At 67.2% G+C, this 57,671-nt stretch carries 51 protein-coding genes (1 of these 51 running past the window's edge); 24 read left to right on the top strand and 27 right to left on the bottom strand.

Annotation, left to right across the window (positions count from 1 at the left end; genetic code table 11):
* The 6 genes from gyrA to dnaA all read right to left on the bottom strand — a co-directional run.
* Nucleotides 1-1,254: the 5' portion of a DNA gyrase subunit A gene (gyrA, locus tag VGG53_RS17285; protein WP_331519298.1), read on the bottom strand. The gene continues 1,260 nt to the left of window position 1, outside the view; 1,254 of the gene's 2,514 nt are visible here — the first part of the coding sequence; it begins with the start codon at nt 1,252-1,254; its stop codon lies beyond the left edge, outside the window.
* Between the two features lie 47 nt (nt 1,255-1,301).
* Nucleotides 1,302-3,332: a DNA topoisomerase (ATP-hydrolyzing) subunit B gene (gyrB, locus tag VGG53_RS17280; RefSeq protein ID WP_331519297.1), complete on the bottom strand. Its 2,031-nt coding sequence runs from the start codon at nt 3,330-3,332 to the stop codon at nt 1,302-1,304.
* A 219-nt stretch (nt 3,333-3,551) separates the two neighbouring features.
* Nucleotides 3,552-4,124, bottom strand: a complete 573-nt coding sequence (locus VGG53_RS17275; RefSeq protein WP_331519296.1) for a DUF721 family protein — start codon at nt 4,122-4,124, stop codon at nt 3,552-3,554.
* Nucleotides 4,121-5,290, bottom strand: a complete 1,170-nt coding sequence (recF, locus tag VGG53_RS17270; protein WP_331519295.1) for a DNA replication/repair protein RecF — start codon at nt 5,288-5,290, stop codon at nt 4,121-4,123. Before recF ends, VGG53_RS17275 begins: the two co-directional genes overlap by 4 nt.
* Nucleotides 5,291-5,297: 7 nt before the next feature.
* Nucleotides 5,298-6,497 (bottom strand): DNA polymerase III subunit beta, encoded by a 1,200-nt coding sequence (gene dnaN / locus VGG53_RS17265; RefSeq protein ID WP_331519294.1) that lies wholly within the window; start codon nt 6,495-6,497, stop codon nt 5,298-5,300.
* Nucleotides 6,498-7,017: 520 nt separating this feature from the next.
* On the bottom strand, nt 7,018-8,520 hold the full coding sequence (dnaA, locus tag VGG53_RS17260) for a chromosomal replication initiator protein DnaA (protein ID WP_331519293.1): 1,503 nt from the start codon (nt 8,518-8,520) through the stop codon (nt 7,018-7,020).
* Nucleotides 8,521-9,092: 572 nt separating this feature from the next.
* On the opposite strand from dnaA, the gene rpmH reads away from it, so the two are divergent.
* The 9 genes from rpmH (at nt 9,093) to VGG53_RS17215 (ending at nt 15,413) form a co-directional block, all read left to right on the top strand.
* Nucleotides 9,093-9,236, top strand: a complete 144-nt coding sequence (gene rpmH / locus VGG53_RS17255) for a 50S ribosomal protein L34 (RefSeq protein WP_180916038.1) — start codon at nt 9,093-9,095, stop codon at nt 9,234-9,236.
* A gap of 23 nt (nt 9,237-9,259) precedes the next feature.
* Nucleotides 9,260-9,604, top strand: a complete 345-nt coding sequence (gene rnpA, locus VGG53_RS17250) for a ribonuclease P protein component (protein WP_331519301.1) — start codon at nt 9,260-9,262, stop codon at nt 9,602-9,604.
* Complete coding sequence (gene yidD, locus VGG53_RS17245) at nt 9,601-9,936, top strand: membrane protein insertion efficiency factor YidD (RefSeq protein WP_414688984.1); 336 nt, start codon at nt 9,601-9,603, stop codon at nt 9,934-9,936. The genes rnpA and yidD overlap by 4 nt, the downstream gene beginning before the upstream one ends.
* A 43-nt stretch (nt 9,937-9,979) precedes the next feature.
* Nucleotides 9,980-10,966 carry a membrane protein insertase YidC gene (yidC, locus tag VGG53_RS17240; RefSeq protein ID WP_414688985.1) on the top strand — a complete coding sequence of 329 codons (987 nt, stop codon included), beginning with the start codon at nt 9,980-9,982 and terminating at the stop codon, nt 10,964-10,966.
* 71 nt (nt 10,967-11,037) lie between these two features.
* Nucleotides 11,038-11,619: a protein jag gene (locus VGG53_RS17235; protein WP_331519291.1), complete on the top strand. Its 582-nt coding sequence runs from the start codon at nt 11,038-11,040 to the stop codon at nt 11,617-11,619.
* A gap of 66 nt (nt 11,620-11,685) precedes the next feature.
* Complete coding sequence (gene rsmG / locus VGG53_RS17230; protein ID WP_331519290.1) at nt 11,686-12,414, top strand: 16S rRNA (guanine(527)-N(7))-methyltransferase RsmG; 729 nt, start codon at nt 11,686-11,688, stop codon at nt 12,412-12,414.
* Nucleotides 12,411-13,370, top strand: a complete 960-nt coding sequence (locus tag VGG53_RS17225; RefSeq protein ID WP_331519288.1) for a ParA family protein — start codon at nt 12,411-12,413, stop codon at nt 13,368-13,370. The genes rsmG and VGG53_RS17225 overlap by 4 nt, the downstream gene beginning before the upstream one ends.
* The gene (locus VGG53_RS17220) at nt 13,367-14,359 is read left to right on the top strand and encodes a ParB/RepB/Spo0J family partition protein (protein WP_331519287.1); all 993 of its coding nucleotides are present in this window, start codon (nt 13,367-13,369) and stop codon (nt 14,357-14,359) included. The genes VGG53_RS17225 and VGG53_RS17220 overlap by 4 nt, the downstream gene beginning before the upstream one ends.
* 310 nt (nt 14,360-14,669) lie before the next feature.
* Complete coding sequence (locus VGG53_RS17215; protein WP_331519286.1) at nt 14,670-15,413, top strand: acetyltransferase; 744 nt, start codon at nt 14,670-14,672, stop codon at nt 15,411-15,413.
* Here the strand turns inward: VGG53_RS17215 and VGG53_RS17210 are convergent.
* The 8 genes from VGG53_RS17210 to VGG53_RS17175 form a co-directional block, all read right to left on the bottom strand.
* Nucleotides 15,400-16,620 carry an N-acetylmuramoyl-L-alanine amidase gene (locus VGG53_RS17210; protein ID WP_331519285.1) on the bottom strand — a complete coding sequence of 407 codons (1,221 nt, stop codon included), beginning with the start codon at nt 16,618-16,620 and terminating at the stop codon, nt 15,400-15,402. The genes VGG53_RS17215 and VGG53_RS17210 overlap by 14 nt on opposite strands.
* Nucleotides 16,621-16,744: 124 nt before the next feature.
* Nucleotides 16,745-17,098: a thioredoxin gene (gene trxA, locus VGG53_RS17205; protein ID WP_331519284.1), complete on the bottom strand. Its 354-nt coding sequence runs from the start codon at nt 17,096-17,098 to the stop codon at nt 16,745-16,747.
* Nucleotides 17,099-17,112: 14 nt separating this feature from the next.
* Nucleotides 17,113-18,111 carry a thioredoxin-disulfide reductase gene (trxB, locus tag VGG53_RS17200; protein ID WP_331519283.1) on the bottom strand — a complete coding sequence of 333 codons (999 nt, stop codon included), beginning with the start codon at nt 18,109-18,111 and terminating at the stop codon, nt 17,113-17,115.
* Between the two features lie 73 nt (nt 18,112-18,184).
* Nucleotides 18,185-18,937 carry a hypothetical protein gene (locus tag VGG53_RS17195; RefSeq protein ID WP_331519282.1) on the bottom strand — a complete coding sequence of 251 codons (753 nt, stop codon included), beginning with the start codon at nt 18,935-18,937 and terminating at the stop codon, nt 18,185-18,187.
* A 55-nt stretch (nt 18,938-18,992) separates the two neighbouring features.
* A complete protein-coding gene (sigM, locus tag VGG53_RS17190; protein WP_331519280.1) occupies nt 18,993-19,577 on the bottom strand; it encodes an RNA polymerase sigma factor SigM in 585 nt (194 codons plus the stop codon).
* 69 nt (nt 19,578-19,646) lie between these two features.
* Nucleotides 19,647-23,447 (bottom strand): murein biosynthesis integral membrane protein MurJ, encoded by a 3,801-nt coding sequence (locus VGG53_RS17185; RefSeq protein WP_331519279.1) that lies wholly within the window; start codon nt 23,445-23,447, stop codon nt 19,647-19,649.
* On the bottom strand, nt 23,444-25,894 hold the full coding sequence (locus VGG53_RS17180; RefSeq protein ID WP_331519278.1) for a hypothetical protein: 2,451 nt from the start codon (nt 25,892-25,894) through the stop codon (nt 23,444-23,446). Before VGG53_RS17180 ends, VGG53_RS17185 begins: the two co-directional genes overlap by 4 nt.
* 13 nt (nt 25,895-25,907) lie before the next feature.
* On the bottom strand, nt 25,908-26,657 hold the full coding sequence (locus VGG53_RS17175) for an NUDIX hydrolase (protein ID WP_331519277.1): 750 nt from the start codon (nt 26,655-26,657) through the stop codon (nt 25,908-25,910).
* 141 nt (nt 26,658-26,798) lie between these two features.
* Between VGG53_RS17175 and VGG53_RS17170 the strand changes: the two genes are divergently transcribed.
* From VGG53_RS17170 to mbtN, 5 genes are read left to right on the top strand one after another with little or no spacing between them, the layout of a single operon-like run.
* Nucleotides 26,799-28,253: a CCA tRNA nucleotidyltransferase gene (locus tag VGG53_RS17170; RefSeq protein ID WP_331519276.1), complete on the top strand. Its 1,455-nt coding sequence runs from the start codon at nt 26,799-26,801 to the stop codon at nt 28,251-28,253.
* 23 nt (nt 28,254-28,276) lie between these two features.
* Complete coding sequence (locus VGG53_RS17165) at nt 28,277-28,819, top strand: pullulanase (RefSeq protein ID WP_331519299.1); 543 nt, start codon at nt 28,277-28,279, stop codon at nt 28,817-28,819.
* Between the two features lie 39 nt (nt 28,820-28,858).
* Nucleotides 28,859-29,125 (top strand): acyl carrier protein, encoded by a 267-nt coding sequence (locus tag VGG53_RS17160; protein ID WP_331519275.1) that lies wholly within the window; start codon nt 28,859-28,861, stop codon nt 29,123-29,125.
* A complete protein-coding gene (gene mbtM / locus VGG53_RS17155; RefSeq protein WP_331519274.1) occupies nt 29,122-30,708 on the top strand; it encodes a long-chain-fatty acid--ACP ligase MbtM in 1,587 nt (528 codons plus the stop codon). The genes VGG53_RS17160 and mbtM overlap by 4 nt, the downstream gene beginning before the upstream one ends.
* Nucleotides 30,705-31,862: a mycobactin biosynthesis acyl-ACP dehydrogenase MbtN gene (gene mbtN, locus VGG53_RS17150; RefSeq protein ID WP_331519273.1), complete on the top strand. Its 1,158-nt coding sequence runs from the start codon at nt 30,705-30,707 to the stop codon at nt 31,860-31,862. Before mbtM ends, mbtN begins: the two co-directional genes overlap by 4 nt.
* Nucleotides 31,863-31,930: 68 nt before the next feature.
* On the opposite strand, the gene VGG53_RS17145 is transcribed toward mbtN, so the two are convergent.
* From VGG53_RS17145 to VGG53_RS17135, 3 genes are read right to left on the bottom strand one after another with little or no spacing between them, the layout of a single operon-like run.
* Nucleotides 31,931-32,551 carry a GNAT family N-acetyltransferase gene (locus tag VGG53_RS17145; protein WP_331519272.1) on the bottom strand — a complete coding sequence of 207 codons (621 nt, stop codon included), beginning with the start codon at nt 32,549-32,551 and terminating at the stop codon, nt 31,931-31,933.
* On the bottom strand, nt 32,548-33,321 hold the full coding sequence (locus VGG53_RS17140) for a TIGR03084 family metal-binding protein (RefSeq protein WP_331519271.1): 774 nt from the start codon (nt 33,319-33,321) through the stop codon (nt 32,548-32,550). Before VGG53_RS17140 ends, VGG53_RS17145 begins: the two co-directional genes overlap by 4 nt.
* A 9-nt stretch (nt 33,322-33,330) precedes the next feature.
* Nucleotides 33,331-34,608 (bottom strand): MFS transporter, encoded by a 1,278-nt coding sequence (locus VGG53_RS17135; protein ID WP_331519270.1) that lies wholly within the window; start codon nt 34,606-34,608, stop codon nt 33,331-33,333.
* 145 nt (nt 34,609-34,753) lie between these two features.
* Between VGG53_RS17135 and VGG53_RS17130 the strand changes: the two genes are divergently transcribed.
* A complete protein-coding gene (locus VGG53_RS17130) occupies nt 34,754-35,359 on the top strand; it encodes a YqgE/AlgH family protein (RefSeq protein ID WP_331519269.1) in 606 nt (201 codons plus the stop codon).
* 64 nt (nt 35,360-35,423) lie between these two features.
* Here VGG53_RS17130 and VGG53_RS17125 read toward each other — a convergent pair whose 3' ends face one another.
* Nucleotides 35,424-35,765 carry a hypothetical protein gene (locus tag VGG53_RS17125; protein ID WP_331519268.1) on the bottom strand — a complete coding sequence of 114 codons (342 nt, stop codon included), beginning with the start codon at nt 35,763-35,765 and terminating at the stop codon, nt 35,424-35,426.
* Nucleotides 35,766-35,806: 41 nt separating this feature from the next.
* Entirely contained in the window at nt 35,807-36,736 is a 930-nt protein-coding gene (locus VGG53_RS17120) for an LpqN/LpqT family lipoprotein (RefSeq protein ID WP_331519267.1), read from the bottom strand.
* Between the two features lie 203 nt (nt 36,737-36,939).
* Between VGG53_RS17120 and leuS the strand changes: the two genes are divergently transcribed.
* Nucleotides 36,940-39,825 (top strand): leucine--tRNA ligase, encoded by a 2,886-nt coding sequence (leuS, locus tag VGG53_RS17115; protein WP_331519266.1) that lies wholly within the window; start codon nt 36,940-36,942, stop codon nt 39,823-39,825.
* A 12-nt stretch (nt 39,826-39,837) separates the two neighbouring features.
* On the opposite strand, the gene VGG53_RS17110 is transcribed toward leuS, so the two are convergent.
* The 8 genes from VGG53_RS17110 to VGG53_RS17075 all read right to left on the bottom strand — a co-directional run bounded on the left by VGG53_RS17110 (nt 39,838) and on the right by VGG53_RS17075 (nt 47,407).
* The gene (locus VGG53_RS17110) at nt 39,838-40,509 is read right to left on the bottom strand and encodes an SDR family oxidoreductase (protein ID WP_331519265.1); all 672 of its coding nucleotides are present in this window, start codon (nt 40,507-40,509) and stop codon (nt 39,838-39,840) included.
* A 187-nt stretch (nt 40,510-40,696) separates the two neighbouring features.
* Nucleotides 40,697-41,209 carry a MarR family winged helix-turn-helix transcriptional regulator gene (locus VGG53_RS17105; protein WP_331519264.1) on the bottom strand — a complete coding sequence of 171 codons (513 nt, stop codon included), beginning with the start codon at nt 41,207-41,209 and terminating at the stop codon, nt 40,697-40,699.
* Nucleotides 41,210-41,261: 52 nt separating this feature from the next.
* Nucleotides 41,262-42,011, bottom strand: coding sequence for an amino acid ABC transporter ATP-binding protein (locus tag VGG53_RS17100; RefSeq protein WP_331519263.1), 750 nt, complete (start codon nt 42,009-42,011; stop codon nt 41,262-41,264).
* Nucleotides 42,008-43,792: an ABC transporter substrate-binding protein/permease gene (locus VGG53_RS17095; RefSeq protein WP_331519262.1), complete on the bottom strand. Its 1,785-nt coding sequence runs from the start codon at nt 43,790-43,792 to the stop codon at nt 42,008-42,010. The genes VGG53_RS17100 and VGG53_RS17095 overlap by 4 nt, the downstream gene beginning before the upstream one ends.
* Nucleotides 43,789-44,580 (bottom strand): LLM class F420-dependent oxidoreductase, encoded by a 792-nt coding sequence (locus VGG53_RS17090; RefSeq protein WP_331519261.1) that lies wholly within the window; start codon nt 44,578-44,580, stop codon nt 43,789-43,791. The genes VGG53_RS17095 and VGG53_RS17090 overlap by 4 nt, the downstream gene beginning before the upstream one ends.
* Before the next feature lie 129 nt (nt 44,581-44,709).
* Nucleotides 44,710-45,612: an alpha/beta hydrolase gene (locus tag VGG53_RS17085; protein ID WP_331519260.1), complete on the bottom strand. Its 903-nt coding sequence runs from the start codon at nt 45,610-45,612 to the stop codon at nt 44,710-44,712.
* A 91-nt stretch (nt 45,613-45,703) separates the two neighbouring features.
* A complete protein-coding gene (locus VGG53_RS17080; RefSeq protein ID WP_331519259.1) occupies nt 45,704-46,810 on the bottom strand; it encodes an inositol-3-phosphate synthase in 1,107 nt (368 codons plus the stop codon).
* 54 nt (nt 46,811-46,864) lie between these two features.
* Nucleotides 46,865-47,407 carry a PadR family transcriptional regulator gene (locus VGG53_RS17075; protein ID WP_331519258.1) on the bottom strand — a complete coding sequence of 181 codons (543 nt, stop codon included), beginning with the start codon at nt 47,405-47,407 and terminating at the stop codon, nt 46,865-46,867.
* A gap of 226 nt (nt 47,408-47,633) precedes the next feature.
* On the opposite strand from VGG53_RS17075, the gene VGG53_RS17070 reads away from it, so the two are divergent.
* From VGG53_RS17070 to VGG53_RS17035, 8 genes are all read left to right on the top strand, one after another.
* Nucleotides 47,634-48,068: a DUF5318 family protein gene (locus tag VGG53_RS17070; protein WP_331519257.1), complete on the top strand. Its 435-nt coding sequence runs from the start codon at nt 47,634-47,636 to the stop codon at nt 48,066-48,068.
* On the top strand, nt 48,061-50,571 hold the full coding sequence (locus VGG53_RS17065; RefSeq protein ID WP_331519256.1) for a transglycosylase domain-containing protein: 2,511 nt from the start codon (nt 48,061-48,063) through the stop codon (nt 50,569-50,571). Before VGG53_RS17070 ends, VGG53_RS17065 begins: the two co-directional genes overlap by 8 nt.
* Nucleotides 50,568-52,220 (top strand): glycosyltransferase family 87 protein, encoded by a 1,653-nt coding sequence (locus VGG53_RS17060; RefSeq protein ID WP_331519255.1) that lies wholly within the window; start codon nt 50,568-50,570, stop codon nt 52,218-52,220. The genes VGG53_RS17065 and VGG53_RS17060 overlap by 4 nt, the downstream gene beginning before the upstream one ends.
* Nucleotides 52,221-52,304: 84 nt before the next feature.
* Nucleotides 52,305-52,595, top strand: a complete 291-nt coding sequence (gene rpsF / locus VGG53_RS17055; RefSeq protein WP_331519254.1) for a 30S ribosomal protein S6 — start codon at nt 52,305-52,307, stop codon at nt 52,593-52,595.
* Between the two features lie 240 nt (nt 52,596-52,835).
* On the top strand, nt 52,836-53,354 hold the full coding sequence (locus tag VGG53_RS17050) for a single-stranded DNA-binding protein (protein ID WP_331519253.1): 519 nt from the start codon (nt 52,836-52,838) through the stop codon (nt 53,352-53,354).
* A 37-nt stretch (nt 53,355-53,391) separates the two neighbouring features.
* Complete coding sequence (rpsR, locus tag VGG53_RS17045) at nt 53,392-53,646, top strand: 30S ribosomal protein S18 (RefSeq protein ID WP_325686246.1); 255 nt, start codon at nt 53,392-53,394, stop codon at nt 53,644-53,646.
* A 31-nt stretch (nt 53,647-53,677) separates the two neighbouring features.
* Nucleotides 53,678-54,136, top strand: coding sequence for a 50S ribosomal protein L9 (gene rplI, locus VGG53_RS17040; RefSeq protein WP_331519252.1), 459 nt, complete (start codon nt 53,678-53,680; stop codon nt 54,134-54,136).
* A gap of 607 nt (nt 54,137-54,743) precedes the next feature.
* Nucleotides 54,744-57,392, top strand: coding sequence for a replicative DNA helicase (locus tag VGG53_RS17035; RefSeq protein WP_331519251.1), 2,649 nt, complete (start codon nt 54,744-54,746; stop codon nt 57,390-57,392).
* The last annotated feature ends 279 nt before the right edge of the window (nt 57,393-57,671 follow it).

The raw sequence follows: 57,671 nt of genomic DNA, 5'->3' as shown, positions 1-57,671 counted from the left end.
GGCGATGTCCACGGTCTCCGACGCGCGGATCAACGCGATGACTTCGTCAAGTGCGTCAAGAGCTTTGACCAAGCCGCGCAAGATGTGAGCGCGCTCGTTGGCCTTGCGCAGCCGGTAGGTCGTCCGCCGGATGATCACGTCGAGTTGGTGCTCGACGTAGTGCCGGATCATCTGGTCGAGCCGCAGGGTGCGCGGTACTCCGTCGACGATCGACAGCATGTTGGCGCCGAAGCTGTTCTGCAGCTGGGTGTGCTTGTAGAGGTTGTTCAGCACCACCTTGGCCACCGCGTCGCGCTTGATCTCCACGACGATGCGCAAGCCCACCCGGTCGCTGCTCTGGTCCTCGATGTTGGAGATGCCGGCCAGCTTGCCGTCGCGGACCTGCTCGGCGATCGAGGTGATGAAGTTGTCGTGGTTGACCTGATACGGCAGCTCGGTGATGACCAGCGACGTGCGGCCCCGCGAATCTTCTTCTACCTCAACGACTCCGCGCATCCGGATCGATCCGCGACCGGTGGTGTAGGCGTCATGGATGCCCTGCGATCCGACGATCAGACCGTGGGTGGGGAAGTCCGGGCCTTTGACCCGTTCCCGGACCGCGGCCAGGGTGGCCTCTTCGTCGGCCTGGTGGTTGTCCAGGCACCAGTAGACGGCTTCGGCCAACTCGCGCAGGTTGTGCGGTGGGATGTTGGTCGCCATGCCGACCGCGATGCCGCCCGACCCGTTGGCGAGTAGGTTGGGGAACCGGCTCGGCAGCACCGTCGGCTCTTGCACCCGGCCGTCGTAGTTTGGAATGAAATCGACCGTCTCCTCGTCGATTTCACGTAGCATCTCCATCGCGAGCGGAGTCAGCCGCGCTTCTGTATATCTCATCGCGGCTGGTGGGTCGTTACCCGGCGAACCGAAGTTGCCCTGCCCGTCGACCAACGGGTAGCGCAGCGACCATGGCTGCGCCATCCGGACCAGCGTGTCGTAGATCGACGCGTCGCCGTGCGGGTGGTAGTTACCCATCGTCTCGGCGACCGACCGCGCCGACTTCGCGTGGCCCCGGTCCGGGCGGAACCCCGAATCGAACATCGCGTAGAGCACCCGGCGGTGCACCGGCTTGAGGCCGTCGCGCACTTCGGGCAACGCGCGGCCGACGATCACGCTCATCGCATAGTCGATGTAACTACGCTGCATCTCCTGCTGGATGTCTACCGGTTCGATGCGGTCGGCGGCATCGCCGCCGGGCGGCAGCGTGGTGTCTGTCATCTATTCCTCATCCGAGAGATTTCCGTGGGGGACAAGCTTGGGGAGCGTCAGACGTCAAGGAAGCGAACGTCTTTGGCGTTGCGGGTGATGAAGCTTCGGCGCGCCTCGACGTCCTCGCCCATCAGAATGGAGAACAGCTCGTCGGCCGCGGCGGCGTCATCGAGGGTGACCTGGCGCAGGATCCGCACCGAGGGATCCATCGTGGTTTCCCACAGTTCCTTGGCATCCATCTCGCCGAGACCCTTGTACCGCTGGATGCCGTCCTCGACGTTGATTTTCTTGCCGGCCTTCTTGCCCGCCTCGATCAGACCGTCGCGTTCGCGGTCGGAGTAGGCGAACTCGGGTTCGCTGCGCTGCCACTTCAGCTTGTACAGCGGCGGCTGGGCCAGGAACACGTGGCCGTTCTCGATCAGCGGCCGCATGAACCGGAACAGCAGCGTCAACAGCAGCGTGGAGATGTGCTGGCCATCGACATCGGCGTCGGCCATCAGCACGATCTTGTGGTAGCGCAGCTTGGTGAGGTCGAACTCGTCGTGGATTCCGGTGCCCAGCGCGGTGATGATCGCCTGGACTTCGGTGTTTTTCAGCACCCGGTCGATGCGGGCCTTCTCCACGTTGATGATCTTGCCCCGCAATGGGAGGATCGCCTGGAACATCGAGTCGCGGCCGCTCTTCGCCGAGCCGCCGGCTGAATCACCTTCCACCACATATAGTTCCGAGCGGCGCGGGTCGGTGGAACGACAATCGGCGAGCTTTCCGGGAAGGCCGCCGAGGTCGGTTGCGCTCTTGCGCCGCACCAACTCTCGGGCCTTGCGAGCCGCGATGCGGGCCTGCGCCGAGGACACCGCTTTGTTGACGACGGTCTTGGCGTCCGATGGATTGGCATCGAACCAGTGCTGCAATTCCTCGTTGCAGGTTTTCTGGACGAACGACTTGACCTCGGTGTTACCCAGCTTGGTCTTGGTCTGACCCTCGAACTGCGGCTCGTGGACCTTCACCGAGATGACCGCGGCCAGGCCCTCGCGGATGTCGTCGCCGGTGAGGTTGGGGTCCTTGTCTTTCAGCAGCTTCTTGTCTTTGGCGTATTTGTTCACCACCGTCGTCAGCGCCGCCCGGAAACCCTCCTCGTGGGTTCCGCCCTCATGGGTGTTGATGGTGTTGGCAAAGGTGTGTACGGACTCGGAGTAGCCGCCGTTCCACTGCATGGCGATTTCCACCTCGTGGCCCGGCCCTTTTCCGGAAAAGTCGACGATGCTGGAGTGGATCGGGTTCTTGGTCCGGTTGATGTGCTTGACGAAATCGACCAGGCCGCCGGGGTAGTGGAAGGTGCGGTGCTTGACCTTATGCGGCGCAACGGATTCGGCGGCTTTTTCTTCCGCGGACTTCGGGGCTTCGGCGGTGTCGCTGACGACTTCGTCGACGACCTCTTCTTTTGTCACCCGCTCGTCGGTGAGGTTGATGGTCAGACCCTTGTTGAGGAACGCCATCTCCTGCAGCCGACGGGCGACGGTCTCGAAGTCGTAGTTCGTCGTTTCGAAGATGCCCGGGTCCGCCCAGAACCGGACCGTCGTCCCGGTTTTCTTGGTCTTGTCGCCCTGCTTGAGAGTGCCCGGCTCGGAATGGTCGTAGGTCTGATACCACTCGAATCCGTCGATCGAGATCTCTACCTCGAGTCGAGTGGACAACGCGTTGACCACCGACACACCCACGCCGTGCAGACCACCCGACACCGCGTAAGCGCTGTCGTCGCCGCCGAACTTTCCGCCGGCATGCAGTTGGGTCATCACGACGTCGACCGTGGGGACGCCGGTGGCGTGCGTGGCCACCGGGATGCCGCGGCCGTTGTCGGTGACCTGGACGCCGCCGTTCTCCAGAAGCTTGACGTCGACCGTGTCGGCGTAGCCGGCCATCGCCTCATCGACCGCGTTGTCGACAACTTCCCAAATCAAGTGGTGCAATCCGCGCTCACCGGTGGAGCCGATGTACATGCCGGGGCGTTTGCGGACCGCCTCGAGCCCCTCCAGGATGGTGATGGAGGCGGCGCCGTACTCTTTCGGATTCTTCTTCTGGGCAGCCACGGTCGGAAGGCTCTCCTTGGGATTGCGCGCGGGTAGTCCGATGACTCTGCGCTGGTTTGTTGTCAGTCTACCGTCAAGCTGGTTTCGGACCGATCCTGCAAGGGCGTTTCTGCACAGCTATCTGCGCCGTGTGCGGAATTTTTCGCTCTGGGCTGCCTCCTGACGCCTGACGGCGCTGTTTTCTGCCTTGTGACGGCTCTCAGCGAATCGCCCGGAGGGTCAGCCGTAAGTGTCCCGCGGGCCCCGTCCGGCGATGTGCAGGCGTCCTTTTCGCCAGGACGGTGCGACCGGGCCGGTGATTCTCAGGCTGGTCACCACGCCGTCGCCGACCTCGGCCGCAATTTTGGCCAGCACCTGATTCTGGATGATCCGTAATTGGGTGGCCCAGGCCGTCGACTCCGCCGCAACGGTCAACACGCCGTCGCGCAATGTGGTCGGCGACGCGTGCTCGGCGATGTGCGCACCGACCACCGTCGGCCACTGCCCGAACACCGCGCCTTCGGCGACGCGCGACGACCAGCCCTGCTTTTTGGCGACGTCGCGGGTGGCGCTGGCCAGGGGTTGTGGATCGCGCGCGTCAGGCCCGGGGCCCGACCACCGGCGCCGGCTCCCGCTGCCGGCGACACGGCGGGTCGGCGGCAGCCGTCGGCCGCGACCCACGTCTTTGCCCTGCGTGCGGGCGACGCCGCGGGCCTCCTCCAGCACCCGCCGGACCAAATCCATGCCCGCCATACCGCTCAGCTGCTCCGGTGGTTGGGCGGCAGCTTCGGGAGTGCTGTCATCGGGGCTCACCGTTCGCTCTCCTTTTGCGGGGCATCCGCCAACGCCGACACCGGCCCGCTGTCGTCGTCGGTCAACGTGATGTCCACCCGATCGGCCACCCAGTCGCGGGGAATGTCATCGAGAACGGCGGCGGTCACCAGGACCTGCTCGGCCGAAGCGGCCGCTGCGGCCAGCGCCGCCCGCCGCGCGGTGTCGAGTTCGGCAAAAACGTCGTCGAGGAGAAGTACCGGGTCGCTTCCCTCGGCGCGCAATAACTCATAGGCCGCCAATCGCAACGCCAACGCCATTGACCACGATTCCCCATGGCTGGCAAAGCCTTTCGCGGTCTGCTCGCCGAGCCGCAACTCCAGATCGTCGCGGTGGGGACCCACCAGGCACACGCCGCGTTCCAGCTCGGCGTCCCGCCGCACGGCCATTTTCTCCAACAGCGCCGTGCGCATCAGCTCGACGTCGGGGTTGTCCGGCTCGACGTCGACACTGGCGTGGTAGCTGATCGTCGCCGGGCGCGACGCCGGCGCCAGCAGCTGGTAGCTCTTTTGCACCTCCGGCGCCAGCTCGTTCACCAGTGTCATCCGCGCCGCCATCAGCTCGGCGCCGTGGCCGGCCAGGTGCCCGTCCCATACGTCCAGGGTGTCCAATGCGCCGCGGTCGCCGCGGAATCGTGCGCCCGAGGCGGATTTCAGCAGCGCCGTACGCTGGCGCAGAACTTTGTCGTAGTCGGCCCGTATCGCTGCCACCCGCGGCCGCCGCACGGCCGCCAGGTCATCGAGGTAGCGCCGTCGATCTCCCGGGTCGCCGCGAACCAGCGCCAAGTCCTCGGGCGCGAACAACACCGCGCGCAGCACCCCCAGCACTTCGCGGGGGCTGCGCACCGGGGAGCGGTTCAATCGTGCCTTGTTGCCCCGGCCGGCCGCGATCTCGAGGTCGATCGCGCATTCGCGACCGTCGTTGACGACGATGGTCGAAACCACGGCCCGCTGCGCGCCCACCCGCACCAGCGGCGCGTCGGTAGCGACCCGATGCGATCCCAGGGTCGACGAATACCACAGGGCCTCAACGAGATTCGTCTTGCCGTAGCCGTTCGGCCCGACGAACACCGTCCGACCCGGCTTCAGTTCGAGCTCGACATTCGCCCAGGACCGGAAGTCCCGCAGGCCCAGATGACGGACGTACACCTAATCGCTAACCAGGCAGACGAACCGGCATCAGCAAGTACACGTACTCGGTCTGCGCCGCCGGGAACGGCCCGCTGCCGCCGGGTTCGGCGTCGTCATCGCCGGCCGGGCGTAACACCGCCGGGCGGCTCGGCGTGGTGAACCCGAACGACACCCGCTCGGAGTGCAGCGACCCCAGCCCGTCGGTCAGGTACGTGGGGTTGAAGGCAATGGTCAGCGGTTCACCGGCGAAATCCACCGGGACGTCCTCTTCGGCCCGGCCCACATCGTCGGCGCCCGCCGACAGCCGCAACACATCGTCGGAGAACTCCATCCGAACCTGGGCACCGCGATCGGCCACCAGGGCCACGCGCTTGATCGCCTCGGTCAGCTCCGCCACCCCGACCGTGGCGATCGCGGTGTGCTCGGTCGGCAGCAGTTGGCGGAACTTCGGGAACTCGGCATCCAGCAGCCGGGTCGTACTGCGTTTGCCGTTTCCGCTGATGCCCAGCAGTCCGTCCTTGCCCACCGCAGCTCCAGCGCCCAACGACAGGTGCACCTCGGCGCCGTCGGTTCCGCTCTTGGCCGCCTCGGACAGCGTCTTGGCCGGCACCAACACCGCGGCCTCGACATCGGGGGACACCGCTGACCAGGTCAGCTCGCGAACCGCCAGCCGGAAACGGTCCGTCGCAGCCAAAACCACCGACTGGCCGGAGATTTCGGCGCGGATCCCGGTCAGCATCGGCAGCGTGTCATCGCGGCCGGCCGCGACGGCGACCTGGCTGATCGCCTCGGCAAACACCTCGGCCGACAAGGTGCCGGTCTCTTCCGGCAACGCGGGCAGGGTGGGGTAATCCTCGACGGCCATCGTCGGCAACGAGAACTTCGCACTTCCGCACGCCAGCGAAACCCGGGTGCCCTCGACCTGCACGTCGACGGGCTTGTTCGGCAACGCCTTGGTGATATCGGACAACAACCGGCCAGACACTAAAGCCTTTCCCGGAGAAGCGATTTCGGCTGCAAGGCGCACCTCTGCCGAGACCTCGTAGTCGAATCCGGAGATCGTCAAGCCATCGTCAGAGCCGGTCAGCAGCACACCGGCCAGTACCGGCACGGTGGGTCTGCTCGGCAAAGTCCGCGCCACCCACGCCACCGCGTCAGCGAAGTCGTCCCGCACCAGACGGAACTTCAAGTCGGTCAGGCCGACTGTGGTCGTCGCCACGTCCATTGCGTCCCTTCATCACCTCGAACAGCAAGACCAACTTCAGCGGTTCCACCCACGCGAGACGCGGTACTCCCGCCGACGGACGCCCGTGCCCGTAATCCGTTCCGACGACCGAAACGGCAGTCGAACCACAACCGTAGAGCGTCAGAGGCCATCTTGAAAGCTAATCGGAAGCAGGGACACTCGGCGCTTTCCCGGGCCGATACCGGGGTGTGGAACGGCCCGTCCCCAGAGCCCTCTTTTGAAGGACAAACTACGTAGAGAAATCAGTAACAGTATTAGGGCCTGTGCACATTGGGGACAGCACACCATCGGTGCTGATGGGGGAGTCGGCCGCGTTGTGCATGACACGCGGACCCGTTGTGTGGTTGGTGTGCAGCGGTTGGGGATCAGCCCGGGGGTGTGTACGAAGCCAGTGGTTGTACCGGCGAGTTTGAGCAGTTTGCGCACAGCGGTATCCACAGCAGGCCGTGGGACAAGTGGTGTGGCCGAGGCCAAAGTTTTTCGGGATTCCGGCCGGCGATCAGCGCTTGGAGCGCTGACGAATCCGCGTCGTGAGCTCTTTGACGTGATCGAAGACTTCACGTCGCTCGGCCATCTCCGAGAGGATCTTCTTCTGCGCGTACATCACGGTGGTGTGGTCGCGGCCGAAGGCCTGTCCGATCTTCGGCAGCGACAGGTCGGTGAGTTCGCGGCACAGATACATTGCGATTTGTCGCGACTGGGCCAGGGCCCGGGTTTTTCCGGGGCCACGCAATTCCTCGACCGTCGTGTCAAAGTACTCGGCGGTGGCGGCCATGATCGTCGCGGCGCTGATCTGCATCGTGCTGGCATCGGCGATCAGGTCGCGCAGCACGATTTCGGCCAGGGCCTTGTCGATCGGTGACTTGTTCAGCGAGGCGAACGCGGTGACACGAATCAGCGCGCCTTCCAACTCGCGGATGTTGCGTTCGATGCTGCTGGCGATCAGCTCGAGCACATCGTCGGGCACATTGAGCCGCTCCATCTGTGCTTTCTTGCGCAAAATGGCGATGCGGGTTTCCAGCTCCGGCGGCTGGACATCGGTGATCAGCCCCCATTCGAACCGGGTTCGCAGCCGATCTTCAAGCGTTGCAAGCTGTTTGGGCGGCCGGTCGGAGGAGATGACGATCTGCTTGTTGGCGTTGTGCAGCGTATTGAAGGTGTGGAAGAACTCTTCCTGGATACCTTCTTTGCCTTCGATGAACTGGATGTCGTCGACCAGCAACACATCGACGTCGCGGTAGCTGCGCTTGAACGCCACCTTGCGGTCGTCGCGCAGCGAGTTGATGAAGTCGTTGGTGAATTCCTCGGTGGAGACGTACTTGACGCGCATCCCCGGGAACAGCCGTTGGGCGTAGTTGCCGGCGGCGTGCAGCAGGTGGGTCTTGCCCAAACCGGACTCGCCCCAGATGAAAAGCGGGTTGTAGGCCCGCGCCGGCGCTTCGGCGATGGCCAGCGCCGCGGCGTGGGCAAACCGATTCGATGCGCCGATGACGAAGGTGTCGAAGGTGTAGCGCCGGTTCAAGCTGAGGCCGGCGGCTGCGTCGGCCGCGGTGTTGTGCGGCCGTTCGGAGAAGTAGGACGGCCAGTTCTGGTGGGCGCTGGCGAGGGCCTCGCCGTCTTCGTCGATCTCGTCCAAGTCGGCGATCGGCTCATCGAACACCGCGCCGGCGGTGTCCTCGGATTCGTCGCCGGCCAGTGGGGCGATCCGGACGCCGAGCTCGATCTGGTGGCCGAGCCGGCGGCTCAGGGCTTCGGTGATCTGGGTGCGCAGGTGACGTTCGATCTCGTTCTGCACGAAACTGCTCGGCACCGACAGCAAAGCAAAGCCCTCGGCGATCGTCAGCGGCTGCACCAGGTTCAGCCAAGCGCGCTGCTGCGGTGTCAGGGGTGGGACGTACGCTTCAGCGTTGAGTGCGGCGCCGTCGGTGGTGAGTTCGCCGTTGAGTTCGGAGACGACCGCGCTCCAGACCGTCGCGAAACTTGATCCGGGGTCCTCGGTCAATGACGGGTCCCCCTGATATGACGTCGAAGTAGAAAAGGTAGTTGCGACGACGAGCTGTCCACATAGTTATCCACAGGTGTGGACAGGACAGCCAGCATCGATCCGCAGCTTACCGCCAACGGCTCGCGGGATCGGCGCTCGATGCAGCCAGCGGAAGTCAGCTGGCTAGGAGGCCAATCTGCCATCCTCGCTTCGTTGTCTAGCGCCGTTTCGATCTGAAACAGCACTGCCCGAAGCTAACAGTTTTCGCCGACAGTTCCAACCGTTCTGCAACATTGGCGAGGCCTTTGGACAAGATTGCTCGGCAGACCGGTGGCGGGTGTGACGGCAGTAAAGGATCGGCGCCAGAACGGCGGTCGCCGCGGCCAGGTTTGACCGGGCGAATCCCGGTCAGTACCCTCATACAGTCGCCCGAAAGTCGACGATACGGCTGCGATCCGAGCACCACGCCTGGAGGCTGCGCCGGTTACCAGCGAGACGCAGAGCCTACCCGGGCTTCGTGAGTGCAAGCGTGAACCACCGGCAGCGGGGACCGGGCGGAGCACGATGCCAGATGCAGCAAGGAGAGAGTCGTGGCAAAGGGCAAGCGGACGTTCCAGCCGAACAACCGGCGCCGAGCCCGCGTGCACGGTTTCCGGCTGCGGATGCGGACCAGGGCCGGCCGGGCGATCGTGTCGAATCGGCGTAGTAAGGGACGTCGCTCGCTGACCGCTTGATCTCCAATTCCGGTGTGACAGCAGTGCTTTCCGCACGGAACCGCATGAGGCGGTCAACCGATTTCGACGCGACGGTCAAGCATGGGAAGCGAACCGTGCAGCCGGACCTGGTGATCTACATGCGGCGCGCTACCGGTGATCCGAAGCTGGGACTGATCGTGTCCCGATCGGCCGGATCGGCCGTCCAACGCCATCGCTTGGCCCGGCGGCTGCGCCACGTCGCGCGCGACGTGATCGAGGGGTGCAACCGGTCCGAGCACGTGGTGATCCGCGCACTGCCCAGCAGTCGAGATGTGGCGTCCGCCCGGCTGGGCGAAGAATTACGCGCCGGTTTGCGGCGCATCGAATCGGCAAGGCCCGGTCGGTGAATGACATAACGTCACGGCCCGGGCGTGGGCTGCGTCGCACCGAGTCGGTGGTCGTGCGCGGGCTCATTTTCGTCATCCAGCTCTACCGGCACATGGTCTCGCCGCTGCGACTGCCGACCTGCCGCTTCACTCCGACCTGTAGTCAGTACGCGGTGGACGCCCTGGCTCAATTCGGGTTGATCCGGGGGAGTTGGCTGGCCGCCGTCCGGCTGGCGAAGTGTGGTCCGTGGCATCAGGGAGGATGGGACCCGGTACCGGAGCGCCGTGCAGCCGGGGTCCAAGACTGGGGCGCCCCAGCGACGCTAGGGAAGAGTGGTTCTGTTGTCGTTTGATCCGTTCAGCCTCGATTATTTCTATTACCCGGTCTCGGCGATCATGTGGCTCTGGTACAAGGCTTTCTCGGCGCTGCTGGGCCCCGCGAACTTCTTTGCCTGGACGCTGTCGGTGATGTTCCTGGTGTTCACCCTGCGGGCGATCTTGTACAGCCCCTTTGTCCGCCAGATCCGCACCACCCGCCAGATGCAAGAGCTGCAGCCACAGATCAAGGCGCTGCAGAAGAAGTACGGCAAGGACCGGCAGCGGATGGCATTGGAGATGCAGAAGCTGCAGCGCGAACACGGCTTCAACCCGATCCTCGGTTGCCTGCCGATGCTTGCGCAGATCCCGGTGTTCCTCGGCCTGTATCACGTGTTGCGGTGCTTCAACCGGACCAGCACCGGGATCGGGCAGCTGGGTCTGTCGCCCGAGCGCAACCGCGAGTTGGGAAACTATGTCTTCAACGCCGCCGACGTCGGCCACTTCCTGGATGCCAACTTGTTCGGTGCGCCGCTCGGTGCGAGCATGACGCAGCGCGGAGCCAGCCTCGCGGCGTTCAGTGAGTTCAGCAGGCCGGCCGTCGCGGCCGTTGCGGTGCCGGTGATGATCCTGGCCGGTGTCGCGACCTACTTCAACAGCCGGGCCTCGGTGGCCCGGCAGAGCGTGGAGGCCGCGGCCAATCCGCAGACCGCGATGATGAATAAGCTTGCGCTCTACGTGTTCCCGCTCGGTGTGGTGGTCGGCGGGCCGTTCCTGCCGCTGGCGATCATCTTCTACTGGTTCTCGAACAACATCTGGACATTCGGTCAGCAGCACTACGTGTTCGCGATGATCGAGAGAGAAGAAGAGGAAAAGAAGCGCGAAGCGATCGAACGCCGGTCGGCGAACGCGCCGGCGCCGGGTGCCAAGCCGAAGCGATCGGCGAGGAGCTCCGCGGCTGACGGCAACGGTTCGTCAGGAACCGATAGCGCCGAGGGGGACGCGCCGGCCGATCCGGTGAGCCGCGCTCCGCGGCCGGGCGCCAAGCCGAAGAAGCGCAGACGTTGATCGGCGGGCGCACCGCATCGAATGACTTAACCGGGCGAGGTCCCGGGGTACGGAAAGGGAAGCAGACAGACATGACCGATGTCGAAACCAACGGACACGACGCACAGGACGAGGCGACGCGCGAGGACCCGGAGGAAGCCGTTGAGGGCGAGGGCACGACTGCGGCTGACGGCGACTCCGAGGGCGACCTCGAAGAGCGATTGGTCGCCGAGGGAGAAATCGCCGGCGACTATTTGGAAGAGCTGCTCGACCTACTCGACTTCGACGGCGACATCGACCTCGACGTTGAAGGCAGCCGCGCGATCGTCAGCATCGACGGCAGCGAGGACCTGAACAAGTTGGTCGGCCGCAAGGGCGAGGCGCTCGACGCGCTGCAGGAGCTGACCCGGCTGGCGGTACACCAGAAGACGGGCGTGCGCAGCCGGCTGATGCTCGACGTCGCCGGCTGGCGCCGGCGTCGGCGCGAGGAGTTGGCCGCGCTGGGCGACAAGGTTGCCAGAAGAGTGCTGGAAAGCGGCGAACGCGAAGAACTCGCCCCGATGACACCGTTTGAGCGCAAGATCGTGCACGACGCGGTCGCGGCGATCAGCGGCGTTCACAGCGAGAGCGAAGGCGTCGAGCCGGGGCGCCGCGTCGTCGTATTGGTGGACTGACGCGGCACCGAGTTACACCTATGTAGTTCAGGTGGGCGCCCGGGGCGTGAGCACGGAACGGGAGGAATGTTTCACGTGAAACATGTCGAATCCCGCAACGGCGTGGCACCGCAGACACCCGCGCCGCCCGACGCGGCAGCGGCGATTTTCGGCGACCGATTAGGGCTGGCCCACCGCTACGCCATGCTGCTGGCGGAGACCGGCGTCGAGTGGGGGCTCCTGGGGCCACATGAGGTCGAGCGGATCTGGGACCGCCACCTGTTGAATTGCGCCGTGGTCGCCGAGCTCGTCGACGCGGGGGAGCGGGTGGCCGATATCGGTAGCGGCGCCGGGCTGCCGGGCATTCCGATGGCGATCGCCAAACCCGGCCTTCGGGTAGTCCTGGTGGAATCGCTACTGCGCCGGACGGAGTTCCTGCGGATGGCCGTCGCGGAGCTCGCGCTGGATATCGAGGTGGTACGGGGACGCGCGGAAGAACCCGCGGTCCGCGAGGCCGCCGGCGGATGCGACGCGGTGGTGTCGCGCGCGGTGGCCTCGCTCGACAAGCTGACGCGCTGGAGCCTGCCGCTGCTGCGCCCCGGCGGCAGGATGCTCGCCATCAAGGGAGAGCGCGCGGCTGACGAAGTCCGCGAGCACCGGCGTGTGATGGCCAAGTTGGGCGCCGTGGATGCCAGGGTGATGGAATGTGGCGTGGAGTATCTTTCCCCACCGGCAACGGTGGTGGAGGCACGGCGCGGGAAGCCGGAACCGGTCCGGAATCCGTCGCGCCGGCGGTCGAGCAAGGGGAGCATATGAGTGCGCCACACCACCCGTTCGGCCCCGACGGCGGCGTCCATGTTTCACGTGAAACATCAGAATTCGACACCCCGATCGGAGCCGCCGCCGAGCGCGCCATGCAGGTGCTGTCCAAGTCCTATGAACCACTGAGCCGCCCCCCGCGCCGCCGCCTCTTCACCATCGCCAACCAGAAGGGTGGTGTCGGGAAGACGACCACCGCGGTGAACCTGGCGGCCGCCCTGGCCGTCCAGGGGCTCAAGACACTCGTGATCGACCTCGATCCGCAGGGCAATGCGAGCACGGCGCTGGGCATCACCGACCGGCACGCCGGGACGCCGTCGTCATACGAAGTCCTTCTCGGCGAGATATCGCTGAAGGAGGCTCTGCGGCGGAGTCCGCACAACGACCGACTCTTCTGCGTGCCATCCACGATCGATCTGGCCGGCGCCGAGATCGAATTGGTCAGCATGGTGGCGCGCGAGAACCGGTTGCGCACGGCGCTGGCCGAACTCGACAGCCTTGAACCTGAAACCCCCTTCGACTACGTCTTCATCGATTGCCCGCCGTCGCTGGGCCTGCTCACCATCAACGCCTTGGTGGCGGCACCCGAGGTGCTGATCCCGATCCAGTGCGAGTACTACGCACTGGAGGGGGTGTCGCAGTTGATGAACAACATCGCGATGGTGAAAGCCCATCTGAATCCGGGACTGGACGTCAGCACCGTGATCCTCACGATGTACGACGGCCGGACCAAGCTCGCCGACCAGGTGGCCGACGAAGTCCGCCGCTACTTCGGGGCCAAGGTATTGCGAACGGTGATCCCACGCAGTGTCAAAGTCTCCGAGGCGCCGGGCTACAGCATGACCATCATCGATTACGACCCCGGCTCGCGCGGTGCCTTGAGCTACCTCGACGCCAGCCGCGAACTCACCGAGCGCGCCCGAGCAGCATCCGATGAAGGGGAACAACCATGAGCCAACCGACCCGCAGAAAGGGTGGCCTCGGACGAGGCCTGGCTTCGCTGATTCCCACGGGACCGGCCGAGGGCGACCAGTCGCGACTCGGACCGCGGATAGGCGACGCGGCCGCCGACGTCCTGCTGGGTGGCCCGACGGCAACCGGCGCCGCAGCGGCGACGGATATCGGTGCGGTGTATCGCGAGATCGACCCGACCGCAATCGAGCCGAACCCCCGCCAGCCACGGCAAGTGTTCGACGACGAAGCCTTGGCCGAACTCGTGCATTCGATCCGGGAGTTCGGCCTCATGCAGCCGATCGTGGTTCGAGCACTGGACACCTCGGCGACGGGCGGCCCGCAGTATCAGCTCGTCATGGGGGAGCGGCGGTGGCGCGCCGCCCAGGCGGCCGGCCTGACCGCGATCCCGGCGATCGTGCGGGAAACCGCCGAGGACAATCTGCTGCGCGACGCCCTGCTGGAAAACATCCACCGAGTGCAACTGAACCCGTTGGAAGAGGCCGCCGCCTACCAGCAGCTGCTCGACGAGTTCGACGTCACCCACGATGAACTGGCCGCTCGGATCGGCCGGTCCCGCCCACTGATCACCAACATGATCCGGTTGCTGCGCCTGCCGATTGCCGTCCAACGCCGCGTCGCGGCCGGCGTGCTGTCGGCCGGCCACGCCCGGGCGCTGCTGTCGCTGGAGGCCGGCGCCGATGCCCAGGAGACGCTGGCCGCCCGGATCGTCGCCGAGGGATTGTCGGTCCGCGCCACCGAGGAGGCGGTCACGCTCGCCAATCACGCCGAGCCGAGTCACCCGGCACCGCCGCGACGCAAGCCGATCCACATGCCCGGCCTGCAAGATGTCGCCGAGCAGCTCTCGAGCGCGTTCGATACTCGCGTCACGGTCACCCTGGGCAAGCGCAAAGGCAAGATTGTGGTCGAGTTCGGCTCGGTGGACGATTTACAACGAATCGTCGAGCTGATGAACGCGTCGAAGCGCTGACCATACACACCAGCCCGTTACGTCACTGTGACAAACCCGCCGGATCGGGCGGCACCGACCTGCCCAAATCAGCCGAATCCGATTGTGCGCCAGGCAATTTCATCCTCGGTGCGCCGGCGGGCATATCGTGGACGGTCCGACGGCCCGAACCGGCCGGTCGGCCGGTGCAACGGAGCCCCGAAGCGGCTTCGCGCGGGTATCGCGGTCGGCCCCATCCTGGGAGTACGCTCGGCTGCGGGGTGGGGGCACCACCCGCTCGCGGGGATGTCGGGCCATCGCTGACCGCGCCCCACAGAGGCCCAGGAGTCTAGTGTCTGCTCGTATCACACCGCTGCGACTCGAAGCCTTCGATCAGCTTCCCAAGCACGCACGCCGCTGCGTCTTTTGGGAAGTCGACCCAGCGACCCTCGGCCAACAAGACCAACTCGCCGATCCAGAATTCGAGAAGGAAGCGTGGCTGTCGATGGTCATGCTGGAGTGGGGATCGTGCGGGCAAGTGGCCATGGCCGCGCCGGGCGATTGCGGCCAGGGCGAGTCGGCCTGCCTGGGCTATGCGTTCTACGCGCCACCGCGCGCGGTTCCGCGGGCGCACCGTTTCCCCACCGCCCCGGTGTCCGCCGATGCGGTGCTGCTGACCTCGATGCGGGTGGAACCCGGACCGGCCGCTGACGAGTTGCCGTACAGCCTCATCGCCCGGGTGGTCGATGAATTGGTCCGCCGCGGCGTGCGGGCGCTGGAGGCATTCGGTCGCACCGAGAGCGTCGCGGAGTTGGTCAATCTGCCGAGCACCGACCCCGATCTGCGGCCGGTGCTCGAAGTGCTGGGGGACTGCTCGGCCGAGCACTGCATGATCGAGGCCGACTTTCTGCGCGACGTGGGCTTCGTCGTGGTGGCGCCGCATCCGTACTTCCCGCGGCTGCGGCTCGAGCTGGACAAGGGCCTGGGCTGGAAGGCCGAAGTCGAGGCCGCCTTGGAGCGGTTGCTGGAGAGCGCGGCGCTGCAACAGCCGGTCGCGGCGGGATCGTCGGCAGGTGCGTCGGCTACGAGCCGCTGACCCGACTGGCCTGCTCGACCGCCAACTCGTGAGCAAGCAACTCGGCGAAGGTGAATGTGCCGGTGGGCCGGTCGTTTTTGCCGAGCAGGTAGAGCCGTTTGACCGCCGCCAGGATTCCCTCGGCAATCGCGTCGCGGGTTTGCGCCGTGACCAGCAGCCCGCGATCACGCGGATTGGTGATGTAGCCGACATCGACCTGAACGGTGGGCATCCGGGTCAACCGGAGCAGATCCCAGGTACGACCATGGGTACGGCAGTCGCGTAAACCGGTGCGCGCCACGACCTCTCGTTGAATGAAGTCAGCCAGGTTCCGGCCGATGGTCGACACCGAACCGTGCGAGTTCCCGAAGTGGAACGACGCGACGCCGTTGGCCGCCGGGCTGGTCTGGGTTTCACAGCGCAGGCTGATCATCAGGTCGGCGCCCACGGCGTTGGCCGTCGCGGCGCGTTCGGCGTCCGACGGGCTACGGTTGGTTGGTCGGGACAGGAACGTCTCCATGCCGATCGCAGTCATCCGGCCTTCGAGGCGACTTGCCAAGTCCCACAGGACATCCGATTCACTGATCGGTCCTGCGGAGCCGTGCGCGATCAGACCGTGGTCGGTGCCGCCGAGCCCGGGATCGATGATGATCCGTTTACCCGACAACTTCGGGCCGGAGCGGCGCACCAGCTCTTCTTCGCGAATGGCGTGCAGCGAGCCGCCGGTTACCCGCGAACTGAGAAAGTACAAGGAGCGCAACGTTTCCGGACCGCAGATGCCGTCGGCGCCGAGCCCGTACTCGCGCTGGTAGGACATCAAACCGTTGTGGGTCTGCAAACCGAAGTAACCGTCGACCAGGCCGGTGTAGAAACCGAGGTCCTGCAACCTGGCCTGCAGTGTCGCGACGTCGTCGCCGTACATCGGCGCACCGAACTGATGGTGCAGGGTGCGCGCACCCAGCCGGTAGGACGCTTCTCTGAGCGCCCGGGAGGTGGCTTCGCCGACGATGCCGTCGACGAGCAGACCACGGTGCTGCTGAAACGCCCGAACCCCGTGGTCGAGTTCGTCGTCGAACATGTCCAGCGCGACGTGCTTTCCGGTGCTCAGATCCGCGTCCGCGGCGTCCAGGTGGCCCAGCGCGGTCAGCGAAGCCCGGATCTCGGTGACCGCTGCGCTACGGTCACCACGGCGCAGCGCTTCGCCGACGCCGCGATGCGGTTCCGACATTCCAAGGCCTCCGGTGCGCCGGTGTTAGCAGCCCTGCCGGTTGTTTGACAGGCCTGGCGGTATTGTCGCAGACGCTCAACGATTTCGGGAAAACGCCAGGCAGACCACGCCGATCTTTGGCGAGCTAGCCGACGCCGGGAACGGCCGCGGAAAGCTCTCGCAACAGCGCCGCCTTGCCCTTGGCGCCGACGATACGTTTGACCGGTTCGCCGTCCTTGAACAGGATCAGCGTCGGGATCGAAACCACGTCAAAGGCGCGCGCGGTCTCGGGGTTTGCGTCGACGTCGAGTTTGGCGACGGTCAACTGCCCGGTGGTTTCCGCGGCGATCTCGGCCAGCACCGGCGCGACCATCTTGCACGGCCCGCACCACGTTGCCCAAAAGTCAACCAGCACAGGCGTATTGCTGGCCAGCACGTCGGTTTGGAAGGAAGCGTCAGAGACATCCACTGGCGCGCCGGCGGATTCCGTGTGTGCCATCGCAACTACTCCAATCAAAGGGTCGCGGTCGCCGCTGTTTCGGCGGGTTTGGTCTGTATGCGCTCACCCGGCTGGGCGTGCTCGGCCAGCCAGCGCTCGGCATCGATGGCCGCCGAGCAACCGGTGCCGGCCGCGGTGACCGCCTGCCGGTAGGTGTGGTCGACCAGATCGCCGGCGGCGAACACGCCGTCGACGGACGTGTAGGTCGAGTTGCCCTGAACCAGCACGTAGCCGTCCGGGTCGAGGTCGACGCTGCCGCGCACCAGCTCAGAGCGCGGGTCGTGGCCGATCGCGACGAACACTCCGGTCACCGGCAAGGTCGATTCGTTGCCGGTGGCGGTGTCGCGCAGCCGCAAGCCGGTGACCGTGGACTCGCCTTCGACGGCGACCACGACGCTGTTGGTGACGAACCGGATCTTGTCGTTGGTGCGGGCCCGGTCGAGCATGATCTTCGAGGCCCGGAACTCCTCGCGGCGGTGCACCAGGGTGACGCTGCGGGCGAACTTTGTCAGGAAGGTGGCCTCCTCCATCGCCGAGTCGCCGCCGCCGATCACGGCGATGTCCTGGTCGCGGAAGAAGAAGCCGTCGCAGGTGGCACACGAGCTCACCCCGCGGCCGAGCAGCTCCTGCTCGCCGGGCACGTGCAGGTAGCGCGCCGCGGCGCCCATCGCCAGGATGACGGCGCGGGCGCGCAGGGTTTCACCTTCGGCGGTGGTGACCGATTTGACCGGGCCGTCCAGCGACACCGATTCGACGTCTTCCATCCGCAGATCCGCACCGAACCGCAGCGCCTGCTCACGCATCTGGTCCATCAACTCGGGACCTTGGATCCCGTCGCGGAAACCGGGGTAGTTCTCGACCTCGGTCGTGGTCATCAGTGCCCCGCCGAACGAGGTTCCTTCGAAGACGACCGGCGCCAGTTGCGCACGGGCCGCATAGAGCGCCGCGGTATAGCCGGCCGGTCCTGAGCCGATGACGATCACCTCATGAACGGTGCTGGTCGAGGAACTCATACCAACCTTTCGAATGCTTGAAACAGCTTCGTGCACTGGAACGCCAGGGTAGGCGGCCATGTTCCCGCGAACACTACGGACGGTGGACAATCCTGTCAGCCGACAGGCCGGTGTTCACTGCACTGCAGGTCGGCGCGACCGCCAGCGCCTTCAGCGCGCTGGGCGCCTCGCCGGGCAGCACCAGCAGGACGGCCGGATGTCCGGCGATGTCGATTGGCCGGGCGCCGAGCACGCGGGCGCTCGCCGGATAGCCCAAACCGGCCAGGCAGGACGCGCGGCGGCGCTGATCGGTCAGTGGCCCGAAGTCGGGCTCGCGGTCGAGCAGGGCGAGAATCTGCTGATCCGACAACGGAATCGACTGCGGCGGACGCGACACGGTGATGTGTTCGATGGTGGTGGGCCGGCTCGGCATCGGTGCGGGCGCCGTGATGAGCGCGGTGGTGCCCAGCCAAGCGGCGGCGGCCGCCGCGACGAGGCCGGCCACCGCGACCGCGAGCCGCGCCGAGCGCGGCAGCCGCCCACGGCCGACGGTATGCGCGGCACCTGAGTGGCCAGGTTCGGGGCGCTGCGCCCGCAGCGCGGCCCCGACACGGTCGACCACCGTGTGGTCGATGTCGGGTGCCGACGACGGGTCGGAGCCGAGCGCGGCGACCTCCCGGCGGACCCGGTTCAGCGCGTCCATGGTCTGCCGGGCGTCGGGGTCGGCGCGGACTCGCTGACGCAGGTGCGCTGCGGTGTCGTCGTCGAGCAGGCCTGCTTGCAGATCGGCGAGTGCATCTGCGGTCAGCGGTGGATCATCGCACCCGCCTGGCTCAACTGCGTCCATCCGCCCCAGTGTCCGTCATCGGCCACCCGAAAGCCACGCACGCTGCGGCGCAGGTTTAGCCGGCCGGTCGATGAGGAGCGGCGTCGCTGTGCAAGTAGCCGAGGATGGCGGCGAGCCGGACCCGGGCACGGGCGCAGCGACTCTTGACGGTGCCTTCGGCCACCCCGAGCATCCGGGCGGTGTCGGCGACCGAGTACCCGTGCATGTCGACGGCCACCACCGCGGCACGCTGTTCGACGGGCAGCCGCATCAGCGCTCGCTGCACCGCGATCGCGGTGTCGACCTGCGCGGTCCGATCCGGGACCGGGTAGACGTCGTCGAGCGCGGTGGTCGGGTGAGTTTTGTTGCGGCGCAACCGGTCTAGGCAGGCATTAACGACGATGCGGTGTAACCAGCTGCTGACCGCGGCATCGTGCCGGAACGAGCCGGCGCCGCGGTGCGCCGAGATCATCGCGTCCTGCAACGCGTCCTCGGCGTCCTCAGTGCTGCGACTCGTCAGCCGGGCCAGCCGGTGCAGTTGCCGGTGGTGGCGGTAGAACAGCTCCTCGAAGGCATAGCGGTCGCCCGCGACGTGAGCGGCCAACAGTTCGGCGTCGCTGCGTTGTCCTGGACGTTCCTGCCGAACCTGGGTGGGGCCCACGGCCGGACAGTAACCAATCACCCGATGCGCGGCACTTCACTCGTTCGGGCCGATGTGGTCAGCCCGAGATCAGGACTTGGCCTGCACGGTGATCTCGGAGAGGCTGGTGCGGCTCGCCCCGTTGGTGCTTCCCATCGTCGGAATCCATACCAGCAGATACGAGGTGGGCGAGGACGCGTTGACCGGAATGCTGTTGTGCCCGGGGTGCATCAACACCGGCTGTGTCAGCGCGGTGGTCTTCTCGACCGCGCCCGGTGCCGCCGTAGCCGACGAGCGGATCTGGATCTTCGTTCCGTTGCTGGGCAGGTCGACATTGACGGCCCCCACCACGGTGGGTTGCGGCAGCTGCAGCAACAGGCCGACGCCGCTTTTGAACCCCGGGAACGGGACCGCGTCGTGGTAGGTGTCGGTCTCCCACGCGGTACCCGGTTTGCCGTCGATCGCCTGCGCGGCCTGGCCGGGGTTGTCGGGTTCCCCGCCGGGGGAGTACACCGTGGCGGCCACCGGCTTGACGATGCTGCCGGCCGCGGCGCTGGCACTCGAGCTGGCCGACGGGCCGTTGAGGCCGAGCTGGTCCTTGTCGAGACCACCGACGTCGCTGAACATCCGGCTCAGTACCGAGGCCAACACCAGCAGCGCCACCACCAGCACGGCAGCGCCGGCGCCGGCGCCGATCGTGATGGCGCGGCGTCGGCGGATGCGCGCCTGCGCCTCTTCCATGTCGGGCGTGCGCGACCGTTCCGGCCGCCGGGCTGCTGTCGGCGGGGGACCGTCATCGGCGATGGGGGCGAGCAGCTCGGTACGGTCGGCTACCACGGTCGCTTGCTGCAGCAGATTCAAAAGCGTTGCAGCGCTGCGTATCCCACCGTCACCCTGAATCGAATGGGCGGCCGCCGCCGAAATCTGGAAGGGGATGTCGCGATCTATCGCATTGGGGTCGAGGGGCTGGCCGGCCCCGTCTCGCGGCGCCTGCGCCATCCCGCTGGGCTCCCCGGACTCGGGTAGTGGCCACCGGTTGACCAACAACGCATAGAGCGCGGCGCCGATGCCCCGGATGTCATCTTCGGGGCTGATGTCCGGCATTGTCGCCGGGAATGCCAACACGACGTCGCCCTCGATGCTCACCCGCACCCGGCCGGGATGGTCGATCGACAGCACGACGCCGGCGTGGTGGGCGGCCTCGGCCGCGGCGGCCAGAGTTTGCATCGCACGTGAGGCGCCCGCGGCCGACGGTGAGGTGTCGGCCACCTCCTGTAACGAGCCGCCCCGGACCCATTCGGTCACCACCAAGCCACCGGCGCCGGTGTGGACGACGTCATGGATTCGGGCGATGCCGAGCTTGTCGATGCGGCTCAGCCGCATGGTGCGAGCCAGGATCAGCCGGATTTGGTCGTCGGGTAGTGCCCCGTCCGGATCCACGAACGTCAGTGCGACCTGTCGATTCAGCGCGGTGTCCAGCGCCTGCCAGAACTGGAGGTGCGGTGCCCCGCCGTGGAAGACCAGCAGCCGGTAGCGACCGCTGGCGATGCTGGCCCCGGGGACCAACTGCTGTTCGTCGGACCGCACAGACGACCCGGCTTCAGCCGGGCCGGGCGCATCGAACTCGGCTGGATCGGCGGCGTTGAAAGCGGTCGTCTCGAGATCGGGCTCTGCCGATCCGCCGTTGAACGGCGGCGAGGTTGCCGCCGCCGAGACCGTGCCGACCTGGAGATCGGTGGGGACGTCAGGCTGAAAACCGTCAGCGGCGGACGACGAAACGGAGTCGGAGACAGCTTTCGCTGAGGTGCTGTTCGATGGGCCGTCGGTCATTCCCGATCCTCTCCCCATCCCCTCCCCGGTAGGTTGCTCGGGACGTCCGTGCCGGCCGGTTTCTGCTACTGGATACCCCGCCCGCGTAGACGAATTCCTGTGCTCAGGGTACGTGACGATACCGGCGCGCGACAGTTGATCTCGGCCACCGGATCCGGGCGCGATGACGTTGGCTGACCTGCCGGAAGGGGGTCCCGCGACGTCGGCAGAAGGTGCGCGGGCAGGCGCGGGCGATCCGGGTTTCCCGCGGGCCGGCGTAGCGCCGATCCAGCCGCGGAACGCCGCCACCGCCGCCACCGCCTCGGGCACCTGCGCGCGCACCATGACCACGGCCACGATCGGCGCCATGATCACCGCCAGCACGAACAGTCGCAGCAGCGAGCCGGCGCCGCCGCCGTAGGCGGTGAGGCGCTGCATGCCCATCATGGCGTCCACGACGTACGCGACCAGACCGGCCAGCAACGACGCGGTGGCCGTGACCAGGACGGTTCGCAGCTCGGCAACGCCGAGAAGGTGACCGCCGGCGGGTCGCAGCGCGTTACGCAGCAAGTAATAGCCGGCGATCGCGCCGGCCAAAAATCCCAGGCCGTTGGCCAACCCCAGGTAACCGGCGACGAGGTCGGGGTTGTCGGTCAAGTGCGGCGCGACCAGCGAAGCAGCGATCTTGATGATCGTGATGGTGACGATGATCGCGATCGGTATCCACGGCTGCTCGCGCGCGTAGAAGACGCGCAGCTGCAGCAGTACCACGGCGTAGGGCAGCAGCGTGAACGCCGACAACGCGATCGCCGCACCCAGGTGGCCGGCGTCGACGTCACCGAAATGTCCGTAGGCAAACAGCGCGCTGCCCATCGCCGAGCCGCCGACGGTCATGAACGCCACCGTCGGGATCAGCGTGATCATCGTCAGCCGGGTGGCCAGTGACAGGTCGGCGAGCACCGCAGTGGTGTCGTCGGCGGCGGCGTTGCGACTCAGTCGCGGCATCACCACCGTCAGCACGGTCACGCCGATCATGCCGTACGGCAGCATCAGCACCAGCCAGGTGTAGTTGTAGATCGCCGGGCCGGAAGCGGCCGCCGAGCTGGCGATCTGATTGGTGACGATCAGACCGATCTGACTGATCAGCACGTAGAAGACCATCGCGGCGGCCATCGCGCCGAAGCGTTTGAGCCGGTCGTCGATGCCCCACAGCGGGCGAAGGCTGATGCGCTGACGCCGGATGGCCACCAGCAGCACCGCGGTCTGCGCGAACACCCCCAGCGTGGTGCCGATGCCCAGCACCAGAAGCTTGGCGTTACCCATCTGCACCGGATCCACCGACAGTTGACCCGGTGCGGCCAGGTAGGCGCCCAGGGTGGCGATCGCGACGACGTTGTTGACCACCGGCGCCCAGGCCGGCGGCCCGAAGATGTTGCGGGTGTTCAGGATCGCCATGAACACCGAGGACAGGCCGTAGAAGATCACCTGCGGCAACAGCAGGTAGGCGAATGCGGTGGTGAGGGGCTCGTTCACCTGAGGGTTGCGGCCCAACATCAGCTGCACCAGCAGCGGAGCGGCCACCACCGACAGCAGCGTGGCGCCCAGCAGCACAGTGCCGGCCAGCGTCACCAGACGCCGCACGAACGCCGCACCATGATCGGCGTCATCCTTCTCGGCACGGGCCAGCACCGGCACGAAGATCGCGGTGAACGTCGCCTCCAGCACCAGTGCGGCGACCAGGTTCGGCAGCTGGTTGGCCACTGTGAACGAGCTGGACAGCGCCGCACCCAGGAGCGCGGCCAACAGCACGATCCGGGCGAACCCGGTCACCCGGCTGACCAGGGTGGCCAGCGCCATCCCCCACGATCGCGACACCAGCGCGGCGTCGGAGAGCTCAGGACGCGGCTGCGGCGAGGCGCCCTGCGACGGCACGTGGCCGGTAGGGGGGAGCGGGCCGGTCGGCGGCCCCGGGCTTCGCTTGCGGTGCGGGTGCGGGGCCGACAGCGGTACCGCCCGACCGGCGGGATCAAAGCGCCGCTCCTCAGCATCGCTTCGCTCTGCCTTGTCGCCGGCGCGGCTCATACCCGCTGCTCTTCGTCGGCGAGATGGTCCGCCTCCGGCGGATCCGGGCGGTCCTGCGGACGATCCAAGTCGGCGGGGTCCGGTTGACCGCGGAAGCGGTGCCAGAGCCGCCGTCCCGCGAGCGCGACCAGCACCGCGGCGGCGCTCAGCGTGATCGCGAACAGCACCTTGCCGTAGGCGTTGGAGTGCACGGACAGTCGCACCGGCTCGCCCAGTGGCACTCCGCCGGGGGTGTGTAGCGCGACGTCGATCGCGACCCGCTGGGTGAAGTTGACTTCGATCGGCACCCGCAACGGCAGGTATCCCGGCGGCAGCTCGATCTCACCGAGGTCGGTAAAGGTCATGCCGGGCGGCACGTCCAGGTGCAGCCGCACCCGGATCGGGACGGCCAACCCATTGTGCAAGGCAAGCGGCAGCGGACTGTGTTCGGTGGCCAGGGTGTAAGAGCCGGCCGGGGTGACGATGGTGACTGCGCCGAACAAGTCGTTGATCGCTGTCCCGAGGACCGCCAGCCGTTGCTGGGCCAGGCCGTCGCGGGTGTCGGGCCGGTCGGCCTGGCTGATCGCCCGCAGCATGTCCTCACGCAGCGGCGCGGTGTAACTGATGCCGGTCAGCCCGGTGCGGGCATCGGTGGTCAAGGCCGGGGTGAGGCCTGCCAGCCGGCCCACCTCGCCGGAGATCGTGGTGGCGACGGCGTCGCTGAACCGGCCGCGTCCACCGGCCTCGGGGTCCGGCTGCGCTGCGCCGTTGACGGGTGGAACGGCCGAAGCGTCGGCGATCAGCGCGGGCAGGGTTCGCGGTACTGCCAGGCCGGACCGGATCGCGGTGGCCAGCGCGGTCATGATCGCGCCGGCGTCGTCGGAGCGCAGCTTCCAGTTGGTCGGGGGCAGCAGGATCTGGGCCCGCGGTTGGACCCGGGGTTCCAAGTCGCGCCACAGCATCGAGCCCAGCGCATCTTGACGGCGGGCGGCCTCGGAGTCGTGCTGAAGCCGGATCAGCAGGGCGGAGTTCAGATAGCTGGGCGCGACCGGGTCGGCGCCGGCCGCGGCGAATGCGGCACCGACGGCGGGGTCGAACGGCGCCAGCACCACCTGTGGTGACAGCCGCCGCGGAGCGGTATCCGCGGTCGCCGGCAGCGGGGCATTGGAAGTGTTGGCGGAGGAGTCCGCGGCGGCGATCACCACGGTGTCGCTGTTGGCGCTCAACAGGTCCACGCCCCGGCGGGTCAACTCGCCGTCGGGGATCAGGGTGGCGCCGCGGACCGCCGTGACGCCCAGGATCTGGTCGACGACATCTGCGGCACCGCTGGTGGCGGTCGCGCTGAGGCCGGGGTCGCCGACCCGTTCCACGATGTCGAGGTCGGCCTGGGCGTAGGGAAGCGGTGCGACGCACAGCCGGTGGGCCAGCGCGCGTAACCGGTCCAACCAGCTCGCCGCCGCGGCCTGCCCGACCCCGGGGTGCGTCGGGGTACCCGGCTCCTGCGCGGGCCCGGCGGGAGAGTTGGAGACGACGTAGCCGGCGGTCATCGCGTTGACGGTGACCAACAGATCGGGGTCGACGGCGAGGCACATCGAGCGGCCCACGGCGCCGTCGGGGTCGACGTCATGGCTGGTCGCGAACTCCGCGGCGGCCAGCAAAACATCCAGCCGGCCGGCGGTGGCGAGCGAGGCCGACAGTTCGTCGTCCATCAATCGAACCGGAATGGTGCCGCCCGGCACGCCGGGCGCCAGCCGGGGCCGGTCGGCCAGCGGCCACAGCATGGTGACCGGTACGGGTTTGGCGGTGTCGGGTGCGATCACAGCGCCCATGGCGCCCGATGCCTGGCCGGAGGTGTCCAGTGGATCTGCCGGCACGCCCAGTACCGGCAGCAGAAAGCGGGCGTTGTCCAGCCGCGCCGGTTCGCCGTAGTCGGGTGTTCCGTTGACGTTGACCAGCAGCGGATAGACGCCCGGCGCGACGATGTCCAGCGAATGTTTGGTCGCCGAGCGCATCGGTGCCGACAGCGCGAATTTCGTCTTCTGGCCGCGCTGCAGCTCGGGAGCCACCGTCACGAAGTCTTCGGCGGCCTGGTACTGGTCGGTGTCACCGTCGAGGTTGGTGCGCAAGCCCACGGTATTGGCCACGGCCGGCGCGTGTTCAAGGCGGACCATCACGTCGCGCACCGGCCGGTCACCGATGTTGCTCACGGTCCCGGCGACCGTCACCATCGGCTCGCTGGTCGTGGTGACGACCTGCGGGGTGACCTGGTCGATGCGGACCTGGACGAAAGGCACGGCGCCGGGCTCGCCCGCGGCGGCGGTGGGCAGCAGCACGCCCGCTTCCAGGCCGGCCAGGATGCCGACCACCATCAGCAGGCGCAACCAGGCCGCCCGCCGGAGTCGCGGCGCCGCCGAACCGCTACCAGTCCCTGCCGGCAGGTGATGCCCCCACCTCGATTTGCTCTGCATCGTCGTCGACCGGTTACGGCCCGGGACCGCGACCGTTCTGCTGGCCCCGGATGGAATCGTCGGGCCGACGGACACGGGTGCGCGAATGCGTTTGCGGACGCTGCCGCGGCGAGCTGGGCGGCAGCGGTGGCAGTGCGGCCGGGCCATCGCTCTGCAGCTTGTCGATCAGTTCGTCGGCCACTTCGGCCAGCCGGCGTTCGTCGGCGTGGGCCAACCGGGACGGCAGTTCGGGGATCGGCACCCACGCCACCTCGGCGACCTCGACATCCTCGTCGGACAACTCGCCCCCCGAGAAGCGCATCAGATAGTGATGCACGGTTTTGTGTACCCGACGCCCGTCGGTGACGAACCAGTAGTCGATGCGGCCCAGCGCCGCCAGCACGCTGCCCTGAATCCCGGTCTCTTCGGCGACCTCGCGAATCGCGGTCTGCTCCGCGGTCTCGCCCAGTTCGATGTGGCCTTTGGGCAGCGACCACAGCATCCGGCCGCGCCGGTCTACGCGACCGATCAGGGCCGCGACCTGTTCGTCGCGCGGACGATCGATGTTGTCGATGACCAATCCGCCGGCCGACGTCTCGTGCACGGTACGCAGCCGCTCGGGTCCGCGGCGCACCGAGCGGCGTTGCCCGGACTTCGCCGGGCCGGTTGGCGTGCCGCCGGTAACGGCGTCGCTGCCGGATTGAGCGACACCCGACCCCGCCGAGCGCCGACCGCGGCGCCTCCCCCGGCGCCGACGCGGTTGCGATTTTTCGCCGTCGGACACCCAAGCGATAGTAGCTGGCGTGCTCAGACGCTCTGGCCACACTCGCCGGTAGTGAGCTGCGGGATCAGGCCACTACCCCCGATGGCCGGGCTCCTCAGCGGCGCAGGACTGCCGCATCGTCGCCCGACTAGTCTTTCTCCCGTGCCCGACGATGCCCAGGATGCCGAGCTGCTGGCTGCCGCCGCGGTCGAATTGAACAGGCACGCCGACGTTCTGCGTGAGCTCGGCGCGCTGTTCGCTGCGGCCGGCCACGAGCTTTATCTGGTCGGCGGCTCGGTGCGCGACGCGGTGTTGCAGCGGCTGAGCACCGATCTGGACTTCGCCACCGACGCACGGCCCGAGCAGCTGCAGAAATTGCTGCGGCCGTGGGCCGACGCGTTGTGGGACACCGGGATCGAGTTCGGCACCGTCGGCGCGGAAAAGAATCACCACCGTCTGGAGATCACCACGTTCCGGGCCGACCGCTACGACGGCGTGTCCCGTAACCCGCAGGTGCGGTTCGGCGACTCCCTCGACGACGACCTGGTGCGCCGCGACTTCACCGTGAACGCGATGGCGGTGCACGTGACGGCGGCCGGGCCGGCCGAATTCGTCGATCCCCTAGGCGGTTTGGCCGCGATACGGTCGGGCGTGCTGGATACACCGGCACAGCCGCCAGACTCGTTCGGCGACGACCCGCTGCGGATGCTGCGCGCGGCGCGGTTCGTCTCACAACTGGGCTTCACCGTCGCCCCGCGGGTGCGCGCCGCGATCCGGGACATGGCCGCCGAGCTGGGCCGGATCACCGTCGAGCGGGTAGCCGCCGAGCTGGACAAGCTGCTGCTGGGCAACGATCCGATCGCCGGGATCGAACTGATGGTGCAGACCGGGATGGGCGATGTGGTGCTGCCCGACGTCGGCGATATGCGGATGGCCATCGACGAGCACCACCAGCACAAGGACGTCTACCAGCATTCGCTGACCGTGCTGCGCCAGGCGATCGCCCTGGAAGACCCCCTTCCGGACGGCGGCCCTGATCTCGTTTTGCGCTGGGCGGCGCTGCTGCACGACATCGGCAAGCCCGCCACCCGCAAGCACGAAGCCGACGGCGGAGTCAGCTTTCACCACCACGAGGTGGTGGGCGCCAAGATGACCCGAAAACGGTTGCGGGCGTTGAAGTATTCGAAGCAGATGATCGACGACGTGTCGCAGCTGGTGTATCTGCACCTGCGCTTCCACGGCTACGGCGACGGCCGGTGGACCGACTCGGCGGTGCGCCGTTACGTCACCGATGCCGGACCGTTGTTGCCGCGGTTGCACAAGTTGGTCCGCGCCGACTGCACCACCCGCAACAAGCGCCGGGCGGCTCGACTGCAAGCCAATTACGACGATTTGGAGGCGCGGATCGCCGAGCTGGCCGCCAAAGAAGACCTGCAGCGGGTTCGGCCGGATCTGGACGGCAACGAGATCATGGCGCTGCTGGGTATCCCGGCGGGCCCGCAAGTGGGGGAGGCGTGGCGGCACCTCAAGGAGTTGCGGTTGGACCGTGGGCCGCTGAGCCACGAGGAGGCCACGGCCGAGCTGCTGTCCTGGTGGAAGTCACGCGGGAACCAGTAGCTGCCCGGCGGCGTCGCATAGGCATGGAGTACTGCCTGAGCGCCGGTGACGGCGCAGCGACAATGTGGGACCGCGGACCGGATCTCGACCTCGACGGCGACGGCCGACTCGACGCGGTGAGTCTGGACTTCGACGGCGACGGTCTGGCCGACGATGCCCTGGCCGATCTGGATGGCGACGGCATCGTCGATCATGCCGTGCTCGACGTCGAGGACGGCACCGGGGAACGTTATTTCACCGACGACGGGTCGGGCACCTGGGCGATCGCGGCCGAGCGTCCGGTCAGACCGGCGTCCGGACTGCGCTGGTTCGGACTCGACGGCGTCGAGCACACCGGCAGGCCGCTCGCGGAGTTCGAGTCCGACTTCGGCGCCGAGGGCCGCGCCGAGGTCCGGCTGCTCGACAGCGACGGCAACGGGCTGGCCGACCGGGCGATCGCGCATGGCGAGAATGGCGTGACGGGCTACGTCGACACCGACGGCGACGGGCGTTGGGACGTCAAGCTGACCGACACCGATGGCGATGGCGCCGCCGATGCGGCCAGCGTGTTGGCGCCCAAAACGTAGGCCGCCTTCCGCGGCGCCGGCCCGGTACTGTGACGGCCCATGAACTCCGACCCGCCACGCCCGGACTCGGTGAGCGCTGCCCTGATCGAGATCCTGCGCGACGATCTCAACATCGACGTCGGCCGGGTGACCCCGGCGTCTCGGCTGGTGGATGACGTGGGGCTGGACTCGGTGGCCTTCGCGGTGGGCATGGTTGCGATCGAGGACAAGCTCGGGGTCGCGGTGTCCGAGGAAGAACTGCTGGGCTGCGACACCGTCGGCGACCTCGACGGCGTCATCCGGGCAAAGGTCCCGGTCGGCCGGTGAGCGTGCTGGCCACCGCCCTGTCCAGGGCGATGTGCACCTCAGCTCGCGACCTGGTGGTCTTCGACAAAGACGCCGACGCCTGGACCCGGCACCCCTGGTCGCAGGTCCACGCCCGCGCGCAGGGCGTCGCCGCGCACATCCTCGACCAGCCGCAACTCGGGGCGGTCGGCCTGGTCGGCGAGCCGACCGCGGATTTTGTCGCAGCCGTTCACGCGGCCTGGCTGGCCGGGCAGAGCGTGGCGATCCTGCCCGGGCCGGTCCGCGGCGCCGACCCGCGGCAGTGGGCGCAGGCAACGTTGACGCGGTTCGCCGGCCTCGGCGTGCGCACGGTCCTCAGCCACGGAGTCGAACTCGGGTTGCTCGTCGGCGCGGGCGGTCCGTTGCCGGTGCTCGACCTCGGGACCGTCGCGCGCGAACGGTCGACCGGCTTCACGCCGGCGGAACCCGTGCCGGGTACGCCCGCAATCCTGCAGGGCACCGCGGGTTCCACCGGAAATCCCCGTACCGCACAACTGTCCGCCGAGGCGGTGTTGAACAACGTGAACGGCCTGCTCAGCCGTTTCGGCGTCGACCCGGCCGTCGACGCCGGGTGTACCTGGCTGCCGCTCTACCACGACATGGGTCTGACGTTTCTGCTCAGCGGCGCCCTGGGTCAGACGCCGGTCTGGCTGGCGCCCACCTCGGCGTTCACCGCGTCGCCGTTCCGCTGGTTGCGGTGGCTCAGCGAAAGCGGGGCCTCGCTGACCGCCGCGCCGAACATGGCCTACAGCATGATCGGCAAGTACGCCCGGCTGGTGTCCGACGTCGACCTGGGCCGGGTGCGGGTGACGATCAACGGTGGCGAGCCCGTCGACTGCGCCGGGATGGAGCGCTTCGCGAATGCGCTGCGCTCCTTCGGTTTCGACGCCGGTGCACTGGCGCCGTCCTACGGGTTGGCCGAATCCACCTGCGCGGTAACGATTCCCGAGCCGGGTATCGGCCTGCTCTACGACCAAGTACCAACTGCCGCAGACGATTCAGAGCCGCGCCGGCACGCGATTCTGGGTGAAGCCATCCCCGGGATGGAGATTAGGATCAGCCCGGCCGCGGAGCATGCCGCCGAACTGCCCGGCCGCGAAGTCGGCGAGGTCGAGATCCGCGGAACCTCGATGATGTCAGGGTATTTCGGCGATACCCCGCTGGCGCGCGGCGCCTGGTTCCCGACCGGAGATCTGGGCTACCTCACCGACGACGGCCTGGTGGTTTGCGGGCGGGCCAAGGAGATCATCACCATCGCGGGCCGCAACGTCTTTCCCGCCGAGATCGAACGGGTCGCCGCCGAAATACGCGGCGTGCGTGAGGGTGCGGTGGTGGCCGTGGGTACCGACGACGACACGACCCGCCCCGGGCTGGTGATCACCGCCGAATTCCGTGGCCCCGATGAAGCCGGTGCCCGCAGCGAGCTGGTCGCCAAGGTGGCCTCCGAGTGCGGCATCGTGCCCGCCGACGTGGTGTTCGTCCGGCCCGGCTCGCTGCCGCGCACCTCGTCGGGCAAGCTGCGGCGCCTGGAAGTCAGACGCAACCTGACCACGGTCACCACATGACTGAGCCCGCGGAGCTGAGCATCGACGAATACCGGGCACTGCTCGACGACGTGTTCGATGACGACGTCATCAACTGGACCGCGGAAGCCGAAGCCAGCGAACGGTTTCCGCGCAAGCTGATCGAGCATCTCGGTGAGCGGGGCGTGTTCGCGCACAAGTGGCCCAACGGTCAGCATCCGGATGTGCCCAAGCTCGTCGCGCTGGCGTTCGCCCTGGGTCGGCTCGGCTCGGCCGGTATCGGTGTCGGTGTCAGCCTGCACGACTCGGGGGTGGCCATCTTGCGCCGCTTCGGCCGGTCGGACTATCTCAGGGACATCTGCGAACAAGCCATCCGCGGCGACGCGGTGCTGTGCATCGGCGCATCCGAGGAGTCGGGCGGTTCGGACCTGCAGATCGTGGAGACCGAAGTCCGGTCGGCCCGCGACGGATTCGAGGTCCGCGGCGTCAAGAAGTTCGTGTCGCTGGCGCCGGTGGCCGACCACGTCATGGTGGTCGCCCGAGGTGTGGACCACGACCAGAGCAGCCGGCACGGCAACGTGTTGGTGATCGCCGTGCCGACGGCCCAGACCGACGTCCAGGTTCCTTACCGCAAAGTCGGCGCCGGTCCGCTGGACACCGCGGCGGTGCACATCGATACCTGGGTACCCGCTGATGCGCTGATCGCCCGGCCCGGAACGGGTTTGGCGGCGATCTCCTGGGGGTTGGCCCACGAGCGGATGTCGATCGCGGGACAGGTCGCCGGTGGCTGCCAGCGGGTGCTCGGCATCACCCACGCCAGGATGGTCGAGCGTCGGCAGTTCGGTGCGACGTTGTTCGAACACCAGGCCCTGCGGCTGCGCCTGGCCGATCTGCAGGCCCGCGTCGATCTACTTCGGCACGGGCTCAACGGAATCGCCGCCGAAGGCCGACTCGATCTGCGGGCCGCGGCGGCAGTGAAGGTCACCGCCGCGCGGCTCGGCGAAGAGGTGCTCTCAGAGTGCATGCACATCTTCGGCGGCTCCGGCTATCTGGTGGATGAGACACCGCTGGGCCGCTGGTGGCGGGACATGAAGCTGGCCCGGGTCGGCGGCGGCACCGACGAGGTGTTGTGGGAATTGGTCGCTGCGGCAATGAAACCCGACTACGACGGTTATCGGGAGCTACGACAGACATAGCTTCTCGAGATCGACGCTGGCGCGAAGTCCTGCGAGTGACCAACGCGTACCGTCGATCTCACCGGACTCTAGCGGGCCTCGGGAACATCCTGGGGCGTGCGGGGTAACGCGTAGAGCGCCATCTTCCGGTTGCTCATGTCGTGCTCACCAAGGAAGGCGCATCCGGCGTATTCGCACAGTCGTCGCGCCGAGGTGTTGCGGTGATCGGGGTCGAACATGATTCGGCGGCAACGAGGTTCAACCTCGAAGACGCTGGCGATGATGCGCGGTAGCAGGAACGGCCCGAGCCCCTTGTTGACGATCGACAGCTCGGCGATGGCCGCGTGCAGCCCGACATCATAGGGATCGGCGTGATATCGGGTGGCGATGGAATCCTTTGCGGCGCGGTAAACTTCGACATACCCGCCGTCTTCCCCGTGCAGGCTGCCGACGAACGGGCGGGAATAGCTGCCGGCTCGCTGGGCGCGTAGATATTCGCGCCATCGCGACGCCGGCCAGGCCGATTCCCATGCCTCCACGAGGTGCGGCATGTTCATCCACCGCGAGATCATCTCGGCGTCGGTGTCCGGATCGGCCAGACGGAGCGCGTAGGGCTCGGCCAGCACCGGTGTGGGCGGTGCCGGAGCGTCGCGGACGTCGTCGCGGAGGCCCCCGGTCAGCTCCCGCGGCAGGATCGAAATCGCGCTCATCGACCGACGCCCGGTGGACCGGCGAAGGCCTGCGCGATCGGCAGCCAGCGCGCCGCGTCGTCGCCGTCGGCAGTCACGTCCAGATCGCGCAAGGGGCGTCGTTGGGTGACCAAAAAGCAGAAGTCTTCGGCGGTCCCGGTGACCCGCTGCGACGCCTCGGCAGGACCCCACGACCAGGTGCCGCCGTCGGGTGCGCGCAGCTCCACCCGAAACGGGTCACTCGGCGGCTGCTGACCGTTGAGGACGAACGCGAAATCGCGGGTGCGCACCCCGATGTGCGCGATGGATCGCAGCCGCGCGGTGGCGGCCCGGGTCACGCCGAGGGCGTCGGCGACGTCGAGGCCGTGCGCCCAGGTCTCCATCAACCGCGCGGTCGCCATGGACGAGCCGCTCATCGGCGGTCCGAACCACGGCAGTTTGCGGCCGTCGGCAACGGTCAGCAGGGCATCGTGCAGCCGGGTGCGGGTGAGCCGCCAGTCGGCGAGCAATTCGGCGGGCGGGACGGCGGCGGCTTCGTCGGCGGCGGTGTTGACGAAGCCGACCGGGTCGTTCGCGGCAGTCTTCACCACATCGGCGAAGGCATCCTCGTCGGTGACCGCAATCAGCGCGCCGCGGTCGGTCCACAGCAGGTGTCCGATCTGATGGGCGATTGTCCAGCCCGCGGCGGGCGTCGCGGTAGTCCAGGCAGCGTCGTTGAGCGGGGCGACCAGCGCGTCGAGCTCATCGCTTTCGGCGCGCAGGTCGTCGACAATCTGCGACAAGTCGGCCACCTGGGTACCTTAGCGATTCGCGGCGCGGCCGACGACACTGTGTATGGCTAGCCCGCACAGGTAGACCGCGGCGCCGGCCACGATCAGCGCGGGCGAATGACCATCGCCGGGAACGACGCCGGCCGCCGCGGTGATCGCGGCGATGAACGCCACCCAGAACAGCGAATCCTGCACGGCGAACACGTGTCCGCGCAGCGCGTCGTCCACGTCGATCTGAATCGCGGTGTCGGCGCACAGTTTGACCACCTGGCCGACCGCCCCCAGCAGGAACCCGCAACTCAGTAACACCCACAGCTGCATGCCGACCCCGGCGATCTCGAGGGCCACCGCGATCGCCAACGCGCCGTTGGCCGTCGCGTACCGCCCCCAGCGTCGCACCGCCGGCGGGGTGATGACGTTGGCCAGAAATGATCCGGCGCCGGCCGCGGCGACGAACAGCATCGCGCTGCCCAGCGCGGAGACGGCGGCCACGTCGCCGCCGCGTACCACCAGCAGTACCACCAGCGAGTTGATCCCGAAAACCATTCGATGCGCTGCCAACCCGGACAGGGTGGCGGCGACGGTGGGCCTGTCCCGCACCGTGCGCAAGCCGTGCATCCAACCGGTCAGGACGGCGTAGACGACCGACCCGTGGATCGCCCGCCGGGTGTCGTCGGGGCCGAGCACGCGGGCGGCGAATCGCAACGACAGCAACAGCGCGATCAGCAGCGGGATGATGACCAACAAGATGGCCGACGCGGCCCCCCTGTCGCCCGAGCCGAAGAATGCCCTCGGCACCAGCATGAAGTTGGCCCCGAGAAAGACCGCGATCGCGCCGACCGCCGAGGCGATCGAATTCATCACGACGACCTGGTCGCGGGGCACCACGTGAGGCAGGGCGGCCGACAGTCCCGACGAGACGAACCGGGCGAGGCCATTGACCACCAGCGCGCCGCACAGCACGAGAAAATCGCCGGCGCCGACAGCCAGGCAGATCCCCACGACGGCCACCGCTACCACCCGGCCCACGTTGGCGGCGACCAGCACCAGGCGGCGGTCCCAGCGGTCCATCAACGCCCCGGCGAACGGACCGAGTAGCGAATACGGCAGGAACAACACCGCGAACGCACCCGCGATCGCCAGCGGACGGCTGGCCCGCTCGGGGTTGAACAGCAGCGCGCCGGCCAGGGCGCCCTGGAACAGGCCGTCGCCGAACTGGCTCGTCATCCGCAATTCCAGCAGCCGCCAAAAGTCCGGCAGGCTGCGCACCGAGCGCCAGACGGCGACCGGCGCGCGCGGAGGAGTCACTGAACCTACTTCCCGATGGAGCCTGGCGCGGTTGGACCCAGGGGCCGCGGGCCGGGCATCGAGCCCCTGTTAACAACAGTACAAATTCCTTGCAGCGCCCTTCGTGTTCGCCACGGAGGTCGGGCCCGGATGCCATGATGGAGCAGTGGCGCAGTCCGAAGACCCAGAAGACTATGTTGCCCCCACCGCGCACCGAGTGCGGGCGGGCACTTTGCTTCTCGCGAATACAGACCTGCTCGAGCCGACGTTCCGGCGCAGCGTGATTTACATCGTCGAGCACAACGACGGAGGCACGCTGGGCGTGGTGCTCAACCGTCCCAGCGAAACCGCGGTCTACAACGTGTTGCCGCAGTGGGCCCAGGTGGTGGCGAAGCCGAAGACGATGTTCATCGGCGGGCCGGTCAAGCGCGACGCGGCACTGTGCCTGGCGGTATTGCGGGTGGGCGCGGTTCCCGACGACGTGCCCGGTCTGCGTCATGTGGCCGGCCGGATGGCGATGGTCGATCTCGATGCCGACCCGGAGTCGATCGGCCAGCTGGTCGAAGGTGTGCGGATCTTCGCCGGATACTCCGGCTGGACGATCGGCCAGTTAGAGGGCGAGATCGAGCGCGACGACTGGATTGTGTTGTCGGCGTTGCCATCTGACGTTCTGGTCGCGCCGCGGGTGGACCTGTGGGGCCGGGTGCTGCGACGTCAGCCCCAGCCGCTGTCGCTGCTGGCCACCCATCCGGTCGACGTCAGCCGCAATTAGGCCGGCAAAACCGCTCAGCGATAACGGCTTTCGCGACGACCCCACCGCACGGACCGTGCTGCGGTCAATGGCATGCGAGCGTGCAAGCCGCGCAGGTCCCGCCGCAGCCGGCCGCGGCGTCTTCGTGACGCAGGGCGTACCGGGCGGTCTGATACGAGCCGGCGCCGAGTGTTCCCAGGGCGCCGATCGCGCACACGCAGATGACCGGCAGCGCGGTCGCGACCGGTGCGGCCAGGGCCACCGTCCCTCCGGCGGCCAGCATGATCGCGGCGGCCAGCTGCGGTGGCGCGACCGAGCGCAGGATCAGCCCGGCGGTGCCGGTGCCGGCGGGTCGGGCCAACGACCGCAGTCCGAGTACGGCCATTACCATCGCCGCGCACACGCACAGCACTCCCGCGATGAGCATGGGGCCACAATACGAGGCCGCGTCGGCCCCGTTGCGGCGCCCTAGTGTGCCAGCGCCTGGGGTGGGGCGACGGGCGCCGGCGGGGTCGCGGGCGCGGCGGGCGGTGCCGGCGCAGCAGCGGCGGCCGGCGGCGGAGCTGCCGGTGCGTTGGACCCCGGCGCGCCCGCCCGGAATCCGTTGATGATGCCGTCGGTGGACGGCGCCTCGGCGACGGTCGCGCCGGCCTCCGTCGTCACCGCGAGCGACACCAGGTACTTGTCCGGTCCGGACGCGACGATGACATTGCGGCGCGAGGTGTTGAGCGTCATCTCGTTCTGCCGGTAAGTGCCCTCGATGATCGACGACGGCGAACCGTTGAAATCAGCCAGCGAGGCGTTGGTGGTGCGCCAGGCGGGTAGTTGCTGGCTGTCGATGTAGCCGTGGGTGATCGCTTCTTTCGGGTCGAAGTCACCGACCAGGCGGTACACCACCAGCTGGGCGTTGGGCGTGTACAGGCTGCTGCTGTGCCGATTGGCGGTCACCACGAACGCGTCGGGGACGTTGGGGTCGGGCACCTGCGTCCACCCTTGCGGCATCGGCAAGGTGATATCGAGCGCCTTGAAATCCTTCGCCTGCTGCGGCTCGAGGTTGACGTTCTTGCTCGCGAAGAATTCCCGCAGTGTCCCCGAGCCGGCCGGGGCGAGTTCCGGCGGTGCGGCAACCGGCGGTGCGGCAGCCGGCGGTGCGGCGACCGGTGGTGCGGCGACCGGCGGCGCCGGGGCCAGCGCGGGCGAGATCGGTGCCGGTGCGGCCGCGGCCGTTCCGGGCACCGGGTTGCCGGCGGCCTGCGGCATCGGGGCCGGGACGGGGCCGGGCCGGGGCGGGAACGCCGGATCGGCGGACGCCGTGGGGCCGGCAAGCCCCAACACACCGATGGCGCCGACGGCCAGACCCGCGACCGTTACTCGCCAGCTACGGCCTATCTGCATCATGAGAGCCGGTCCTTCCCTGCTCGCTCGGGTGTGGTGTTGTGTCGAAGTCGCAGAAAGCGACTGTAACCAGGGACAAGCGCCGGCTTCCAGCACTGGAATCGACCTGGAATACACCTGGGATAAACCCTGATCGGTCTGCAATCCAAACGAGACCATCGCCTGCCCGGCGGCCCGACCACCTGCGTCCTTATAACCTGTTGGGCGTGACCGCTTCCCCCACGGCCCCTGCCGGGCAGGCCGACCCCGACGCGCCGCGGTTCCGCTACACCGCGGACCTCGCCGGCCGCATCGAACAAACCTGGCAGGACAACTGGACCCGGCTGGGGACGTTCAATGTGCCCAACCCGGTCGGTTCGCTGGCACCGAAGGACGGGTCGCCGGTGCCCGACGACAAGATGTTCGTCCAGGACATGTTCCCGTATCCGTCCGGTGAAGGGTTGCACGTCGGCCATCCGCTCGGCTACATTGCCACCGACGTCTACGCGCGCTACTTCCGCATGCTGGGGCGTAATGTGCTGCACGCGTTGGGGTTCGACGCGTTCGGTCTGCCCGCCGAGCAGTACGCGGCGCAAACCGGCACCCACCCGCGTACCCGCACCGAGGCCAACATCGTCAATTTCCGGAGGCAACTGAGCCGGCTGGGTTTCGGCCACGACAACCGGCGGAGCTTTTCCACCACCGACGCCGAGTTCTACAAATGGACTCAGTGGATCTTCCTGCAGATCTACAACGCGTGGTTCGACACTGCCGCCGACAAGGCCCGTCCGATAGCTGAGCTCGTCGCCGAATTCAATTCCGGTGCACGCAAATTGGATGATGGCCGAGACTGGTCGGCGTTGTCGCCGGGAGAGCGCGCCGATGTGATCGACGCGCACCGCCTGGTCTATCGGGCCGATTCGATGGTGAACTGGTGCCCGGGTTTGGGCACGGTACTGGCCAACGAAGAGGTCACCGCCGACGGCCGCAGCGACCGGGGAAACTTCCCGGTCTTTCGCAAGCGGCTTCGGCAGTGGATGATGCGGATCACCGCCTACTCCGATCGGCTGCTCGACGACCTCGACGTGCTGGATTGGCCGGAGAAGGTCAAAACCATGCAGCGCAACTGGATCGGGCGATCCACCGGCGCCGCGGCGCTGTTCTCGGCGCAGACCACCGACGGCGAAACGGTGGACCTGGAGGTGTTCACCACCCGGCCGGACACCCTTTTCGGCGCAACGTATCTGGTGCTCGCCCCCGAGCATGAGCTGGTCGACCGGCTGCTTGCGCCGCAGTGGCCGTCCGCGGTAGATCCGCGTTGGACCTACGACGCGGACACCCCCGCACAGGCCGTCGCGGCCTACCGGCAGGCGATCGCCGCGAAGCCCGACCTGGAACGCCAGGAGAACAAGACCAAGACCGGCGTCTTTCTGGGCGCTTACGCGACCAACCCGGCCAACGGCGAGCAGGTACCGGTCTTTATCGCCGACTACGTGCTGGCCGGATACGGCACCGGGGCGATCATGGCTGTTCCGGGCCACGACCAACGCGACTGGGAGTTCGCCCGCGAGTTCGGCCTGCCGATCGTCGAAGTCATTGCCGGCGGCGATGTTTCGCAGGCGGCTTACACCGGCGACGGAATCCTGGTGAACTCGGACTACCTCAACGGGTTCGATGTCGGTGCCGCCAAGGAGGCGATCACCGCGCGGCTGGAATCCGACGGCCGCGGGCGCGGACGCATCGAATACAAGCTGCGCGACTGGCTTTTCGCGCGGCAACGCTACTGGGGCGAGCCGTTTCCGATCGTCTACGATAACGACGGGCGCGCGCATCCGCTGGATGACACGGCGCTGCCGGTCGAGTTGCCCGACGTGCCGGACTACTCGCCGGTGCTGTTCGACCCGGACGACGCCGGCAGCGAGCCGTCCCCGCCGCTGGCCAAGGCGACCGAATGGGTGCACGTAGACCTGGACCTCGGCGACGGGTTGAAGCCCTACACCCGCGACACCAACGTCATGCCGCAGTGGGCAGGCAGTTCTTGGTACGAGCTGCGCTACACCGACCCGCACAACGCAGAACGCTTCTGCGACAAGGAGAACGAGGCCTACTGGATGGGCCCGAGGCCCGCTGAGCACGGACCCGAGGATCCCGGCGGCGTCGACCTCTACGTCGGCGGCGCCGAGCACGCGGTGCTGCACCTGCTGTATTCACGGTTCTGGCACAAGGTGCTCTACGACCTCGGTCATGTCAGCTCCCGCGAACCTTACCGCCGGCTGGTCAACCAGGGGTACATCCAGGCATTCGCTTACACCGACGTCCGCGGGTCCTACGTGACGGCCGCCGACGTCGTCGAGCGGGACGGCAAGTTCTGCTATCCCGGTCCGGACGGTGAGATCGAGGTCTTCCAGGAGTTCGGCAAAATCGGTAAGAGCCTGAAGAATTCGGTGTCACCGGACGAGATGTGCGACGACTACGGCGCCGACACGCTACGGGTGTACGAGATGTCGATGGGCCCGCTGGAGGCGTCGCGGCCGTGGGCCACCAAGGATGTGGTCGGTGCGCACCGATTCCTGCAGCGGGTGTGGCGGCTGGTGGTCGATGAGCAATCCGGCCAGGCCCGGGTGACCGACGGTGCCGAGTTGGACACCGAGACCCTGCGACTGTTGCACCGCACCATCGCCGGGGTCTCCGAAGACTATGTGGCACTGCGCAACAACACCGCGGTGGCCAAGCTGATCGAGTACACCAACCACCTCACCAAGCAGCACCGTGACTCGGTCCCGCGTGCCGCCGCGGAGCCGCTGGTGCTGATGGCGGCGCCGCTGGCGCCGCACCTGGCCGAGGAGTTGTGGCAGCGCCTGGGCCATGCCACGTCGCTTGCCCACGGCCCATTCCCGGTGGCCGATCCCGCCTACCTGGTCGAAGACAGCGTGGAATATCCCGTCCAGGTCAACGGCAAGGTGCGCGGCCGGATCACGGTGTCGGCCGGCGCCGACGCCGACGCGGTCGAGGCAGCCGCGCTCGCCGACGAGAAGGTGCAGGCGTTCCTGGCCGGCACGACACCGAAGAAGGTGATCGTCGTCGCCGGGCGCTTGGTCAATGTGGTCGTCTAGCCTGCCGCATCGTCAGCGGGCGCGTGGTCTGAGCACGACCTCGTGCAGGTGCCCATCGGGCGGGGTGTCGATCGCGCGGGCGACCGCCGCGGCGACGGTGTCCGCCCGCAGGAGCCGATCGGTGTCGTAGACGGCGCCCTCGAAGGAGACCAGCTCACGTTGCATATCGGTGGCGGTGCGCCCGGGGTAGACGGTGGTGACCCGCAGCGCCGGCTCGCTCAGGCGCAGGGAGTCGGCGAACGCACGCAGCGCGAACTTGCTCGCCGAATACGAGGCCATGTTCGCCGAAGCCTGACGCCCCGACCCGGAGTTTATGAACACCACCTGACCTTGGGCGCGCCGCATGGCCGGCAGCAGTGCCAGCGTAACAGCGACTGCACCAACAACATTGACCTCGAAGGTGCTACGCCATTCATCGACGGTGGACTCGGCGACGCGCCCCGGAAGCGACACACCGGCGTTGTGTATCAGCACGTCGAGCTCGCCGATGTCAGCGGTGGCCGCCGGAATCGCGTCGGTGTCGGTCAGATCCAGCGACAGCGCGGTGGCGCCCAACCGCTGCGCGGTGGCCTGCAGCGCAGGCGAGGGTCGTCCGGCTAACAACAGGGTGTAGGTCGGTGCCAGGGCGTCGGCGATGGCGGCACCGATCCCGCGGCTGGCACCGGTGATGAGCGCGGTCGGCATGCTTGTCAGCTTAAGGGCGATCGCAAGCGCGGCGGAGCCGGGCGCAGCGGGTCGCCCTGGCAACCTGAGCCGATCGCAAGCGCGGCGGAGCCGGGCGCAGCGGGTCGCCCTGGCAACCTGAGCCGATCGCAAGCGCGGCGGAGCCGGGCGCAGCGGGTCGCCCTGGCAACCTGAGGACAGGAGGGTTCTACGAGGTCTGGTCACCGTTGGTCTGGGCAGCGGCCGGGCTGGCCGCCGACTCGCTGGCCGCCAACCGCTCCAGCGGCGCCAGCGCCTTGGTCAGCGCCTCCTGGTCGGGCTCGCTGAGGTGGCTCAGCAGGGTGGCCAAAGCGGCGATCCGATTGGTCAGCGACTCCCGGTGAACGGCCAGGCCGCGCGGGGTGATGTCGACCAGCACGGCACGCAGGTCCGACGGGTCGCGCGAGCGCTTCACCAGGCCGATCTTCTCCAGCCGGCGGATCGCCACCGTCGTGGTGGGCGTGCGAACACGCTCGTGTGCGGCCAGGTCGGTCATCCGGATCGGGCCCCGGTCGAGCAAGGTGACCAGAATGGATAGTTGGGCCAGGGTGAGGTCGCTGCCAATCGCGGCGGCGGCGCTCGGATCACCGCGACGCAGTATGGCGAACAGCTTTGACAGCGTGCGGTGAAGCCCCTCCGCCAGCTCGGTGAGCTCCGGCACGGTGGCTTCGCGTTCCGCCATAGTTCGACAGTCTAACCTGTCGGCAGTTCCGAGGCCCAGGATTGGGTTCTGCTCACAGGACCTGCGACAAGAAGCGCTGCAGTCGCTCGGTTGTTGCTGCCTCGAATATCTGCTCAGGGGGCCCGGTTTCCACGACCTGGCCGTGATCCATGAAGACCACGGCGTCGGAGGTGGACTTGGCAAAAGCCATTTCGTGCGTGACTACCACCATCGTCATGCCGTCGGAGCCCAGGTCCGCGATCAGCGCCAGGATTCCCTTGACCAGTTCGGGGTCCAGCGCCGAGGTGGCTTCGTCGAAAAGCATCACCTGCGGTGTCATCGCCAGCGCCCGGGCGATCGCCACTCGTTGCTGTTGGCCGCCCGACAGGGCGCCGGGACGGCTGTCGGCCTTGTGTTTCATGCCCACCCGGTCCAGCTGGGCCAGTCCCAACTCACGGGCCGCGTCGCCGGGCAGGCGCTTGAGCTTGCGCGGCGCCAATACGACGTTGTCGAGGACGCTGCGGTGCGGGAAAAGGTTGAAATGTTGAAACACCATGCCGATCCGCTGGCGCACCGCATTCGGGTCGTCGGTCAAGACCGACTGTCCGTCGAGCAGGATGTCGCCGCTGTCGGGCTCCTGCAACCGGTTCAACACCCGCAGCAAGGTCGACTTGCCGGAGCCCGACGGCCCGATCACCGCCACCGTGTTACCGGCGGGCGCGCTGATGTCGACACCGCGCAGCACCGCATTTCGGCCGAACGACAAGTGAATTCCGTTGCCCGCCAACGACACCGACTTCGTTTGCACACCGCGGCCGGTCACGTCATCCCCTGGGTGGTGGCCGAGGCGATGCGGTCCAGCGGATCCGCCGGTTCACCCGCGGATCGGCCGTGCCGAAGCCGGTTGTCGACGACGTTGACCAGGTGGGTCAGCGGGATGGTCAGAATCAGGTAGAACACCCCGGCCGCCACCAGCGGCGAAAGGCTGCCGGTCTGCGCGTTGAGGTCACGGCCGACTTGGAACAGCTCACGCTGACCGGCGATCAGGCCCAGGAAGTACACCAGCGCGGAGGCCTTCAGCAACGCGATGAACTGGTTGACTAGCGCGGGCAGCACCCTGCGGATGCCCTGCGGTAGCACGACCAGCCGCATCGCGGTCTGGTAACTCAGCCCCAGGGCGCGCGCGGCGTCCAGCTGCCCAGGCTCGACGCTTTGGATGCCGGACCGGAAAATCTCGCCCACGTACGCCGCCGCCGTCAGACCCAGCGCGGCGATGCCCAGCGGATACGGATTGCTATTGGTCAACCCGCCCACGATCGGGCCGACGCCGAGGCCGATCAGCAAGATGATCACCACTTCGGGCAGCCCACGGAAAATATCGGTGTAGACCCGCGCCGGCCAGCGCAACCAGCGGGCCTGCGCGATACCGGCAACCGCAAGTGCCATGCCGACGATCAACCCGATCAGGCCGGAGCTGACGGTCAAGATCAGCGTGTTCGGCAGACCCGTCGTCACCATCGCGGGGACGGCCTGCTTGTACAAATCCCAGTCGAAGAACGACTCCCGTAGCTGAGCGAGGATGCTCTTCGGTGGCGGAACCTCGTCGAGCGTTCGGTGATTGTGCTCGGCGATCGCCGCGAAGTCCGGCAGGTGCGGTGTCAGCGCCGATTTCGATCCCGGTTTCCATCCGCGTGGCAGCGGCCGCGGAACCCAGTCGGTGTACAGCTGCGACCAGGTGCCGTCGGCGATCACGGCGTCCAGGCCGGCGTTCAACGCCGCGATGAGCGGTCGGTTGTCTTTTGCCACCGCGTACGCCACGTAGTTGCCCAGCCCGAATGTGTAGGCGGCGACGGCGGCGGTGTCGCCGGGCCGCATCACATTGGTCGCCTCCATCGCCGGGGCCACCCAGGCATCGATCTGATGGGTCTTCACGCTGGTGTACACGGTGGTGAAGTCCGGGAACTTCACCGGCTCGAGATGCAGCGCGTCGACGACATAGGCCTCTTCGACAGTGCCTTGAACCACGCCGATCCGCTGTCCGCTGCCCAGCTCATCGAAGCTGCCGATCGGCGAACCGGACGGCACGATCAGCGACAAGTAACCGAAGTCGTAGCCGTTGGTGAAACCGACTGTGCGACGGCGTGCTTCGGTGGCCATGATCGACGACGAACCGACGTCGAAGCGCCGCGCCCCGACCTGGGCGAGCAGGCCGGAGAAGTCGGTGCCGACGAAGACGACCTGCAGCCCGAGTTTCGCGGCAATCGCTCGCAGCAACTCGTTGTCATAACCGGTGTAGCGCCCCGCGCTGTTCAGGCAGCTGGTCGGGGGACCCCCCGGCATGGTGCCGACGATCAGCGACCCGGGTGTGCGCAAACCCAGCTTGTCGAGGTTCACCGAGCTGAGCGGCTCGACGTCGGCGGTCGTGTACTTGTCCTCCTGGGGCCGGTTGGCGGTAGCCAGCTTCCTCGGCAGGGCGATGGCGCCGTCTTTTCCCGACGGCTTGCATAGGTTGGTGTCAGCCGCGGCCGGCGGCGCCGGTAGCAGAGTGCAGGTCAGCAGGATCGTGGCGAGCAGCGCGGCCAGCTTTGACGCGCCGGCCGTCATGCCGTGTCACGCCACCGGCACAGCGCCTCGGCGTCGCTCAGGTCGTAGTCCGGTCCGTTGACCCCGACGGTCAGCAGCGTCACGCCGAGTGCCGCCAGGCCTTGCGCGCCGGCGATCAGCCCGCCGTTGCCCGCGTTGACCCCGGCTGAGCGTTCGATGGCGTCGGGATCGCGCCCGACCGCCGCACAGTGCTCGGCCAACACGGCCGCGGCCTGCGGGTAGCTGTCGACGGTGGTGAAGCCGTGCCAGATGTCGCCGTGCTCGGCGACCAGTCGCAGCGTCTTCTTCGGGCCCTTCCCGCCGATCAGCAGCGGGATGTCGCGGGTGGGCGCGGGGTTGAGCTTGGCCAGCCGGGATTTGATCCGCGGCAGCGCGGCGGCCAGGTCGTCGAGCCGGCCGCCGGCGGTGCCGAATTCGTAGCCGTACTCGTCGTAGTCCTTTTCCTTCCAGCCCGAGCCGATGCCCAGAATCAGCCGGCCGTCGGAGATGTGGTCGACGGTGCGGGCCATGTCGGCCAGCAGCTCCGGGTTGCGGTAGGAGTTGCAGGTCACCAGGGCGCCGATCTGGATCCGCGAGGTCTGCTCGGCCCAGGCGCCGAGCATGGTCCAGCATTCGAAATGCGCGCCGTCAGGGTCGCCGTACAGCGGGAAGAAGTGGTCCCAGTTGAAGGCGACGTCGACGCCGATGTCTTCGCATCGCCGGACGGCGTCACGCAGGTGGCTGTAGTTCGGGGAGTGCTGGGGCTGCAGCTGGACGCCGATGCGGATCGGCTGGGCGGAAGAAGTCATGCCCTCCACGGTAGGCGGGGGTTGCCGGTGTGCTCATGTCGGTATTTGCAGATGTCCAGCACCGCGGCCGAGCGCGTCGCCGGTGTCGTCATCTTGGGCAACACCTGGCCCGAGTAACGCCAACCCGGCTCAGCTGCCGCCGAGGACCCCTCGCAGGATCTCGGTCAACACCAGGGGCTGATCGCTCTGCACGGAGTGACCCGAGTTCTGCACGATCTGCAGGCCCCGGAATTGCTGTGCGCGCCTGGCCAATTCGTCGGCGTCCTGGTCGGTGACGAAGCCCGATTTCCCGCCGCGCACCAGCGTGACCGGCGCCGGCAGGCCGGCGAAGTCGTCCCACAAGCTGTCGAAGTCGGGAATCTTGCGGATACTGTCGTAACGCCAGGTCCAGGTCCCGTCGTCAAGTCGCTGGGAGTTGTGAAACACGCCGCGCCGCAACGATTTCCGGTCGCGGTGCGGTGCCGCGGCGGTAGTCACCGCCAGGATCGAGTCGAAGCTGAGGAAGTTTCGCTCACCGGCCACCAGCGCGACCGTGCCCTGCTGTTCGGTGGTCAGTTCTGCGTAGCGACGCAATGCTGACGGGGTGACGTCGACCAGCACGAGTTCGCGGACCAGTTGCGGCGCAATGGCGCCCAGCCCGATCGCGGTCAATCCGCCCAGCGACATGCCGACCACCAGCGGGGCGTCTGGGGCAAGGTCATTGATCACCGGCGCGACGGCGGCCGCGTTGTTCTGCGGCGAGTAGTCGCCGTCTTCGCGCCAGGCCGAATGCCCGTGGCCGGGCAGGTCGACCGCCAGCGCCGACACGCCCAAACCCACGATCACGGTGTCCCAGGTGTGCGCGTTCTGCCCGCCGCCGTGGAAGAACACCACGCGGGGCGACGACTCGCCCCACTGCAGCGCACTGATGCCGCCCGCCTCGACGCGGCGCACCTCGGGTAGCGGACCGCTGACGCCGGCCTGCTCGGCGTTCTCGGGCAGCAGCCCGAATTCGGACAGGCCGGCCAGCTCGTCGTCGGAAATGTCGGTCATGAATCTCGACACTACGAGACCTGCCCGAACGTCGAGTTGTTGGGCGAGTCAGCCGAGACGCGGCCCGACAACTCGACGTTGGAAGGGAATGTCAGCCCTCGCTGATGAATTCTTCGAGCTGGGTCCGCGCGACGTCGTCGGGCAGCTGCTTCGGCGGGCTCTTCATCAGGTACGCCGACGCCGAGACAACCGGTCCGCCGACGCCGCGGTCCTTGGCGATCTTGGCCGCACGCACCGCGTCGATGATGACGCCGGCCGAGTTCGGCGAATCCCAGACCTCGAGCTTGTACTCCAGGTTCAGCGGCACGTCACCGAAGGCGCGCCCCTCGAGACGGACGTAAGCCCACTTGCGGTCGTCGAGCCAGCTGACATGGTCGGACGGGCCGATGTGCACGTCTTTGGTCTTGAACTCACGCTGCACGTTCGACGTGACGGCCTGAGTCTTGGAGATCTTCTTGGACTCCAGCCGCTCACGCTCGAGCATGTTCAGGAAGTCCATGTTGCCGCCGACGTTGAGCTGCATGGTGCGATCGAGTTGCACACCGCGGTCCTCGAACAGCTTGGCCATCACCCGGTGCGTGATGGTGGCACCGATCTGGCTCTTGATGTCGTCACCGACGATCGGCACACCGGCGTCGGCGAACTTCTTGGCCCACACCGGGTCAGATGCGATGAACACCGGCAGCGCGTTGACGAATGCCACGTTGGCGTCGATCGCGCACTGGGCGTAGAACTTGTCGGCTTCTTCGGATCCCACCGGCAGGTAGGACACCAGCACGTCGACCTTGGCCTCGCGCAGCACCTTGACCACGTCGACGGCCTCGGTGTCGGAGATCTCGATCGTCTCCGCGTAGTACTTGCCGATGCCGTCCAGCGTGGGGCCGCGCTGCACCGTCACGTTGGTCGGCGGCACGTCGGCGATCTTGATGGTGTTGTTCTCCGACGCGAAGATCGCCTCGGACAGGTCGAAGCCGACCTTCTTGGCGTCCACGTCGAAGGCGGCCACGAACTTCACGTCGCGGACGTGGTACTGGCCGAACTTCACGTGCATCAAACCGGGCACGGAGCTGTTCTCGTCGGCGTCGTAGTAGTACTGAACGCCCTGGACCAGTGAGGACGCGCAGTTGCCGACGCCGACAATGGCGACTCGTACGTCCGACTGTGCACCCGACGCCTGCGGCGCGTTCTGCTCACTCATGGGGCGTTCTCCTCTACTCGGTATCCGTGTCGTGATGTGGTGGTGTATCCGGCCCTAGGCCTGCTCTGCGCTGCGTTGCGCAACACGTTCGGCCGCGATCAACTCATTGAGCCAGTTGACTTCGCGCTCGCTGGATTCCAACCCGAGCTGATGTAACTGCCGGGTGTAGCGGTCCAGCGAATTGGTGGCCCGCGCAATTGCTTCACGCAGACCCTCTCGACGTTCTTCGACCTGGCGGCGGCGGCCCTCCAGGATGCGCATCCGCGCCTCGGCCGGCGTGCGGTTGAAAAATGCCAGGTGCACGCCGAACCCGTCGTCGGTGTAGTTGGACGGGCCGGTGTCGGCCACCAGCTCGCTGAAGCGCTGGCGGCCCGCTTCGGTCAATTCGTACACACGCCGGGCCCGACGCACCGGCGTGCCGGCCGGCGCGGCGTTCTCGGCGATCAGGCCGTCGGACTGCATCCGTCGCAGCGCGGGGTACAGCGATCCGTACGAGAATGCCCGGAATGCTCCGAGCAGACCGGTCAGCCGTTTGCGCAGTTCGTAACCATGCATCGGCGACTCGAGCAGAAGTCCCAGGATGGCGAGCTCCAGCATCGAGTCACCTCCTTTGCCCGGTCTTATGCAACGCTGTTATGTCGGCAAACAGTCTCGCGTGATTGTATCGGCCCGATATATTCGACGCCACTCCGGTCGGCCAGCTGATGTTCTCGCTCTGTTCAGCCGTCGGCCAGCCGCGCCACTGGTTTGTGAGTGCTTCGTCGGCCGGAAACGTAATCGACCTAGCTCTCGGCAGCGTCCTCGCGGACGTACTCTGGTCATCGTGCGATTGCAGCGACAGGTGGTGGACTACGCGCTTCGGCGTCGCTCCCTGCTGGCCGAGGTCTACTCCGGCCGGACCGGCGTCTCCGAAGTGTGCGATGCCAATCCCTATCTGCTGCGCGCGGCGAAGTTCCACGGCAAGGTCAGCTCGGTCATGTGCCCTATCTGCCGCAAAGAGCAGCTGACGCTGGTGTCGTGGGTGTTCGGCGATCATCTCGGCGCGGTGTCCGGGTCTGCGCGGACCGCCGAAGAGTTGGTGTTGTTAGCCTCGCGGTTCGACGAGTTCTCCGTACACGTGGTGGAGGTATGCCGAACCTGCAGCTGGAATCACTTGGTCAAGTCCTATGTGCTGGGCGCGACGCGCCCTGCGCGTCCGCCGCGAAAGTCGCGCAACACACGGACGGCGCGGAACGGCGCCCGCACGGCCAGTGAATAACGAAGGGCCGCAAGACCAGTCGTCCGCTGGTACCCCGTACGGGTCAGGGGGCGATGACGGGTCCACACAGGCGCCCGGTTCGCCGCGACCGACTTCCCGGCGGCGCGCGGCTCCGCCCGACGACCGGCTGACCACGATCCTGCCGCCCGTCCGGGACGACGGGCCGAATCATCTGCGCGATCCGATCGAGGCGGTGAAGGCCGCGCTGGGCGCTCGGCCGACGTCCCGGCCCTCGGAGCGCGATCCGCTCGAAATGGCCACGGCCGCACTCGAAGCCAAGACGCCACGGCGTCACCAGCAGCCCGCCGGTGGCCCGCCGCCGGTCGGCCCTCCGCCGGGCCCGCCGCGGGGCAAGCCAGCGCTGCCGGGCTGGGTGCAGCGACTCGACTGGGACTGGCTGCAGCAGGTCAACTGGAGGTGGGTCCGTCGCGCGCTCTACGTCGGCGCCGTGGTCATCCTGCTGCTGCCGATCGTCACCTTCGCGATGGCCTACTTCATCGTCGACATTCCCAAGCCCGGCGACATCCGCACCAACCAGGTCTCGACGATTCTGGCCAGCGACGGCTCCGAGCTGGCGAAAATTGTTCCGCCCGAAGGTAATCGGGTGGATGTCAACATCGACCAGGTGCCGGTGCATGTCCGCCAGGCGGTGATCGCGGCCGAAGACCGCAATTTCTATTCGAACCCGGGCTTCTCGTTCACCGGATTCGCGCGGGCGATCAAGAACAACATCTTCGGCGGTGACACGCAGGGTGGCTCGACGATCACCCAGCAGTACGTCAAGAACGCGTTGGTGGGTGCCCAGCGCGCCGGAGTGGGCGGCCTGGTCCGCAAAGCCAAGGAACTCGTCATCGCCACCAAGATGTCGGGGGAGTGGTCCAAAGACGATGTGCTGCAGGCCTACCTCAACATCATCTACTTCGGCCGGGGCGCCTACGGGATATCGGCAGCGTCGCGGGCCTACTTCGACAAGCCCGTCGAGCAGCTCACCGTGGCCGACGGCGCGCTGCTGGCCGCGCTGATCCAGCGCCCGTCGACGCTGGACCCTGCGGTGAACCTCGAAGGCGCCCAGGAGCGGTGGAACTGGGTGCTCGACGGGATGGTGGACATTCACGCGCTGTCACCGAAAGACCGCGCAGCGCAGCAGTTCCCGCCGACGGTGCCGCCTGAACAGGCCCGCGCGAAGGACCAGACGACCGGGCCCAACGGGCTGATCCAGCGACAGGTGACCAAAGAGCTGCTCGAGCTGTTCAACATCGACGAGCAGACGCTGAACACCCAGGGGTTGCAGGTCACCACCACCATCGACCCGCAGGCCCAGCAGGCCGCCGAGAACGCGGTATCGAAGTATTTGGACGGGCAGAACCCCGACATGCGGACCGCGGTCGTCTCGATCGATCCGCACACCGGCGCGGTGAAGGCCTACTACGGCGGCTCGGATGCCAACGGGTTCGACTTCGCCCAAGCGGGGCTGCAGACCGGGTCGTCGTTCAAGGTGTTCGCGTTGATCGCCGCGCTCGAGCAGGGCATCGGGCTGGGCTACCAGGTGGACAGTTCACCGCTGACCGTCAACGGCATCAAGATCACCAACGTCGAGGGCGAGGGCTGCGGGGTCTGCAATATCGCCGAGGCGCTCAAGCGTTCGCTGAACACCTCCTATTACCGACTGATGCTCAAGCTCAAGCGCGGCCCGGTCGACGTGGCCGACGCGGCGCATCAGGCGGGCATCGCGACCAGCTTCCCGGGGGTCCAGCACACGCTGTCCGAGGACGGCAAGGGCGGCCCACCAAACAACGGAATTGTGTTGGGCCAGTACCAAACCCGGGCTTTTGACATGGCCTCGGCCTATGCCACGCTGGCCGACTCCGGGATCTACCACCGACCGCACTTCGTGCAGAAGGTAGTCAACGCCGAGGGGAAGGTGCTGTTCGACACGGCCGGCTCCGACAACTCCGGTGAGCAGCGGATCCCCAAGGACGTCGCAGACAACGTCACGTCGGCGATGCAGCCGATCGCCTCGTATTCGCGCGGACATGCGCTGGCCGGGGGGCGGCCGTCGGCGTCCAAGACCGGCACCACCCAGTTGGGCGACACCGACGCCGACAAGGACGCCTGGATGGTCGGCTACACCCCGTCGCTGTCGACGGCGGTGTGGGTGGGCACCGTGCGCGGCGATGTGCCGCTGGTGACCACGGGCGGCTCACCGGTCTACGGTTCGGGTCTGCCGTCGGACATCTGGAAATCGACGATGGACGGCGCGCTCAAAGGCACCTCGGCCGAGTCCTTCTCCAAGCCCGCCGAGATCGGCGGATTTGCGGGGGTGCCCGCCGCGCCTCCGCCGCCTCCGCAGCCACCGCAGATGACGGTCATCCAGCCGACGATGGAGATTGCGCCGGGCATCACCATTCCGGTCGGGCCGCCGACGACTGTTCCTGTGGCGCCCGCGCCACAGGCGCCTGCACCGCCGCCGGGAGCGCCTGAGCCGGTGCCGCCCCCGCCGTGACCGTCGCCGAGTCCGATCGCGCCGACATTTCACCGCGGCCGTTGGCCGCCGACCTGCGTTCCGCCGATGACCGCGATTGCCCCAGCCGCACCGACTTTCTGGGCGCGGCGCTGTCGAATGTCGTCGGCGGTCCTGTGGGCCGGCACGCGATCATCGGTCGCGCGGGACTCCTGACGCCGCTGCGGGTGATGTTCCTGATCGCGCTGGTGTTCCTCGCGCTGGGTTGGTCGACGAAAGCGGCGTGCCTGCAGACCATCGGGACCGGGCCGGGCGACCAGCGCGTCGCCAACTGGCAGAACCAGCGCGCCTATTACGAGCTGTGCTACTCCGACACCGTGCCACTGTACGGCGCAGAGTTGTTGAGCCAGGGCCGTTTTCCGTACAAGTCGAGCTGGATCGAAAAGGACGGCGCCGGCAAGCCGCAAGCCCGCTACGACGGCAAGCCTGCGGTGCGCTACATGGAGTATCCGGTCCTCACCGGGGTGTACCAGTACGGGACGATGGCGTTGGCCAAGACCTACACCACGTTCAGCAAGCTGATTCCGGTCCCGATCGTCGCCGAAGTCGTGGTGTTCTTCGACATCGCCGCGCTCGGGCTGGCGCTGGCCTGGTTGGCGACGCTGTGGGCCACCGCGGGCCTGGCCGGCCGGCGGGTGTGGGACGCCGCGCTGGTAGGGGCGTCGCCGCTGGTGATCTTTCAGATCTTCACCAATTTCGATGCGCTGGCAACGGCTTTGGCGGTGGGCGGACTGCTGGCATGGGCGCGCCGGCGTCCGGTGCTTGCCGGGGTGCTGATCGGGCTGGGCGTCGCGGCGAAGCTCTATCCGCTGTTGCTGCTGGGCCCCCTGCTGGTGCTGGGAATCCGGACTGGGCGGCTGCGCGGGGTGGCTCGCACCGCGGTCGTGACGGCGGTGACCTGGCTGCTGGTGAACCTGCCGGTGCTGGTGCTTTATCCGCGGGGCTGGTCGGAGTTCTTCCGGTTGAACGCCCGCCGCGGGGATGACATGGATTCGCTGTACAACGTCGTCAAATCGTTCACCGGCTGGCCGGGCTTCGATTCGGACCTCGGTCTTTGGCAGCCGCCGAAGATGCTCAACACGGTCGTGCTCGTGCTTTTCGTATTATGTTGTGTAGCAATCGGTTACATCGCGCTGACCGCTCCGCGGCGGCCGAGGGTGGCGCAGCTGGCGCTGCTAGTGGTGGCGGCGTTCCTGCTGACCAACAAGGTCTGGAGCCCGCAGTTCTCGCTGTGGCTGGTGCCGCTGGCGGTGCTGGCATTACCGCACCGCCGGATCCTGTTGGCGTGGATGACAATTGACGCGCTGGTATGGGTGCCGCGGATGTACTACCTCTACAGCGTGCCCGATCGCGGGCTGCCCCAGCAGTGGTTCACCGCGACGGTGCTGCTGCGTGACATCGCGGTGCTGGCGTTGTGCGCGCTGGTGATCCGGCAGATCTACCGGCCGGAGGAAGATCTGGTCCGCTGGGGTGGCCGGGTGGACGATCCAGCGGGCGGGGTGTTCGATCGCGCCGCCGATGCGCCGCCGGCCCGGCTGCCTGGGTGGCTGCGCCCGGCCGGACTACGGCGGACCGTCGCGCCCGGCGTCGCGGCGATGCACGATTTCGCAAGCTCAGCCGCCGTCCGGTAGCCTGTGACGGTTGCCGACGCAGGCGACCCTCCTGCCACGGGGACACCGTGGCCGCACATGACCATAGGAGGTGATGAGGTTCCCATGCGTCCATACGAAATAATGGTCATCCTCGACCCCACTCTCGACGAGCGCACCGTAGCTCCGTCGTTGGAGACCTTTCTCAATGTCGTCCGCAAGGACGGCGGCACCGTGGAGAAGGTCGACATCTGGGGCAAGCGCCGGCTCGCCTACGAGATCGCCAAGCACGCCGAGGGCATCTATGCGGTGATCGACCTGAAGGCCGCCCCCGCCACGGTGTCCGAGCTCGACCGTCAGCTCAGCCTGAACGAGTCGGTGCTGCGCACCAAGGTGATGCGCACCGACAAGCACTGACCGACGACGATGCAGAGCGCGCAGCGCGATGAGGAGGAGTCGGTCAATCGAGCACTGCCGACGACGATGCAGAGCGCGCAGCGCGATGAGGAGAAGTCGGGCAGTCAAGCACAGCACGAGGGCAGGCCTGTTGACGAATGACCGCGACGCGTCGTGGTCGTTGCGTAGGCTCTCTGCGACGGCATGCTCGTGACCACCAACCGCCGATTCACGGCATGCCACGAGGACTAGGAGATCATTGTGGCTGGTGACACCGTCATCACAGTCATCGGAAACTTGACCGCCGACCCCGAACTGCGGTTCACGCCGTCGGGCGCGGCCGTCGCGAACTTCACGGTCGCGTCGACGCCGCGTATTTTCGACCGTCAGACCAACGAGTGGAAGGACGGCGAAGCGCTGTTCCTGCGCTGCAGCATCTGGCGGGAGGCGGCCGAGAACGTGGCCGAGAGCCTGACCCGCGGCTCGCGGGTGATCGTCAGCGGCCGGCTCAAGCAGCGTTCGTTCGAAACCCGCGAGGGTGAGAAGCGCACCGTGGTCGAGCTCGAGGTCGACGAGATCGGCCCGTCACTGCGTTACGCCACCGCCAAGGTGAACAAGGCCAGCCGCAGCGGCGGCGGTGGTGGCGGCTTCGGTGGCGGCGGGGGATCCCGTCAGCCGGCGGCCCAGGGCGGGGCCGCCGCCGCGACAGGCGACGACCCGTGGGGCAGCGCCCCGGCATCGGGGTCGTTCGGCGGCGGCGACGACGAGCCCCCCTTCTAACAACTTTTCAACGACAGAACGAAAGAGACGACAGAGAATGGCAAAGTCCACCAAGCGGCGCCCGGCGCCGGAAAAGCCGATCAAGGCTCGCAAGTGCGTGTTCTGCTCCAAAAAGGGCCAGGACATCGACTACAAGGACACCCAGCTGCTGCGCACGTACATCAGCGAGCGTGGCAAGATCCGCGCCCGCCGGGTGACGGGCAACTGTGTCCAGCACCAGCGCGACGTCGCGATCGCGGTCAAGAATGCCCGCGAGGTGGCGTTGCTGCCCTTCACCTCCTCGACGCGCTGACCGCGTCACGCAGAACGGAATTAGCGAAACAATGAAGCTCATTTTGACCGCCGACGTCGACCACCTCGGTTCCGTTGGCGAATCCGTCGAGGTCAAGGACGGCTATGGCCGTAACTTCCTGCTTCCGCGCGGCCTGGCGATCGTCGCCTCGCGCGGCGCCCAGAAGCAGGCGGACGACATCCGTCGTGCCCGCGAGGGTAAGCAGGTGCGCGACCTCGAGCACGCCAACGAAATCAAGGCCGCGATCGAGGGCCTGGGCGCGGTTGCGCTGGCGGTGAAGACCGCCGGTGACTCGGGCAAGCTGTTCGGCTCGGTGACCCCCAGTGCCGTCGTCACCGCGATCCGCAAGGCCGGTGGACCCAACCTCGACAAGCGGGTCGTCCGGTTGCCCAAGGGGCACATCAAGGCCGTCGGCAGCCACCCGGTCACGCTGCATGTGCATCCCGAAGTCGACGTCAAAGTCGCGCTCGACGTCGTCGCCGACGCCTAAAAGCCGATACCTAGTAACCCCCGGCGGCAGCTCGAATCGCTGCCCCCGGGGGGTATTGCTGGTTGCACAGCGAACTCATCGTCGTCGGCAATCGGTAGCGAACGTTACCGTCCGTTAACGCCGTTAATCACTCGGTGAAACACAACACGCCCGAAGTGGCAACCCGGGCCGACACGCCGAAGAGATTCCCATCCACACCAAAGGTGCAGGGGTGTGGTGCGCTTATCTGCAGCGATGCCGCAACGGCGCAGATTGCTCCACAAGTTCTCCACAACCCCTCAACACGGGCGCGGACGGATATGCACACACGATGCACAGGTCTATGAACAACCCCGTTTGGCGTCCTCGCCAGCAACCTTTAACGTCGACCCGTCGTGAGGTGACGCCGGCGTTCGAAGTCCGACAACGCGACCCGCGGTGGGAATCCCGCCGACTGCGGGACGAGTCGGTCACGAGGGCGAGGGCCGACGATGCGCCGGGGCCCCCCGATTTGGCGGGGGGCGCGGGCGGTCGGGCTGAGTCGCGCGGTGTCGGTGGTATGGCCTAGCGTCTAACCACTGATGTCGAATGTACGTTCGAACGTTGGGTGGGAGGAGGCGGGTGTCTAGTGGCGGTCGTTGACGATCTAGGACGCCCGGGCACGGACGCGCCAAGCGAAGACTATGGCCGTCAACCGCCGCAAGACCTCGCGGCCGAGCAGTCGGTGCTCGGCGGCATGCTGTTGAGCAAGGACGCGATCGCCGATGTGCTGGAAAAGCTGCGGCCCAGCGACTTCTACCGGCCGGCGCACCAGAACATCTACGACGCCATCCTGGATCTGTACGGGCGCGGAGAGCCGGCCGACGCGGTGACGGTGGCCGCCGAGTTGGACCGCCGCGGGCTGCTGCGCCGCATCGGCGGGGCGCCGTATGTGCACACCTTGATCTCCACGGTGCCGACGGCGGCCAACGCGGGCTACTACGCGGAGATTGTCGCCGAGAAGGCGCTGCTGCGCCGGCTGGTGGAAGCCGGGACCCGGGTGGTGCAGTACGGCTACGCCGGTGCGGAGGGCGCCGATGTCGCCGAGGTCGTCGACCGGGCCCAGGCCGAGATGTATGAGGTCACCGAGCGGCGGCTCTCCGAAGACTTCGTTCCATTGGAAGACCTGTTGCAGCCGACGATGGATGAGATCGACGCCATCGCCTCCAACGGCGGCATCGCTCGTGGGGTGCCGACGGGGTTCACCGAACTCGACGAGGTGACCAATGGCCTGCATGCGGGTCAGATGATCATCGTCGCGGCCAGGCCTGGGGTGGGGAAAAGCACGCTCGGGCTGGATTTCATGCGGTCGTGCTCGATCAAGCACCGGATGGCCAGCGTCATCTTCTCGCTGGAAATGAGCAAGTCCGAGATCGTGATGCGGCTGCTGTCCGCCGAAGCCAAAATCAAGCTGGGCGATATGCGTTCGGGCCGGATGAGCGACGACGACTGGACGCGGCTGGCGCGGCGGATGAGCGAAATCAGCGAAGCGCCACTGTATATCGACGACTCGCCGAACCTGACGATGATGGAGGTCCGCGCCAAGGCGCGGCGGCTCAAGCAGCGGGCAGATCTGCGCCTGGTCGTCGTGGACTACTTGCAGCTGATGACGTCCGGCAAGAAGGTCGAGTCGCGGCAGATCGAGGTGTCCGAATTCTCGCGCCACTTAAAGCTTTTGGCTAAGGAGCTGGAAGTCCCGGTGGTGGCGATCAGCCAGCTCAACCGTGGCCCAGAGCAGCGCACCGACAAGAAGCCGATGCTATCGGACCTGCGTGAATCGGGATGTCTTACCGCGAATACCCGCATCTTGCGGGCCGACACCGGTGCCGAAGTGACGTTCGGCGAGCTGATGCACTCGGGTGAGCGGCCCCTGGTGTGGTCGCTGGACGAGCAGCTGCGGATGGTGGCTCGTCCCATGACGAACGTCTTTCCCAGCGGCCGCAAGGAAGTATTCCGGCTTCGGCTGGCGTCGGGACGTGAGGTCGAGGCCACCGGAAACCATCCGTTTATGACGCTGGACGGCTGGATGCCACTGGAACAGTTGACGGTTGGCGATCGCCTTGCCGTGCCGCGCAGCGTTCCCGCACCCGTAGATACCCAGCGGATGGCGGAGTCCGAGGTGATTCTGCTGGCGCACATGATCGGTGACGGGTCGTGTGTCAAGAGGCAGCCGATTCGGTATGCCTCGGTGGATGAAGCGAACCTGGCTGCGGTGACCGTTTCGGCGGCATACTTCGGCGTGACGGCGGTGCGCGACGACTACGCAGCCGCACGGGTCACGACGCTGCGGCTGCCGGCGCCGTATCGGTTGACGCATGGTCGGCGTAATCCGATTGCCGCATGGCTCGACGAGCTCGGACTGTTTGGGCTGCGGAGCTATGAAAAGTTTGTGCCGCAAGCAGTTTTCGCATTGCCAAACGATCAGGTGGCCTTGTTCTTGCGGCACTTGTGGGCAACCGATGGTTCGGTGCGCTGGGACAAAAAGTTTGGTGGCGCGCGGATCTACTATGCGTCGACGAGCCGGCGCCTAGCCGACGACGTGCAGCAGCTTCTTCTGCGTGTCGGTGTAAATAGTCGGATTACAAGGATGCGCAAGGCGGCGTACCGTGACTGCTGGCATCTCTGGATTGACCGGGCAGAGAATCAGGTTGCTTTCTTGACCAAAGTCGGCGTGCATGGCGCACGTAGCAGAGCAGCACAGACGGTCGTGGAGGAACTGACTACGCGGGTGCGACGTCCAGGTGCAGACACGGTGCCCCGCGAGATTTGGAATCGGGTCGAACGGGCCCTATCGTCGCAGCGGATGTCGACCCGCGAGTTCGCTATGGCAGCAAGCATACGATTAGAAGGGTCGACTACGTGGACGCACGCCCCAGGGCGTCGACGGTTGCACCGGGTAGCAGCGCTTCTTCAAGGCCGAACGCTCCACGATCTTGCCACCAGCGATGTATTTTGGGACAAGGTCGTCGAGATCACCCGTATCGGCGAACATGATGTATACGACGGAACGGTTCCAGGCACGAATAACTTTGTGGCACAAGGCATTTCAGCCCACAACAGTTTAGAGCAGGATGCGGACATGGTCATCCTGCTGAACCGACCGGATGCCTTCGAACGTGACGACCCGCGCGGTGGTGAGGCGGACTTGATTCTGGCCAAGCACCGTAACGGCCCGACGAAAACGGTGACCGTCGCACACCAGCTGCACCTTTCGCGGTTCACCAACATGGCGCGCTAGACGGTATGGGTGGTTGTAGGTTCTCATCCGACTTGGCGGACTTCTCATTTTAGTGGCGGACAAGTGGCGGATCCGCCACCCAAATGAGAATCTGGTTAGTGGGCCTAGCTATTTGGGCGGGCCATCATTGGCCGTTTCGCCACAGACAGCTTCTTGACGTGGCACGCTGATTTGCGCCGCCGTTTAACGGCGTGGAGTTATCAGTGCGGGATGCAGTCGACGTTGATGTGGGTTCCGCGGTCGTTTCCTATCGGCCGACGGCGAGTGAAGAGCGGTCAG

The sequence above is a fragment of the Mycobacterium sp. genome, assembly GCF_036490025.1.
Lineage (GTDB): Bacteria > Actinomycetota > Actinomycetes > Mycobacteriales > Mycobacteriaceae > Mycobacterium.
The sequence above is the reverse complement of the archived record's forward strand: the minus strand, read 5'-3'. Positions and strand labels throughout refer to the sequence as shown.

Excerpts from the sequence above, each read along its gene's own strand:
- dnaN (WP_331519294.1), bottom strand. The coding sequence starts at position 6,497 with ATGGACGTGGCGACGACCACAGTCGGCCTGACCGACTTGAAGTTCCGT.
- VGG53_RS17180 (WP_331519278.1), bottom strand. The coding sequence starts at position 25,894 with ATGCAGAGCAAATCGAGGTGGGGGCATCACCTGCCGGCAGGGACTGGT.
- VGG53_RS17185 (WP_331519279.1), bottom strand. The coding sequence starts at position 23,447 with ATGAGCCGCGCCGGCGACAAGGCAGAGCGAAGCGATGCTGAGGAGCGG.
- mbtN (WP_331519273.1), top strand. The coding sequence starts at position 30,705 with ATGACTGAGCCCGCGGAGCTGAGCATCGACGAATACCGGGCACTGCTC.
- VGG53_RS17075 (WP_331519258.1), bottom strand. The coding sequence starts at position 47,407 with ATGCTGGAGCTCGCCATCCTGGGACTTCTGCTCGAGTCGCCGATGCAT.
- rsmG (WP_331519290.1), top strand. The coding sequence starts at position 11,686 with ATGTTTCACGTGAAACATGTCGAATCCCGCAACGGCGTGGCACCGCAG.
- VGG53_RS17120 (WP_331519267.1), bottom strand. The coding sequence starts at position 36,736 with ATGATGCAGATAGGCCGTAGCTGGCGAGTAACGGTCGCGGGTCTGGCC.
- rpsF (WP_331519254.1), top strand. The coding sequence starts at position 52,305 with ATGCGTCCATACGAAATAATGGTCATCCTCGACCCCACTCTCGACGAG.
- trxA (WP_331519284.1), bottom strand. The coding sequence starts at position 17,098 with ATGGCACACACGGAATCCGCCGGCGCGCCAGTGGATGTCTCTGACGCT.
- VGG53_RS17195 (WP_331519282.1), bottom strand. The coding sequence starts at position 18,937 with ATGGACGCAGTTGAGCCAGGCGGGTGCGATGATCCACCGCTGACCGCA.
- VGG53_RS17160 (WP_331519275.1), top strand. The coding sequence starts at position 28,859 with ATGAACTCCGACCCGCCACGCCCGGACTCGGTGAGCGCTGCCCTGATC.
- trxB (WP_331519283.1), bottom strand. The coding sequence starts at position 18,111 with ATGAGTTCCTCGACCAGCACCGTTCATGAGGTGATCGTCATCGGCTCA.
- VGG53_RS17235 (WP_331519291.1), top strand. The coding sequence starts at position 11,038 with ATGACCGATGTCGAAACCAACGGACACGACGCACAGGACGAGGCGACG.
- rpsR (WP_325686246.1), top strand. The coding sequence starts at position 53,392 with ATGGCAAAGTCCACCAAGCGGCGCCCGGCGCCGGAAAAGCCGATCAAG.
- VGG53_RS17085 (WP_331519260.1), bottom strand. The coding sequence starts at position 45,612 with ATGACCGACATTTCCGACGACGAGCTGGCCGGCCTGTCCGAATTCGGG.
- VGG53_RS17125 (WP_331519268.1), bottom strand. The coding sequence starts at position 35,765 with ATGCTCATCGCGGGAGTGCTGTGCGTGTGCGCGGCGATGGTAATGGCC.
- VGG53_RS17105 (WP_331519264.1), bottom strand. The coding sequence starts at position 41,209 with ATGGCGGAACGCGAAGCCACCGTGCCGGAGCTCACCGAGCTGGCGGAG.
- VGG53_RS17090 (WP_331519261.1), bottom strand. The coding sequence starts at position 44,580 with ATGACTTCTTCCGCCCAGCCGATCCGCATCGGCGTCCAGCTGCAGCCC.
- VGG53_RS17220 (WP_331519287.1), top strand. The coding sequence starts at position 13,367 with ATGAGCCAACCGACCCGCAGAAAGGGTGGCCTCGGACGAGGCCTGGCT.
- yidC (WP_414688985.1), top strand. The coding sequence starts at position 9,980 with ATGTGGCTCTGGTACAAGGCTTTCTCGGCGCTGCTGGGCCCCGCGAAC.
- VGG53_RS17080 (WP_331519259.1), bottom strand. The coding sequence starts at position 46,810 with ATGAGTGAGCAGAACGCGCCGCAGGCGTCGGGTGCACAGTCGGACGTA.
- VGG53_RS17225 (WP_331519288.1), top strand. The coding sequence starts at position 12,411 with ATGAGTGCGCCACACCACCCGTTCGGCCCCGACGGCGGCGTCCATGTT.
- VGG53_RS17110 (WP_331519265.1), bottom strand. The coding sequence starts at position 40,509 with ATGCCGACCGCGCTCATCACCGGTGCCAGCCGCGGGATCGGTGCCGCC.
- VGG53_RS17095 (WP_331519262.1), bottom strand. The coding sequence starts at position 43,792 with ATGACGGCCGGCGCGTCAAAGCTGGCCGCGCTGCTCGCCACGATCCTG.
- VGG53_RS17165 (WP_331519299.1), top strand. The coding sequence starts at position 28,277 with ATGGAGTACTGCCTGAGCGCCGGTGACGGCGCAGCGACAATGTGGGAC.
- rplI (WP_331519252.1), top strand. The coding sequence starts at position 53,678 with ATGAAGCTCATTTTGACCGCCGACGTCGACCACCTCGGTTCCGTTGGC.
- VGG53_RS17210 (WP_331519285.1), bottom strand. The coding sequence starts at position 16,620 with ATGTCGGAACCGCATCGCGGCGTCGGCGAAGCGCTGCGCCGTGGTGAC.
- VGG53_RS17145 (WP_331519272.1), bottom strand. The coding sequence starts at position 32,551 with ATGAGCGCGATTTCGATCCTGCCGCGGGAGCTGACCGGGGGCCTCCGC.